The organism is Arthrobacter sp. ISL-28 (assembly GCF_018613875.1).
In the GTDB taxonomy this organism is placed as follows: Bacteria; Actinomycetota; Actinomycetes; order Actinomycetales; family Micrococcaceae; genus Arthrobacter.
In genome coordinates, this window is sequence record NZ_JAGGPJ010000015.1 from 228,296 (window position 1) to 281,202 (window position 52,907).

Consider the following 52,907-nt stretch of genomic DNA (forward strand, 5'->3'; position numbering starts at 1 on the left):
AGTTGGGACCCGCGGCTGTACTTGGATCTGCATGGCTTGTTGCGGCGGCGCTGGCGCGATTCTGGACTTTAGCCTATCTGCATGTAGAGTAATTCCGCGCACTGGAAGTGGCTGCGTTGCTCACAACACGTTGTGAGCCTACGATTGTTACTCCGTGTACTCCGCGCCCGAGTGGCGGAATTGGCAGACGCGCCGCACTCAAAATGCGGTATCGAGAGGTGTGTGGGTTCGAGTCCCACCTCGGGCACAGTGTTTCCGCAGGTCAGAGGCTTTTTGTCTTTTTGCTGTTGACAAAGCTTGACTTTTCGGAGGTCGTCATATTGTGGAAGGCGCCGCATCTCTGGCGGTGGGCACTGGATGGCGCAGCGACCCCTGGACAGAGCAACTGAGACGTTTCCTCAAGGACTCAACCCGGCTCCCTGCCGCGTGAGAGCTGGAAGTAGGCGGGTCGTGCAGGGTCCGATGGGCCCGTCCATGCTGCGGTCGGCGGCCAATTGCACGCACTCGGCGCACCGTGCAGTGCTGTTCCTTGACGAGGCGTGAAATCTAGTTCATACCACGCAATCTGGTCAAGGAAACGACGTCGTTAGCCCCTCTCGGAGCGCCGTTACAGGTAATGCTCTGATGCCCACGATCATTACAGAGTGGACTTTGTCGAAACCTTGAAGCTGATCGGTGCAATCCTGGCTGCGCTGATTGCCTCCCGAACCATCGGGGCCGGAGCTAGGAACTGGTATCTGAAGGGCTGGGGAAGCCGCAAGGTGTGGCGGAAGAAGCTGAACCTACTGGCTGTAGGGGCGACAGAGGAATACGTTGAGAATTTGCTCGGTACTCCCGTATTCAGAAATCTTGAAGGTCCCGAGATCTGGCAGGGCAACGAGGAGGATACGCCGAAGTGGGTGGATCATATCTTTTCGACGCCGCACGCTTGGGTCGTGACGCGGCGGGTAAACGATCAGCTTGAGAGCTGGTCAGTCACGGTTACTGATCCGAAGTTTTGGTGGGATTTAGAAGACGTCACGTTCGGCAAGGCGAAGGGAAGGCTTGGGCGATCAACCTTCAGCGAACTAGTCGACGCGCCATCAGGTAAGTATGAGTCCGCTGGCGCTCGGACAGCTGTTTATGCCGAGTCTGCGTACTACGGCAACCCTGGTGCGTATCAAACGTTTATTTTCATGCATAACCAGGAAGGCACTGGAACGTGTCGGACTAGTGGCAAAGGAGACGTGCGTACGGGCGAGTTTTCTCGCCCTGATGACAAGGGCGACTATTCAGCTCCAGAAGACGAGTCATATCGATCTGAAAGTGTCGTGAATACGATCATAGTCACGTGGTACAGCAGCAAGATGTTGCACCATGAATGGCAGTCGTGGCCCGTCGCCATTACAGACCAGATGCGGCTCCTCCATCGCTATCAGAAGAAGCATGGCTGGCGGGGGAAGCGGTCCCTGGGAGACGGCAATGGAAAGTGACGACCTCGATCCCTGTGATGGCGGAGCCACATCAATCGAACGGCGGGGGAGCGAACCGGTCTGTACCTTCGACCCCGAGACGGGCTTTGCCATTAGTCCGAGCACGGTTGATGAACTGCGTTGGTACACACACTTGAGTCGTTCCGATGGTGATGACGAAACCTTGCTACAGTCCAGAAATGACGACTGAGCAGACCCTGGATGCGACCAAACTAACTGAATCGTGCCGAGCCATCTTCGGTAATGAATCAACATGGATTACAGCCAACGGGTATCCGGGAAGTCTGGCTCTCTGCATCATCGACTCCATCTTCTCCACGGGCTCCCACTACCAGAGCGTGATCAATGTAATTGATGCCTACTGCGACATCCGAAAAGAGGGAGGCGGCGACCCTCATCGTGACGGTGTCGAAGAACTGTTGGCATCATTCAACAAGGTAGGTGGCAGCGCGGGATGGGCTAAGGCTGTAGACAACCACAAGCCCGCTCACACGAAGCCTGGTGCGCTCCTGAAGGCTGAAGTTATCCATCAGGCAGCACTGGCCTTGAAGGGGCTGGAAGGCGGAGGAATCTTCACGACAGCTGACATGCATGCGGAGTTCGCAAAAGACGCAGAACTTGAGCGGGTCAAGAGAGCGTGGCTTCATCTTCCGAGCCAACGTTCAGGGGTGACATACAACTACCTGCTCATTCTTGCCGGCTTCCAGTCAGTGAAGCCGGACCGTATGGTTATCCGCTTCGTCGCTGAGCATGTAGGGCTCGACGGGAAGAATCTGACGGCCATGGAGACTGCCAACTTGATCAAGCAGGTCGCGGAGCTGTACCCGACACAGCCGAGAAGGCTAGATCACGTGATTTGGCGTCACGTCTCCGGTCGAGAGGTTTTCCGTGAGGATGACCTCAACTAGCAACCCCCGTTGGTAGCCTTACTGGGAGTATCACAGCGAGCATGGGGTAGGTCTTGAAGGTCTTTATTAGCTGGTCAAAAAACAGCCGCGATGCAGGTAGAGCTGTATCCACCGCCGTAAGTGAAATATTTGCTCCCGTTGTGACGACGTTCATCAGCCAGGAAATACGTGCCGGATCACGAGCTTTGGAAGAAATCGACGACGCTCTTGATAATACCGATTTCGGAATCATATGCCTGACGCGTTCTAACCAAACCGAGCAGTGGATCAACTACGAGGCTGGTGCTCTCTCTCGGCAGGTGGAGAACAAGCGGCAACGTATGGGCGTTCTCCTTGTTGACTTCGAAAGCGTAGATGAAGTCAACAGTCCAATGAATATCTTTCAGTGCAAGATGGCTACGCTACAAGGTTTCTCCGAGTTGATGCTATCCCTGAATGAGCTCTCGCCCAATGTTAAAGAAGACACGCTGAGTAAGCGTATCAACCTAGTTTGGCCTGATGTCGAGAAAGAAATTCAAGCAGTAAAAGAGGCTAAACCGCAGGAAGACCTGCCTGACGTTCCAGTGAAGACTGCTGATGACAAGTTGGACGAACTACTTAGCCTCGTCAAGGTTATTGAGTCGTCTATTGGGGACGAGGTGTCTGCGAGGAAGGGCCGCGGGAATGCAATCACTTGGGGAGAGTATCTAAGCAAGGCCGATCCTCATGCGCGGAAAGCATTCCTGTCTCACGCTGCTGGAGATGAGCTTGGAGCTGAGTGGATCACGAACATGCTTGTCTCTAGCCGTGAACGTTCTGCGACTAGAGGAGTCGCCCTTGAGAAAGTCACCGACAACGTACTCAAGGAGCTTCGGAAGCACACCGAGCTCGGTCGTGTCAGTATCGGCATGGCTGAGGGTGAGTACAGGATCAGGACAGACGCTGAAGTTCCCATGAATCTTCAAAACCTTGTGATTGCACAGCTAGATCCATTCTACCCGGTTGAGAATATCGTATTTCTCCCCAATTCATTTGGAGATTAGGGCGGCGATTACCGCTAGGATCTCCTGATCTGCGGCCTCCAAAGAAACGCCACTATCCCCAGTCGACTTATTTAGATAAATTAGATTAATCTCTTTCATTCGTAACTATTACATCAATTTTCTCATTGACAATAAATGGCGTTCGCCCATAATCATCGGCAGGTGTGATCGCAATCAGTGATCGCAGTTGCACATGAGAGCAGGTGAATGTTTTGGCCTACGTCAGCAAAAGGAGGTCCGATCTAACGGGCACGAGTCGCCAGCCATCATGAGCCGATCCGTCCTTGCTTGCTGGCTACTGGTCTTCTCCCTGTTGGCTTATGCCGCTTATCTCGCAATCGCTGGCAGGGTAATCGATGCCATTCTGTACGGACTGTTCGCAGTAGTGTCTCTGCTACTAGCGAGCGAAAAGGAGGCGTCAGCCTAGAACGCAGCTAGTCCCTATCGGGCTGTTGCTGTCCTTCATCCGGGGGGATCTTCCCCAGGAGATACTTTGCTCCCTTGGCAGCCGCCCCACCAGCAGTCGGCCCACTGATACCAACGGCACCAATGACTGCTGCGAGTTCTGCATTGTCCATGCTGATGTTCAGAATGATGCAGGTGACATACAGTGTCACGGCTATACGAATGAACCAGATGACCAAGCTACGGTTCTCGGGCGAGAGGCTGACAAGCATAGGTAGCTGTTCGATTGAGTCCGCGAGTTCAGGGTGCGTATCGAAGAGCTCTGATGCACGATCATCAACATCGGAAGCATCTACTTCTGCCCTAAAGGCGTCGGCTTGTTCGACCAACTCCTGCGTGTCCATCACTCCAAAGGAAGATGAAACAGCCGACCCAATAGCCGCTAGTGAATCTCCAACCTGAGCGGAACTGTAGAAGTTGCTCATATCGGGAAGTGAGGCCAGGGCCAGGAGCGGCGCATCGAGGGATGTCTTTGTGTCGATGCCGAGGCGCTCTATGGAACTGATGTAGGCGTCACTGAAGGCACCGACACTAGCGAGCAGCGATCCGTCCTTGAAGTCCGCAACCTTCTTTGTGTGCTCACCCAGTTGCGCTAGCGCAAGACTAACGCCGTTGATGTCTGGACGAGGCGCCTGCGCTGACATGGCACCAAACGCCGTGAGAGCTGCGCTGATGTTAGCCAATCGGTCTTTAGGGGTCATGGATCAACTCTGCTGATATTGAAATATGCAGTTGCCCAGTCGACGGGTGAACAAGCGACTATAGCCATCGAGTAACGGGCAACGCTCCTGCAGCGACCGCTTCATGAGCCCGGTAGTTCACCGTTCGCACACCGCATAGCTCAATAAGCAGAGCAAGAACAAGTGACTTCTATTGTGGGTGAGCCTGCCAAGTGACAGAGGATGAATGGGCAGACCTTGCTCGGCATCTCGTTGAGGCAGTGAAGGACGACGCGCCTAGTGCCAATATTAGAACGTATAACACGCGCGCCCCGGTGCGCCTACGGCTAGAACATTCCGATGAACCAGGTGAGGATCAAACCAATAATGGACACGAAGCCTGAGATGAGGATGCCCATAGGGGATACATGCGCATCCTCGGTGAGGGTGACCTTTGACTTGACGACGTCCAGGCCGGTCCTGACGGCTGGTATCAGCCACACCAGGAAGGCGGTCACTGAGATTACGGCGACGAAGCTGAGCAGCGTCACGATGGCCGACTTTAGATCCACAAGACCAGTGAAGAACGCAGCAGCCACGACACCGAGAGTGATGATGCCCGTGGACAAAGTGCTGGCGGCGACGCTTTGCCAAAACGTTTCAGATTTGAACCAGCTGCCAATGATGGTTGCAGGCTTGGGCTTCACATTGCCGGGGTCTTTGGATTCACTTTGTACAGTCACGGGATAAACCGTACCCCATACGAGTCCAACGATAATTTCGGTCAAGAGGCCGCAGCCCAGGGAAATGTCACGTCCCGTCGTTAGAGTTGTTGAGCACGCTAATTCGCGTTCTTAGGGGGACCCATTGTCAAAAGTTGAATCGCTTGCTCAGTCAAAGACTGGACTCCGGCATCTTCAACTGATTACCGCTCTTCTCGACTCCGAACACCTCGACGGCAATCGCCAGGTGGGTACGAGTGCGGTCTATGAGGCTGCCAAGGAAAGAGGCGAGCCTCGGAGCAGCGTGACCGGCGACTTGGGAGCTCTGCAGGATCGCGGATGGCTGTGGTTTGAAGAAATGAACGCTGGCATCCTGACTGTCGTCCTAAACCAAGAAGGTGTCGACGCGGCGGAAGAGTTTAAAGAAGTGCGGTCCAATCGTAGGCGCCGTAACCAGGGAGCACGGAGAGCGATCCTGCTCTGGCTTGAAGGCGAGTATCACGAGGGCCGAAACTCACCGAATATCGTTGGTTTTACCATCAGCAAGTACGGCAACTTCATGGGCGATCCTTATGCCGAGTTCGAAGTAGACGCTGCTACTCGCTGGTGCCGCGAAGAGGGATACCTGGAAGGAACTGCAGCTTTCGGCGGACCAGTCGTACGTCCACAGATCACCAGTAAGGGACTCGCCTACATAGAAGGTGAAGATAGCACTTCATCCGCGACCGACTCTCGATCTGGCGATATCTATAACATCAACAATCACGGTGCCTTCAACTGGGCGATGAATAGCCCTAACGCGCAGCTCAACATCTCCATGACCCAGGAGGAGGTCAAGGGTGTGCGCGAAATGCTCGATTCCTACCGGGCAATGATTGTTTCAGCTGGTGTGTCTGATGAGGTTGCTGCCGACGCCGAAATCATCGCGGCGGAGATAGAAGACGAGATCAGTTCCGCAGCGCCGGAGGGTGGAAAGGTGAAAGCCCTGGGAGAGAAACTAGGTGAGCTTGCCGCGACCGGCACTGTGACGGCCATTGTCAATGCACTGAATGCAGTGATCCAGCAGGGCATCGCTGGCCTGTAGCTCCGAATCTTCTCGGCGTACTTGGCCTCTGTCTATGACTCGGGCGGGGTTTGGTCTAGTGCCTTCAGCTTTTCGTTGACTTGGCACTTTTCCGGCTCTTCACGGTTCATGGAGAAGCGAATCCCGGATGAGTGTCATGCCGCCGTCCGGACGGCACTTCTCATGAGAATAATCGATTTGTAATTGGCAGGGTTCCGGTAGCCGCGGGCAGTGCGTTTGATGTGTTTGATGCCGGTATTGTTTGCCTCGACCTTGCCGGTGGTGGCGCCGGTGACGATGAGGACCTCGATCTCGTTCCACCACCTGCAGACGGTGCGGTAGAGCTTGTTTGTTTCAGGCCGTCCGGACGCCTCCACCAGGGCTTTGAGTTCCTCTTTCGCCAACGCGGCGTCCGCAAGGGAGCTCGTGCGCAGGAGTATTCGCAGCTGTTCCTTGACCTTCCGGACGGCCTGCAGCTTGCCCGTCGCGTCGTCAGCTGTGAAGACCTCGGCCAGACGGCGGGCGGCGTTGTCTGTGAGGGTGTCGCCGGCGCGCAGGAGCAGCATCCGGTGCGCCCAGGCCTTGTCGATGGCCCGTCCCCGGCGGCACTTGACCTGCTGGCACAGGTTCTGCCGGGCCTCGGTCACTGCCTGGTTCGCCAACGAAACCAGGTGGAAGTAGTCCCGCGATCGTTCGTCATGAGCGAGGCAGCTGCGGCCGAAGAGGTACCCGAGATGGTCCCTAACCTGTCCGTGTCCCGGTTTTCCGACCCCGATGGTTCCGTCAGTGCCGACGATGAGGTAGCCGCGCTCGAAGAGCGCATCGCAACCGAACAGGCAAGCCAGCATGGACACATTGCGAGTGTCCATGCGCTCCCGCTCGGAGCACTGCGATCGGGGTTTGATGTGGGCGGCGACCAGGAACTCGTCCGGATAGGAGTGCCTGCAGAGGGAGCATGAGCTGCCGTGGAGCTGCAGCTGCTGGTTCCGCAGGTAGCGCTGCTCGGTCCGAACGGCGGCGAGGGTCAACGTGTCGCTGGGACCGCCTAGGTATTGCTCGGAAGGCCACGCCCCGTCCGGCTTCTTATCTCCGCCATTGCCGATTTCCAGCCCTGCGTGGTGCAGCAGTTTCAGGGCGGCGTCCCGGTCAACCGAATATTCGTAACCGTTGTTGGAGCTGCCTTTCGCCGTGACCGGGCCCCGGCCCGGCGGCAGGATCCGGTAGGCGTCCTCCCGTGGAATCCGGACTTCGCAGAGAGGATCGGTGAGCACCAGTATGCCGTTCGTGTCCGGTGGCTCCTTGTAGCCGCGCAACGGTGGATAAGAAGGCGTCGGCAGCGTAGCCACGAGGCTGATGCCCTGAACTGCTGGGCTCTTGAAGTTCAGTACGACGTCTCCCGGCCGGACATCATGCAATATCTCCCAAGAGGCGACGCGCTGCCCGCCGGCGCCTTTCAAAGGTGCCCACAAGGTGCCGTCGAAATAGACATGCCCGAAGTTCTGGGACTGGAATGCCCACCAGAAATTAGTGGCAGGACCGACAGGGACGGTGGGTCGCGTGTCCTTCGTTGAACTGGTCATGCCTTATTCATACCGGAAAACGAAAGGGCGCCTGAGGATCCTGCAAAGGGTCTGCGCCAACCGGGGTACCCTGCTCTGTCCGTAGCAGCGGGCTCGAATGGTCAACGGTTCTTGATGGCGCCGTCGGCGGACGGCAGGTAGATTGACCGCCAGGTGACAATGGGCGTGGTGGGGGGATCTTCGTTGCAGCTGGTGGCGTACATCAACGGTGAGCGAGTCGATGCGACCGAGATGGCTCAACGGCCGTGGCGTGATCTGGTGAAACATCCGCGCTATGCGGAGCTGGTGCTGATTGAATGCGGGCTGCGGGCCAAACGGGTGACCTCCCACATGGGCCGCCAGTACTTCGCCCATTACCCGAGCCTTGAGTGCCCCGTCGTGCACAAGTCGGAGTCGCCCCAGCACCTGGCCATGAAGCAGGCGCTGAAGGACAGGATCAACACGGCCCCGGGGTGGACCGCGGAGGTGGAGGCCGCTCATCCCGAGCGGGCCTGGACTGCCGACGTCTTGGCCACCAACACGGACGGCCGGCGGCTTGCGTTCGAAGTCCAGCTCTCGCAGCAGACCGAGGAAGAGTTCGTGCGCCGGTCCCAGCGTTACGTGGACGATCGCATCGGCCCGGTGTGGGTTGTCCCCAAAGACTTCGATTGGTTCCGGGTGCAGCTGCCGATGATCGTAACGGGCTTCGGCAAGACCAGCGACCTGCCCGGGGATCCTGCTGAATTGATGGAACTGCTCGACCACCAGCCGCTCCTCGGAAAGATGGCCCGGTCCGGGGCGATAGTGGACGCGGTCCTGCAACCAAGATTCAAGTGGCCTCACGGGACGCCACGACACCAGTGGTACACCATCCAGCGACTGGAGGCTGAGCGCGCCGAAGCCGCGGAGGCCGCCAGGGTGAAGGCTGCTCAGGAAGCCAAAGCGAGACAGCTCGTGGGCCAGGAGGAGGTGGAACGCAAGGCGGAAAGGGACTCGCTGTTCGCGGTTCAAGCTGTGGCACCGGACGTCGGGGCTGTACCCGCAGTTAAGGCGGGGATGAATGTGTGGGCGAGCATCGTCAGGTGTTCTGGCTCCGGCCACCCTTTCCTCATCTGGCGGCTGCTGGAGCCGCCGGCGAGGATTGATCTTCGCCCCTACCGGCCGGGCCCTGAAAGCCTGGACCGTGTCCTTGTCCCGGTCGAGGCCTGGCTTCAGGCCGCTGGCGGCTCGCTGGTCCGAGGCAAATTGGTCACCGTGAACCGACCCGGTAAGCCTCTGGGGTTCGCATGCCCTACATGCAACGACCTGGTCCAAGGGCGGTGGGTGTCTTCGATACCAAACTCGAAGTGGTCAGCAATTGCCGAACGTATCCAGGCGGAGGTCGACGTTTCCAGGCCGCCGGAACCGGGCGCGCGCCCTGGGCCGCCAAGGGAGCAAACCTTCAGGCCTCAGATGGTGCACCGGCCGACGCGCATTGAGGAAGGCCACCCGGAGTTCATCGGCCCGCGGCCCTGGGCCCTCTGGATGTCTGAGGCCAGGGACGCGACCGAGATCGCCGCACGCCAGACGGCCAAAGATGCCAGGGCGGTACGACTGCGGGAGATCAGCGAGAACCCACGCTACATCGGCAGCGCCAACGGATTCAGGTTCCAGTGCAGTGACTGCGGCGGAACTTTCGAAGACGACAACGAGGGCATCCACGCGAACGCCCAGTGTCTGGCGCGTGGCGGCAGGAACCCGGCTGGCAGTTGGCGATGACGGGCGGTCGTGAAAGGGTCGCACCCATGAAGCCGATCATCCTGCTCGACATCGACGGCGTTCTCAACCCGGCGCTCCGGTCGCTGCCGGGTGCTGTCCGGCCTGACCCGTTGCTCTCCTGTGAGAAGAAAGCACTGGTACGGCGCCTGGCCAGGTGCGGCCGGATCGCGTGGGTGTCGACCTGGCCGGCAGAGATGACAGCCGACTTGGAGGACCAGCTGCAACTGGACGTGGAGCCGCTGCGGGTGACGCTGTTGCTCCGCGCCGCGGACGGGGACGACCCGACGCCGAAGCTGCGTTTAATGCCTCTTCCTACCGCCACTCAAACAGGTCTGTCTTCCAAGAACTTCCGCTCCAAATGAGACGGCAGTTGTACAGCCGTGGCTCAGGGTTATAGTTCACCCACGTACTTAGTTTGTAGGCCTTGATTGAGGGCTCATATACATCACTGCGGTCTTGTCTCTCCCTGTCGCCGACGCTGTCCTGAATCATCCGCTCGCAGGTTTCCTTGGCATTGCTCCATGTGTTTGCAGGATTATTCCGTGGGTCTGATGCTGTGTGTATCCAGGAACTGATGCCAAAGTATCCACCGATGACAGCGGCGATGATGCCCCAGATGGCAAGTTTCTTGAGAGGACTCATCCTAGGAGGCTGATGGTGAGCCGGAGTGGCAAGCCGGCGTTGCTGGGGAGGGCTCACTGGGGGAGTGGGTGTTTGCCAGGACTCCAACTTCAAAGGCTGCTGTGGCTTAGGTTCCGGGCCGTGTTGATTTTCCAAAAGTTCCCCCAATATCTAGATGAACGACAGCACTCACCAATGAATACGGTCGTGCAGTGAATCATATGGTCAAGCACCCACAATTGATGGCTTCCTCGAGCTTCGGTATCAGGAGAGAGGTATTTCTCTTGATACCGGGGAGGTGCCGCCATCCTCACAGGGACTGCGAAAAGAGTTAGGAACCAAGAGCGGGCTGCTAAGACAAACAATTCACACACCTGTTATCGAGGCAAGATAACCGGGGTGTGTGGCGCATCGGGGCCAACGACATCGAGGACTTCGTCGCCGAGGCATACCGGCACACCGCCGAACGGATCGCTGCAATCAATTTCGTAAGGCCCCTGACCCCTAACACAAAGCGACTGCCGCGCCCCCTCGAAATGGGGAGCGGCAGTCGCTCTGTTTGTTCAGAATCTGTCAGGAATGGCGTGTTGACAATGTCAACAGAATCGGCGTCGGACTGGGCTGTACATCGGCCGGACTGGCTCGGATTCGGAATGTTTTCTTGAGTTCCCAGTGTTTGCAAGGGCTGGAATGCAGTTCGAGTCCCACCTCGGGCACAGTGTTTCCGCAGGTCAAAGGCTTTTTGGTTTTTTACTGTTGACAAAGGTTGACAAATCAAAAGACTTAGCCGGAGACCCCTTCCTTGAAAGGCTCGTCTACTGCGCGCCGCCAGCTTCACAAGTCCGGAAGCGTTTCTCCTGAGCGGCTGCAAAAGTGTTCCAAGACAGCTCTCAAGCAGGGCATTGCGACCATCACGAATACGGACGGTTCGCTGATCGACCTGGCCACCCGAGCAGCGGGCACGACGCCACGCCCGCGTCGAGGGTGGCAGGCGGCAGCAAAGCCGAGCAGGAAGCCAAGGAGATGGGGGAGTTGCGCGCATGCGCATTCAACTCGAAGGTCCTAAAGAAGCCGAGACTCCCGCATCGTTGATTGCCATCGACACTCACCGGCAGCAGCTGGGGGTCCAGAAGGCCTGACATATGCCCGGTTGAAAAGGTGGGCCTAGGTGCTCAACGCTTCAAACGACTCTTTGTCGGGGGTCGCGGCTAAGTTTCATTTGAACGAATAGGAGCTTGCCGAACTTGAACCGTCAGAAGAATATGCCGCAGTCCACTTTACGTCGTCCGACATTGGCCCGACATGGCAGAAGGACGAGCAGGGCAACTGGCTGCTTCCCGACAACACGCTGGGCTATGAGGTCCTGGGTTGGGTCGCCGAATGGTTAACCTTTTCCGATGGGCGTCCATTCATATCGCCAATGAGGCCCTGGCTGTGCACACGCCCATCCCCACGCCGGACGGCTGGACGACGATGGGCGAGCTGCAGGCGGGGGACATGATTTACGGCACCACCGGCAAGCCGGTGACGGTGGCCGAAGCTTTTTCTGTTCAAGCGGGCCGCGACTGCTTCCGCGTCACCTTCTTGGATGGAACCTCCGTCATCGCTTCCGACGGCCACTTGTGGAAGGCCAAGCCCTCCGGTTGGCCGAAGCAGTACAACCGGGTATGGACTACCCGCCAGATGTACGAGCACAAGGCAAAGCGCTGGGCCATCCCCATTCCAGGTCCGCAGGAGCGCCCCGAGCGCGATCTGCCCATGGATCCCTACCTGCTCGGCTACTGGTTGGGTGACGGGAGTACCGCTGGCTGCAACATCACCGTCGGGGATGAGGACCTGGAAGCGTTCACCGCCAACATGACTGAAATCGGCGTGACAGTCCGCCCGGTCGGTACGAAGAAGGGCGCCGCCAACCGCATGACCTTCTCGGACAAAACCGGCTTCGGCGCTAACATGGGCGGCGAACAGGCTAGGGCGCTCCGCCTACTGCCCTGCTACCGCGACAAGCACATACCCGAGGAATACTTCCTGGCCTCCATCGACCAACGCATCGCCCTCCTGCAAGGCCTGCTCGACTCGGACGGCTGCGCAGCCAAGCCCGGCATCATCTTTGTCGGTAGGGAGCGGCTGTCCCGCGATGTATTTCAGCTCCTGTCCTCACTGGGTGAGCGGCCGACCATCGCCTTCAGAGCTGACGCACGGTCCCGGGACGGCGGGACGTGGCGGGTATCGTTCAATCCGAGGTATGTCACCGAATGCTTCCGGCTGGCCCGGAAGCAGGCAAAGGTCGTCAGGGCCACACGTACTGAAACAAACGTTGCTTCCATTGAGCCGGTCGAGTCCGTGCCGGTGCGCTGCATCCGCGTCGATGCCGAAGACTCACTGTTCCAGGCCGGCGAATCCTGCCAGCTGACCCACAACACACCACTGGACTCGGGGCTAGCACGGGCCCGCGTTCCACGAGCTCACCAACAACCCGAGCAAGGTCCAGGCCCCGTTGTTGTGCATGAACGCGAGCACGGTCGACGAGCTGTGCGGGTGCGCTTACTTGGACAAACCCGAGCAGATTCTTTTGGACGATCCAGAGAGGCCGAGCATGACAGCTGAATTCTCAGGCGAAGGCTAACGGGCGGTCTGCTGCGTCATTTCTTCCTCGTAGCCTTTGACGCGTACGGCCGCTATGCCAGCCTGTTTCGCCCGGTAGACCATGCCGTAGTCGGTGGTAATCATCCGGATATCGCTGACGTAGGGTGCGACTGCTCCTGCTCGCTCGATGATCTCCAGATCTCCATCTGGGAGAGGCGATTGGTCAAGAGGCTGTTCTAGGACTGACAGGTAGACCGTATGAGTAGGGGACGCACTTGTCGCGCTCCCTTCCTGGAGCTTTACGCGCTCACCAGGCATGACTCCCTGGGCCTCGAGATACTTCAGGGCTAACCCTGCCCGAAAGCGGATCGACTTGCCTCCCTTTGGAGCATCGACGCGGTTCCGTTTGCTGCCGTCGAGCTCATCCACGACCTTCATTGGGATGGTGATGACCAAGGGGACATGAGGACGCTCGTCGAGCAGTTCAAGCCATTCGTCATGGTTCATCGGATCGTCGAAATACTTCAGCCACGCTCCGGTATCGAGGACGACTGCCACAGCCTTGCCGTTGTCCCACAGCTGCAGATCGGCTTCGATCCTTCGCTTAGCCTCCTCGAGGGCACAAACGCGCTGCTGCACTTCGCCATCAACCAGCTGCGCAAGGGCGCCGAATGGGATGGTCGAGATATCAAGGGCGAGCAGTGACCAGTAACGCCGTGAGGTGATGAGCGCGTCGACTTCGTCAGGGTGCAGATAATGGGCGAGCAGATTGCCATTCCGGGACGCCCACTCAACGTAGCTGTTGTACCGGTCGCTGGCGTAGCCGGCGCTCGACACGGTGCCAGCCTCGTTAACTGCGGTAACTAGCATCTTTAGCGTGGTGTTTGGGGAGGCACCCGGAAGCAATCTGATCATGGGATTCAGTGTATGTGTGCGGCTCGATGGGCCATGGGGCTGATTCATGCGCGGAGCTTGCTAGAGTCCGACCATGACGACTGAGTTCGCCGCGGAGGCGGAACGGCTGACCGAAGCGTGCCGGACGATTTTCGGCGACCCAGCTACCTGGATAACGGCCAACGGCTATCCGAATAGCCTGGGTCTGTGCATCATCGACTCGCTGTGGTCCACGGGGCCGACGTATGGGGCTGTAGAGAACGTCATAGCGCGCTATGCAGCTCATCGCCGACTCAATCGTGATGATGCTCGCCAGGACGGCGGCACGGAAGAACTCCTACGCGTTTTCAAGAATGAAGGCGGCAGCGAAGGATTTGCCGACTTGGTCAAGAACCATAATCGTGCTTACTCAGACAAGAGAGCCCCGCTGAAGGCCGAAGTGGTCTACCAGGCTGCTTTGGCACTTCACGGCGTAGGTGTCAGGACCATGAAGGACCTGCACGCACAGTACGCGGCCGACGAACATCTCACCGAGCTTGAAAGCGTTTGGCTGGATCTGCCCAGCCAGTCGTCGGGTGTCACATTCAACTACTTGCTGATCTTGGCCGGCTATCCGTCGGTGAAGCCCGACCGCATGATCACCCGATTCGTCAAAGAACACGGCGGCGTCACGAGGAAACTCACATCGAGGCAGACCGGCGATCTGATCAAGCAGGTGGCGAAGCTATACCCCGTCCCCGCTAATCGTTTGGATCACGTTATCTGGCGCTATACGTCGGGGCGAAAGGTCTTCAAGGACGAGGAATAGCAACGGCAGCCCATCTACTTACTTTTCGACTCGTTGCCTCTGTAAACAACGTCCTGGGGTTTCTGCCACTCGACTGGTCTTGGCAAAGGGACGTGCCGTGAGCCAGTCAGAAGAGGGCGCGTGGATACACAAGCGCCGGTTAATCGATGATACTCGGTCCATAGCGTTCAGCGCGGAGTATCATGCGGGCAGTCAATTTTCGAGTATGTATTCGAGTGCTACGTGTCTACGGCTATCTATAGGCCTTACGGCCTGATGTCAGGCCCTATGGCTAGAGTGGGGAAGCCAGATAGTTAGCAAGTCTTAGGGGATCACTTGTCCATAGTTGAATCGCTGATTCAGTCACAATCCGGACTGCGTCAGTTGCGCCTCGTTGAAGTCCTGTCAGGTCTTGCACCAGTGGACGACCATCACCAGGTCGACATTGAGGCGCTCGAGAATGACCCCGGTCAGTATGGATTTTCGACCGCCTCACTTGAGAGCGACCTAGAAGTTATGAAGGGTTGGGGTTGGGTGGACTTCTGGGCCTCCTTCGGTGGCATCGGCTCGGTCATCTTGAAGCAGGGTGGTCTGGATGTGGCCAAGGAATACCGGACCTTCATGAAGAACAAGGTTCGTCGGAACAAAGCCTGTCGCGACGCTTACCTCCGCTGGCTCTACGAGGTCGACGACGCTCCTGGTGATTTCCACAGCGAGTGCACGTTTTACGGCTCGCCGTACAGCGAGCAGGAACTCAAGGACGCCAAGAACTGGCTGGATGAAGAAGGCTTTATCGTCGGCAAGAAGACCGCCGATAACGACATCTTCTACGCAGAAATCACCTCAAAAGGTACTCGCGCCGTTGAAAGCGGTCGCTCCGTGAATGACTGGCACGTAGGAGGAATCTCAATGACAGACCGCAGCATCAACATTACCGGCTCCAACAATGTCAACGTAGCGCAGGACAGCTCGAACGTGACTCAGAGCAATACCCTGACTCAGGAGCAGCTGGGCAAGATCACTGATGTGATTGAGTCCTACAGGGCCTTGAGCGGCGCTCTCAATCTGCCGGAGGAGCAGTTGGAGGCGGCTGAAACCATCGTGGGCGAGATTGAGGAAGAGACTGCCGATGTCAACGCTGACCCCGGTAAGATTCGCAAGGCGTTGGAACGGTTGACGGGGATAGTGGCCGAATATGGCACGAAGGGTGTATCTACCGCTGTCATCAGTGTCATTGAACAGGCCGTGCAGTTCCTCGGGTAATGCCGTGAGGAAGTTGTCAGAGTGCGAGCAGCGGTTTCTTATCGCCGCCGCCAAGGATGGTTTGACTCTAGTGCCGGCTCCAAACTACGAGTGGATCGGTACTAAGGACCGTTTGGTTTGGCGACTCAATCCGGACCGCTCTTTGACAAGATCCTAGAGATGGCGATGGCTCTCGATGGCTACCTGGATGTCATGCGGTCCCCAAGACACGTTAAGCGCGCTGACGTCGATCGAATTCATGAACCTACTCCTACCCACATCGAGGTGGGACGAAGAGCAACACTTCAGTACCCACCGGCTGAAGATGTTGGACTTTTATGAGCAGGAAATCGACTACGGGTTTGATCCGGAGGAGTATCGGGATCTCTGCCGGTTGCACGGCCCTCGAATAGATCGAACGGGTTGGGCTACCAAAGCCACTGTGAACTTCCGTCCGAAGAGCCGGGCGAAGCAGCGGGCATTTTATGACGCTATGAAGGATCTGGTCATACCTGCCATGGGCAAACCGCCTGTCATCCGGGTGGGGGTTATTGACACGGAACCTGAACTTGCCTGGGCGTTGAATCGAGAACGAATATTCGCTGCAATCGCAATCTAGGCGAGACTCGGTGGCGGCATTTTGAAGTAACCACTCAAACAAAAAGGGGGAACTGTTGTCTAACGTTGAATCGCTGGCTCAGTCCAAGACGGGACTGCGGCATCTTCAACTAATCACAAAGCTCATGGACTTCGAGCACCTGGACAGCAATCGTCAGGTAGGGGTAGGCGCACTGTACGAGGATGCTAAGGAGCGTGGTCTGCCTCGCCAGAGTGTGACAGGTGATCTGGAAGCGCTTCAGGACCGCGGCTGGCTGTGGTTTGAGAAGTGCTTAAAGACGAAATAGAGTCACCTGCACCGCAGCCCTCTGTTGTGAAGGCCTTGGGGCAGGAGCTTTTGGAGCTAGCCGCCACGGGAACCGTGCAAGGGGTCGTTGATGCCCTGAACACGTCATTGCCCAGGGTATCAACGCCATAGGCTAACCGAGCCCGAGCCAATCAGCGGCTGGTCGGTGACGGCAATCCCCCGGGAACAACGTCGGGAGATCAACTTCGAATACCTGCGCAAAGGGCGTCCACTGCGGCAACGTCGAAACCGGAGTCGTGAGATCCCCGTCCCCGCCGGGCGCAGTGCGAGAGGAGGCTGCGAGGAGCTCTATAGTGGACCCCATGAGCGAACTCAGTGGACATCTTTCACGGGTGCAGGACATAATCGCCCGCACGCGGAACTTCCAGGTCAACGAAGCCTCGGATCCGAAAGAGTTCTCCAGGACTATAGTCGAAGACGTTGGTGCGCTCGCCGAGGCTGTTAGTGAGCTCATCAAGCGATCTGGGGTCTGAACGACGGCATGCCTCCCGAACGGCACCTATCTAGGGCGTCCATCCCAAGTCTCGCATCTGAACGAACCATCCGCCTCTGTAGTTGCTTCTAGAAATGAGATCTCTGCGTGCGTGGCCACAGGACCTATGGCCGAGCTCACGTAGGATGCTTGTCCACGCCGTGGGGGCCAGCGCTTGCGGCCGGCTTTTGGACGAGGCGAGGGCCGCCTTAGCCTCGATCCACCGATCCGCCTGGGCTGGTGATCTGATTCCGGCGTTTCGGTAGTGTTTCCACCACTTCCCAGCAATAACAAGGCCGGGATCGGGAAGCGGCCGTCCTGAACGCCATCTGACTCCGGCTCAGACGGTTTAGCTGAGTGAGCCGTGGTTGTCGTGGCGGCGCTCAGTCGGGCGAGCACAAGGCACAGCACAGCGGACGTCGGTGCCGTATAGAAATCTACGCCTCGGTTTGCTGCGGGTTGCAAGGTCCTTCGCCAGGATCGATGCGGGGTTGGCGGTGACGCATCGGCCAGGCGACTGTGACCACCCGGCGCAACCCCGGAGCAATGCGCAGCCAAATCGGCCGGCGACGGTCGGTCCTGCCACGATTGGCGATATCGTCACCCTGGGGGTGAGCCGACCCAAATTGTGGATCGTTTTCTGCAGCGGAGTACCCGAAAACTTGAGTGACCCACCGGCCTGGTCGTACGTTGGCCTCGTAATGAAGGTTGCGTTTCGGAGTGCTGAAGGTTGTGTCTTATATCCTAAGTTTGGATAATAGTCAAGATTGCCGCTTGGATGTTCTTCGGATCTGTGATTAGCTCTCTCCACTGACCCGCACCACGGAGAGGTGGTAGACCGATGGGCACCATGGAAGAAACCCCGCTGACGACACGGCCGGCGGCGGTTCGGCCAGACTTGCTGGCCGAGTGGGGTTACCAATCAAACATCCCGAGGCGACTAAACCGATACCAACCGACGGGGGACTTGCGGCGGGCGGCCAACGCCTTTGCTCGAACGCGCGCCAGAAAATGTCGGACCTCATTGGTACGGTGCACGCATGACCGGTGAATCAATAGACCCGCGACAGCGCCAGACACTGGGCGCATTGCGCTACGCCGTCAACGAGGACGCGACGACTTACCTGGCGATCATGCGCCTCTTCACGAGTGGAATGAGTGGCTTCTTGTCCGACCAGTCCGCGGACGACGTGACCGAGCGTCTGGCCGAACTGGGTCTCGTCATCGACCGGGATACGGTCGACCTGCGGCTCTCGTACTTGGTGGAACACGGCAACCTTGCTCGGAGCCCGCGCGAGACCGAGGCGCGCAGCGTTCGGGACTACCTCTCCAACCGCGCGCGCTATCAATTGACACCGCGTGGGGAGTTGGTTCATCGCCAAGTGGAGGAGCTCCTCGCCCACACCGATCGCGTTCGGGAGGTGTCCAGCGAGATGCTTCCCGGAATTCTTGCCGGCATCGAGGAGCTTGCACGGCTTGCGTCCCAGGGGCTCGAGGCCGCCGACTCCCGCGACGTGGCCGGGCGCATCACCACGCTGTTCGCCCAGTTCGAAGTGCTGGTCTCATCCACCCGCCAGTTTTACTCCTACCTGACCCAGGTGCTGACTCGCTTCGACCTCGGCCGCGATGAGTTCGTGATGTTCAAGGGCGCACTAATCGACTACCTCCAACGCTTCGTCGACGAGATTTCGCGACACATGCCCCAGGTCGGCGACCGGCTCGGCCACCTTGAGAAATTAGTCCCGGCTCTCTGTGCGCGAGCCAACGCGGATGAACGGCTGGTGGGACTCGATGGCGTGCAGGCCCGACGCGCCACCGGGCTCGAGGCAGGTGACTGGGAGAGCCTCCACGCCTGGTTCGTCGGATCCCACGACCGCCGATCCGATGCCGAGAATGTCAGACGGCTTGCCACCGACGCGATGCGATCGCTGCTTACCAACCTGCGTCGGATCGCGGCCGGGGCCGACCGTCAGCAGAGCCAGTACGCCGACCTCATTCGCCTTGCTCGATGGTTTGACTCTGCCGACGACGACCGGGCCCATGAAATCTGGGCAGCGGCCTTCGGTCTATATTCGGCCAGGCACCTCTCGTTCGCGGCAGACCCCGACGGAGACCCGGTGCCAGCGACGCAAAGTTGGTGGATAGCTCCGGTCGCCGAAGTTCCTATCGGGCTTCGGACCCACGGTGAACGCAAGACAGGCGGCAGGGCCGGCGCCCGAGTGGACTACTCCGCCGCCAAGCAGGCACGACTCGCCGAGCGTGAGCAGGAGCAGCGCCGACGTACCGACGCAGTGCGCGAGCTTGCATCCCATGCCGGGCCGCTGATAGAGGTCCGGCTGAGCGACGACGCACGTGCCGCCCTCCTGGATCTCTATGCCCAGGCGCTCAGTCGCCACAGCCGCCCGCTGTCGACCAAGACCCCGACCTGGTGCGAGGCACGCGTCGATGACGCCGTACTTCGCCTTGAGCTGCGCGCGGCGCCCGGGACTTCGGTAAGCATCAAGAGCCCATCGGGCATCCTAACCCTCCGCGACCTGGCTTTCGACCTCACCACAACCAGCGCAGACCAGCAGAGCGCCGTTATGGCCGAGCGGCGGGCCGAAGCATGAGCCAGACTTTCGAGCGCCCCGCTGCAGCACCGGACCTGTTAGCCGAGGCCGACCTCCGCAACGCTGCACGGTCGCTGCTGCGCACACCGTTGCTCCATGTCGACGCCCACCCCGACGAACTGGCTCTGGTTCGTCGTCACCAGGACGAGCTGATTCGGCTCTTCGCCGAAAGCCTGGGCTACCGGCTGGTCGTGGAGCCAGGACTTGCCCGGCTCTACAAGACCGGACTGGGACCTGACGCGAATCGTGGCCTGCGGCGCCGAAACGACGTACTATTCACGCCGCGCCGTTACGCAGTGCTTGCACTCACTCTTGCCGCGCTCACCCAGTCCCGCCGCCAGATAATGGTCGACGAGTTGGTGGCCGCAGTTCGTTCGGCGGCAATCGACGCCGGCATCGACGTCGATCTCGACATCATCCACGAGCGACGTGCGCTCCACTCGGCCCTGATCGCGCTCGTCGAACTCGGTGTGCTAAGTGAACGCGACGGCGACCTGGAGCACTGGGCCGAACGTCGAACCGAGTCACTCCTCGACGTCCACCGCGACCGGCTCGCCGTACTCGTTGCAGCTCCGCTGGGAGGATGCGAAAGCCCTGACGAATTGCTCACGGTGGCGGCGGTGCCCTCGGCAGCAGGTGGTGCCCGCGTCGCAATCCGGCGACGCCTGACCGAACAGCCGGTGCTCTCGACCGAAGACCTCACCGAGGAACATCTCGGCTGGTGGCAGCGAAACCGTGAGCGCGAGCGCGAGTGGTACCGCCGCCACCTCGGCCTCGACCTGGAGCTGCGAGCAGAGGGAGCAGTCGCGATCGACCCCGGCGGAGAACTGACCGATCTCGGCTTTCCAGGGTTGGGCTCGGCCAAGCACTTCGCTCTCCTTCTGCTCGACGAGCTAGTCGACGTGCTCCGCTGGGACAACGGTAAGGAACTGAACGGCACGGCGTGGGCGCGCGTGGCGGCCTCGACCGCAAGGCAAGCCGGCGAGCGGGTCTTCGCCGCCTGGCAGCGGGGACTGCGCAAGGCACACCAAGAGGACCCCGACTCGGTCTATGACGAGGCCCTTGCCGTGCTCACCGCAGCTGGCTTGGTCCGCCATGACGAGGGAGGACTGTTCGTGCACGCCGCCTCAGCCCGCTACGCACCACGACCGGAGCTACTCAGGGCGGAAGGGCCGTCCGGGGAACGCTCTCTCTTCGAGGAGGACAACTCATGACGATCGCTTTAGCCCAACCGACGCACACCGCGTCGTCGGGAGGCTCCCAGCGGTTCAGGCTTCACCGCGCCGGCATCCTCAACGTGTGGCAGTACGACGAGCAAGAGTTCACCTTCGCCGACGGCCGCCTCCTGCTGCGCGGCGCCAACGGCGCAGGCAAATCCAAGACCCTGGAAATGCTTCTGCCCTTCGCCCTCGATGGGGACAAGGCGCGGATTACCGCCTCGGCCAAGCATCACACAAGCCTGCTGTGGTTAATGACCGACGGCTATGAGGGCCAGACGCGGGTGGGCTACGTGTGGGTAGAGTTCCTGCGGAGCACTACCGATGGTACTGAGGAGGCGTTCACCTGCGGTATCGGCATACGCGCGTCAGCGACGGCGCGAACCGCGACCGCCTGGCATTTCGCCACCAGCCGCCGGATCGGTCACGACCTCGTCCTCGAGGACGACGCCGGTCCTCTCTCCCGGCCTCGGCTCGAGGAGATCCTCGGTGCCGACGGACAGGTCTTCGAGAAAGCGGCCGCCTACAAGGAGCATGTCGGACGCGCCCTGTTCGGACTCGACTCCACGCAGTACGACGAGGTCCTGAGGCTGCTCTACTGGCTGCGCCAGCCTCAGATCGGCGAAGACATCGAGCCGGCGAAGCTGGCCCAACAGCTTTCACAGGCCCTGCCGCAGCTCGACGAGCAGGCAGTCCGCTCGGCGGGTGACACGTTCGACGAACTCACAGCCTTCGGCGATCAAATCGAGCGACGGGCGGCCGCCGCGGAGGCGCTTGGTCAACTTGCCGGGGCCTACGCCAACTATGCCCGGGCCGTGGTAGCCGAGCGGGCCCTCGAGGTCGTGGAGGCTCTGCAGGTCGAGCGCCGGAGGCGCACCGAGGTCCAGCGTACCCAAAAAGGCATGGAAGCGGTCGGTGTCCAGCAGGCCGCTGCTGAAAGGGAGCGGGACGCGGCCCGCACTGGAATTCAGGACGATGACGCGCGGCTCCGGACGCTGGAGGCTGGCCCCGAGTTCCGCAACCAGGTCCGGCTGGGAGAACTGGCATCAGGTTCCGCCCGCGATGCGAAATTCTCCGAGCAGGCCCAGCACCGCCTCATCCGCCAGACCGAGGAGGCCAGGCGACGCTCCGACACGCTGCGGAGCCGCGCCCATGATGCCCAGACGGGCCTGAGGGATCTCGGTGCAAGGCTCCGGGAACTCGATCGGCGCCAATTCGAGACCGTCCCCGGTTCCGGCGTGCCAGTGCCCGCCGTACTCGACGGCGTGATCCTCGAACGGGTCGAGCAGTCCGATGTGCTCACAGCTGCCCTGGACCAGTGCCTCGAGTCGGTGCAGCTGGCACGCTCCGCCGTAAGCCGACGCACAGCAGGTATAGGAGTCGTCCGCGGTGCCCTCGCCGATGCGGACATCGCGCTGGCGGCGCAGCGCCAGGCTGAGTACGAGGCCGCGACCGTCGAAGCCCGCTGGGAAGACGCACGCGAGGCCCGGGTTAAAGCCGAGCTCAGTGCGGGAGTCGAAGCCGAGGCGCTGACCACCGCGCTGGCAGCTTGGATCATTGCGCCGCCCGCGCCTGAGATGGTCCAGCCCGACGAGCTGACCGAGGAGTCCGTGCTGGGCCTTGCCCTGTTGGCCAAAGCCAGCGCGGCATCACGACTGGCGACGTTGCATGAAGATCAGGGGAAGGCCGCTGCCCGCCGAGACAACGCCGAGGCCGAGATCAAGCGGCTGACCGAAGAACGGGCCAAGGTCAAGGCTGAACGAGACCCGGCTCCGCCCGCGCCCGTGCTGGCCCGCACCAAGCGGAACGACGGCCACGCGCTGTGGCAGGTCATCGACTTCGAATCAGGGCTCGACGCCGACGCCCGCGCAGGGCTGGAAGCCGCACTTCAGGCCTCCGGACTCCTCGACGCTTGGGTGCGTCCCGGCGGACTACTGCTCGATCCGGAGCATCTTGACGTGGTCCTCTCCGCGACAGCATCCAATAGCCCCGTCGGCGATATACTCGGGGGGATCTTGGTCCCGGACCTTCCGATCGTGTGTGACCTGACTGCGGACGACGTAGGACGGGTGCTGGCCGCAATCGGCACCGGAAGCGACCCTGATGCCCTTGTCTGGGTGAGGCCAGACGGTTCTTGGCGGCTTGGCCCGACACAGGGCCGCGCCGCCAAACAGCAGGCTCAGTTCATTGGAGCAACCGCTCGGGCTCAAGAGCGGACGCGGCGCCTTGCGGTCCTTGACGCTGGGCTCGCCGAACAGTTCGCGGCCCGAGATGCCGCAGAACGGGATTATTCAGGGCTCTCCACCGCCATCGCTGAGCTTGATCACTGGGTAGAGTCCGTGCCGTCCGGGCAAGCCCTACTGAGTGCGTGGACGCGATTGGGGGAACGCCGCGAGGCCGAGGAGCGTGAGGAACGTGAGAACCGCTCCGCCCAGGCTTTCGCACACGCGGCGCGCACGGCCGCCGCCAATGCCCGCGACGCGCTGGAGCGCTTGGCAGCCGAGCAGGCACTTCCCGCGGACCGAGGCGGCCTCGAAGCCGTCGAACAGGAGCTGCGCGGTCTTGATGAGCAGCTTCAAGGGTCGGTGCGCCAGAATAGGTCGATCCGCGGCGGCGTCGCGCTATGGATAGAGGCACTTGGCGAGGTGGACATCGCGACGGCCGCCCTGGCGGAGGAGCAGGCGGCAGAAACGGAGGCCAGGCGCAATGCAAGCGCTTCGCGGGCGGCGCTGGAGGCGTTGCGCGCCTCCGTCGGCGACTCAGTCCAGGAGTTGGAGCGGAAGATTCGCGAGGTGCGAAAGTCCCAGCAGGCTCATAAGGCGACTGAGGAGAATGCAACGAAGCAGGTGGAGGCGCTCATCAAGGCCTTCGGCGTAGCCGAAGCCGATTCACGCAACGCCAAGGCACGCTTGGCAGAGCACCTCGACGAGCGTACTGCCATCTTCGCAAACCTGGTCGCCATCGGGTCGGTTCCAGGGTTGTTCGAGGCCGCCGGGGCGACGCAGGAGGACGCGGCGGTGGTGTCCGGGCTCAAAGGTCACCCGCCGGGCGAACCCGTGGCTCGACAGGTCGCTGCAGCTGCCGAAGTGCTGGCCGGGTTGAGTCAGGAGGACGTCAGCACGGCGTTCACTCGCGTTTGGCGTAATTATAACGAGGCTGCCAGCGGCCCGGCCGCTGACCACCAGCCGGTCGTATCGGAGTACGGTCCCCTGCTTGCCGTGACCGGTCGTGACGAGGCAGGCGACGCTGCGGTAGTGGTTCTGGCTCAGCGCGTGGGCGCGTCGGTGGAACGCGACCGGGGCCTGCTCACCGATCGGGAGAAGCAACAGTTCGAACAGCACATCCTGGGCGAACTCGGTGACGCTATCCGAAAATGCCGTCGTGATGCCGACGAGCTAGTGGTAGCCATGAACGACCAGCTGGGTCACGTCGCGACGTCCCAAGGCATTCGGGTTAAGCTGGACTGGAAGCTGCGCGACGATGTTCCCGCGGAGGCGCGAGCCGCCGTCGAGTTGCTCGCCCAGCCCGTGGGCGCGCTGATCCCGGAGGAGCGGGCCAAGCTCCGTGACGTACTCCACCGCCTCATTGAGGCGTCACGGGCGGAGCGACCGGAGCTGTCGTACGGTGAGCACCTCGCCGCCGCATTGGATTACCGCACCTGGTCGGAGTTCACCATCCGCTACACCCGCCCAGAAAGGCCCGGCCACTGGGAACGACTGCACCGGCGGTCGGCACTGTCCCAAGGCGAGCAGAAGGTGCTCTGCTATCTACCGCTCTTCGCCGCCGCCGCTTCCCACTTCACCTCGCTCGCCGGTGCTGCTCCGCACGCACCGCGGCTAGTGCTGCTCGATGACGCTTTCCCCAAAATCGACGTGCGCACCCACCCGCTGCTTTTCGGGCTGCTGGTGCAGCTCGACCTAGACTTCGTGATCACTAGCGAGCGGTTATGGGGCGACCACCAGACCGTGCCGTCGCTGGCCATCTACGAAGCTCTGCGTGACCCGAGCCAGCGCGGGATCGCACAATATGAGTACCGCTGGGACGGCCGAGCCCTCCAAGCACTAGGATGACCGTCCTGCCAGAGTGGATCGCCGACCCCATACTGAGGCCAGCTTGGGACCTCGTCCGGACACGCTTCGAGAAGGCCGGACTCGACGCTTCCGGGAAAGTCCTCCTGCGGCCGGCGACCCGAGACGAGCGCCATGCTATCGGGGCACTGCTGGGTCGGACGATCACAAGGGAAACCGTTCGAGTCGATCTCGCAACGCTCGACGCGAGACTGAACGAGCGGTCCGGTGTGGGCGGTCTGGAGGCGGTGCTCGCGGCGCTGTACGGAACACGACCGGAGGACCGGCCCGCCGTCCGCGCGGCACGAGATGCATCACGGGAACGTCCGCTGCAACGTGCCGCCGAACTGGTGACGGCGACGTGGGCGTCGGAGTGGATTGCCGGTCTCCGGCGCACGGGACTGCTGACCAATCGAGTGGATTCCGAGCGCACCATTCGAGACGCGGCGGCAGTGCTCCGCGAGCTGACCGACACGGAAGGAGCCCCGATCGCGCAGTCGAGGGTGGAACTTGCCGCGAGGCTCCTGGGCGACGCGCACGCACTCGACCGCGACCGACGACTCCACCAAGTCGTCCTGCGCGGACTGGCAGCCGCCGCGAGCATCCCTGTCCCAGACGGAACGCGGGAACGAGAAGAGCTGTGGGCGAGCCGCGGCGTGGAGCCGGACCTGCTCTCACGGACCTGTCTAGTCTGGCGGCTTCGCGTAGGCACCGTGGAACCGCCTGGGCGACGACTGAGCGACGCTGCCGACGCGGGTGATCCCGTGCACGTGACGGAGTGGGAGCTCCGGAGGATCGGCTCGTTCGCGCCGGCCGCCGGAACGCGCGTGCTTGTCTGTGAGAACCCAAGGGTGATCGAGGGCATGGCTGAGCGCGGGGTGGACGGATGGGCAGCGGTCTGCACTGCAGGTGAGCCGAACCTGGTCGTGGACAAGGTGCTTGGGAACCTCACCAGGGCTGGCGCCGACCTTTATTACCACGGCGATTTCGACTGGCCAGGCATTGCCATAGCTAACCGCGTGATTACGAGGTTCGCCGCCCGCCCATGCCAGATGACAGCCGACGACTATCTGCATGCAGTGCGACCAGATGGGCCGGCACTTGTCGGCAAGCAGATCGAGCCCCTGTGGGATCCAGAGCTGGGGGCGGCCATGCGAAGCCACGGCCGGGCAGTACACGAGGAATCTGTGCTTCCGCTGATTCTTGATGCGTTAACTGCGAGTCAATAATTTTGCGTCGTCGGCGACTCTTCTCGCGGGCCGCTCGTGGTTTGAAGCCGCCGAACGTGTCCCGTAGCTGGACGAACGTGTGCTAACCTCGCGTCGCCGAGGATAATGATGACAGCGACGTCCGCGCCGCCCAGCTGACGCTTCTGTGACGTTTCTTTATGTTATCTGCTCTTTTCGAGTCGTTTTGCCAGGTGCGGGACGGCGCATGGTTGCAGGGTCGGCGGGATCGCAGACTTTGTCATTCTGGGCCAGTGGGGAAAGCCGATTCTGGAATGGCCCTTTCGATTAGCCCAGATGTTCTTGCCACCAACAATCCCGCAGTTGTAATCCAGTCTTGGGCGGCCGCCACGCAATAGCTCTGAGCAAAGTCGTCCATGCTACGCCAAATCTTCAGCAGGTCCGCGTTTGCGTGGAATAGATTGCCATTGATCACGAGCTCTGTTGCCTCTGAATTGGACTGCACGCTGAGCGAGCCGTCTGCGGCCTGCGTCAGGAACTGAGCCTTGCTGGATCCCCGCCACTCAGACACCTCATCCTGAATTGCCTTGACATCGGGTCGCAGCGACTCGTAGTTCTTGCCGATGATGATCAAAGCCTTCGTCAGATTGGTGGAATCGTCTTCTAAAATGGCTAGTTTTCGCACGTACGTTGCTAACTCCACCCAAGGTGCACTCTCGGGGTTATCCCAACCGAGCTCCGTGGCTCCGTGCTTGAACGTAACATTGAATGCCATGGGTTTGGGGCTAACGACCAAAGGGTGTGCGACAACGTCTCGCGCCAGGTAGCGGAACGCGTCGAGTACTTCGATGTCGGTGCTGAACTTTTTTCACCCTTTAGCCTTGCCATGGGCCTGATCCTACCTGCGGCAGGCCAATGGGTGGCGGCGCAGTACATCGATCCAATTACGATGGCAACTCCATGGCGGAGAGCCAATCCCGATGGAGTTCTGCGTCACCGCAGTGGCACCCTCTATCTGGCCCCTATGGGTTTACATAGAGCTCTGCTCGAAGAGTGGAATGGGCGTGTTGACAATGTCAACAGATTTGGACTTGGACTGGGTAGTACACCGGCAGGACTGGCTCGGATTCGGTATGTTTTCGCGTCTTCCCAGTGTTTGCAAGGGCTGGAATGCAGTTCGAGTCCCACCTCGGGCACGTGTTTTCCCTGTTCAGAGGCTTTTTAGCCTCTGAGTGTGGACAATTTGTTCACTTGTGGGCCCCTGCGGGGCCTTTTTCATTGGTGGCCGGTGCTGTGGCCGGGTGCCTCCTTTTGTGCTTGGAGCGACGGTTCGTCGCTCGTTACCTGTTCATGGACGCAACTGGTTGGGGCAACGTGACCTGAGAAGAATTCCGGTTGGGATTCTTTTCTCGGTCGTTGGCTGTCCACTGGATTCTCCTTCGCGGCTGGTTTTGGCTGAGCTGCTTCTTCATGGTGGGTCCGGGGGAGTGCGACATGACTTGTGCCGTGTTGTTTGGGGATCGGTTCTCCCGGACGGCCGCGGGCTGTCCGATACGACCCGACGGCCAGCGAATGTTGCCTTACGATGCAGCCCATGATGCTCAGCCCTCTTCTTCCCTGGATCCAAGGATTTTCCGTTCATAGCTGTTCATGATTGCCGTCGGCGCCGACTGCATGACGTAATGGTCTTTTCCCGATTCTCCTGAACTGGGGGGAGCCGCTGTTCGGCTGGTCTTTCATTCCTGTTCATGGCCAGCCTGCTGAATGGCTGCATGACCGAATGAGGCGACGCCGAACCCACCTGGCCATGAGCTATGACGGCAGTAGGCTCGAACGCATGAGGTCCGAACCTACGATCCTGCTCACCGTGGGGCACGGTGCCTCCAGCGAGGAGGACTTCCGGAACTTGCTGCAGGCAGCGGATGTTGCTTCCGTCGTCGATGTGCGGATCGGGCCGGGCAGTCGGAAGCATCCACACTTCGGCAAAGATCGGTTGGAAGAATGGCTGCCAGCTGCCGGGATCGCCTACCGCTGGGAGCAGCGGCTGGGCGGCTTCCGTAAGCTACCGCCGGATTCGCCCGACACTGCCCTGCGCAATGAGTCCTTCCGGGCCTACGCGGCCTACATGCGCACGCCCGGCTTTGCCGCGGCGCTGGCCGAGGTGCTGGCGGAAGCAGCCGAACGGCGGACGGCCATCATGTGCAGCGAATCGGTCTGGTGGCGCTGCCACCGGCGGCTAATCGCTGACCACGCGCTGCTGCTCGACGGAGCGAAACCCGTGCACTTGATGCCGGCCGGCCGAATGTCGACCCATCAGCCCACCGGCGGCGTGCGGACTGCGGGGGACCGGCTCATCTATGACGTTGTTACCTGCTGACCGCCGATCCCGTGGTGAGCACGCAGACAAGCGCCGGCAACAATGCCCTGTCATGTTGAGACCGAGGACGTTCTCCAGCCGCCGTCAGAATAGAGACGGATCGACCCAACTCTGACAGCCCTGCAGGTCCATGCCGACGTCAGGTTAACGTGTAGCCCAGTCTGACGCACGCGCCCTTTCATTGGGTCCCGCCGCTTCTTCAAGTGTCGCCGCGCGGTAGGGCCCGTCCCGTGCCTGTTCTTTGGACAGTATTCGTCAGAGCAGGCTCGGTTGGCTGGTGATGATGTAGTCAGTCGCGGCGGGTCCCGTCATTTGCAGGCCGGGGCGGACAACCCGATTCGCGATCCGGTGCCGGTCCCGGATTCCCAGTTTCCGCATTGCTGCCCAGAAAGCTTGAGGGGAGGCGGGCCGGCTTTGGCGAAGCAGGCACCAACTGGTGTACACCCCGAACATTTCATCGTCCGTCGGCCCTTGGCTAGGGTCCGCCGCCGCGAAGCAGTCTGCAAGGAATTGTGAATAGGCCGATGTGGTCATAGCAGACCTTTCCTTCTCCGCGATCGTCTCCGCGGGATAGGGAGTGACGGTCCCAGTGAGTAGGGGCCCGGCCTGGCGTTACTGCAGGCAGTGAGTGATTCGGGGCAGAACCTCAACCGGATGGCCGGGCGAGGCTACTAATTGCCGGCTGTATTATTTCCTCCCGAATGATGGGCCCAGGGAAGCTTCGGCCGTCTTCGCAGCTGAACGTAAGGTTCAGCGACACATGAAGTAGCGGAGCTTCGGGCAACCGCTATTTGTCCGGAGCTTCGCCAATTAAGAGACAGGACGCTGTGCCAGCGAACCTGGGGCACTGCCTGCCGCCACCGTTCCAGCCGGAATTACCCTTCACCCCCTTGTGGGCCCCCTGGAGCAGTTGGGGTTCGAAGGGAACGCAATCCGCCGACATCCCTGATATTCAGTCCTGAACGCTCGGCAGTAATGCGTGGGGTTTCTCCCGACCATTCAGGAGCGCCGGTAGAAATTCGATAGATTGTAAAGCCGACTTCATAGCAGATAGCGTAGATGGGCTTGCGGATGGGTTAGAGACATCGGCCACGTCGCCTTCAACGACTCAAACGTCCCGGCATTCGTGCTCTGGCAACGCACACCAAGGTTGAATGTCCAGCACCATGGCCTGAAAATACGTCGCGCAGGGCCTTGGCCGGCCAGCCCACCATGGCGGTGTCCTGGTCATGCTCGTTTCTATTTTTTCGGCCATGAGATGTCTGAAGGAGATGCAACGCCATGACGTTTGCTGCGGTCCGGCCTGCGACTTATCTGGTGCGGCGGCGGGTTGAGGCGGTTCGCCGGATGCGCGTTATCACGCCGGATCCGGTAACAACGGGCGGAATGTAGGGGCGCAGCAGACAGGATTCGCAGCGCCCGAAGGGCTGTGGCACATCTTTGGGTGCTGCATCCAAATGGTCAACTAGGAGGGTGTGGCCCGACCACACGCTTGGGCTTCGGATTCGGTTGTACCGGCGTCGGACTGGGCCGGATTGGGGAGGTCTTCGGGGGAGTGGCGGATTCTCAGGGGAGCGGCTGGTTCCAGTCCCACCTCGGGCACAGTGTTTTCCCCCCTCAGGCGCTCCTAGAGCCGCTCAGTGTGGACAAATTCTGTTGTGAAGGGCCCCGTCGGGGCCTTTTTTATTAGTGGCCGGTGGTGTGGCCGGTTGCCTCCTTGCTTGCTTCGCTGATCGACCGCTTGTCGTCCATTACTTGTTTAGGGACGCCCGCGGTTTGGGCAACTTGACCTGAGAAAACTCCGCCTCCGACTCCTTTTCCTCGTCGTTGGTCCTTCACTTTGTTCCTCCTATCCGGTTCGTGGTGTCTGCCTGGAGATTGCGAGTTGGACGACCCTTGGCAGTTGGCTTTCCGTTTGACGGGATGTTCTGCGAATACGATCGGATGGCGGGCCCGGCATTACGTTCTCCGCGCAGAACGGGATGACCGTTCCTGGCGACATCACCCTCGTCGGCTACGACGACGAGGAGGCGGCGAAGCTCACGGAGCCTCCACCCTATGAAGAACTTGCTGCTCTCGCGGTATCACTGGCGATCCAAGCGCGGACCCGCCCTCTGGTCGTCGAGCGGCAAACCATCGCCGCGACTCTTCGAAGGCGTCAGTCAGCGTTACTGTTCGATGCTTCTGCCATTCTGACCCGGCAACCTCAATGTGGATGCAACAAAATCCCCCAGATATGCTCAGTTCCGGCCAGATCCTGGCCAAAGTTCGCGCGTCAGTCATCCCTTGCTGAGAAAGATAGTGCAATCATCATTTTGATAGTCTCTTGCTCAGGGTTTGCTGGGGCAGCCCAAGGGGGAGACGTGCGATCTTGGGGATTCAAACGGTTGTTGTAACTGAGGACGAAGCGGACATTCGCGGTCTTATCCAGGCAATCCTGGGTGCTTCAGGTATCGATGTCCGGACCGCTCCCACCGGCACAACCGGTATCAACGCCGTCTTCGACCACGTCCCGGACTTCGTAATTCTCGACTTCGACCTTCCCGATATCTACGGTCTTGAAGTAATCGAGCTGATCAGAATCTTCACCAATGTGCACATCCTCATGTTTACCGGGCACGAAGACATTGCAGAGAAGCTCACGCTAGCGGGAGCTAACGCAGTTATGACCAAGCCATTTCGCCCGCGTGCATTGAAGGCTCGCTCCACGAAGCACTACAGCTTCCACTCCAAAAACCATAAAGCCGGTCTTCGTGCAGACGCCCTTCCCGCGACGTCCGCCATGAACTTGTCCGAGGCAAACGCTTCACCGCTGGACGGACGATGAAGAATAATCGTATGCAGTGGGCCGGCCAGCCTCCGGTGCGCCCATGCCACGACAGCCTAATATGTTCACCCGCTACGTCTTCGGGTGCAGTTTGGCCTGCTCCACGAGTTCTGTCATCCAAGGCCTGTGCCCGCGGTGAAACACCATTCCTTCGGGCAGTCCCTGGACAGACGGGAGGGAGTTGGAGATGTCGATGGTGATCCGGCCGCTGGCCATAGGCGCGTTGGTGATGTGCAGGTCACCGTAGGATTCCGGGAGTACGGGATCCATCCATAGCCCTCCGCGGGATACGTGCGTGTCGTACCCCATGAGGCTGGTCACCAACATGATCGGTGTGGTCGCTGCCCAGGCCTGTGGTGAGCAGGCCGTGGGATAGGGAACTGGTGTGGCGAGCTGGTCCCGGCTGAAGCCGCAGAACAGCTCTGGCAACCGGCCGTCGGAGTACTCGGCCGCCTCCAGCAGGGCGGTGGAGATCCGCTGCGCCTCGGCGACAAAGCCGTAGCGCAGCAGTCCCTTCGCGATGATCGCATTGTCATGTGGCCAGACGGAGCCGTTGTGGTAGCTGGCGGGGTTGTAGGCGCCCATGTCGCTTGCCAGGGTCCGAACGCCCCAGCCGCTGAACATCTCCGGCGACATCAGCCGCTCCACCACTAGCGGCGCCTTATGCTCATCGACAATGCCGTGCCACAGGCATTGCCCCATGTTGGACGCGCAGGCGTCGACCTGCCGCTTCTTGCCGTCCAGGGCGACAGCGTAGTACCCGCGGTCGGGCAGCCAGAACTCTTCGTTGAACCGTTTCTTGAGCTGGGCCGCTTGGTCAACGAGTTCAGCCGCTAAAGGCGCGTCACCCGCGTCGTATGCCATCCATGCCCGGGACATATAGGCCGTGTAGACCAATGCCTGGACCTCGCAGAGCGCGATCGGGGGCTCGGCCAGGGTACCGTCGGCAAAATTAATGCCATCCCAGGAGTCCTTCCAGCCCTGGTTGATCAGCCCCTGGTCGTTGAGACGCTCATATTCGACGAACCCGTCGCCGTCCTTGTCCCCGTAATCCCGGATCCAGTCCAGCGCACGATCGGCATGGGGCAGCAGTGCGGCGATCGTGTCCTTGGCAAAGCCCCAGCGGCTGACGGATCCGAGCACCAGCACGAACAGCGGGGTGGCGTCGACGCTGCCGTAGTAGACGGACTTGCCGCCGAGGGAAAGCCCGCTGGAGACGTCGAGCCGGACCTCGTGCAGGATCCTGCCCGGTTCCTCCTCGCTCACGGGATCCACCACGGTTCCCTGGCGGTCCGCCAGCGTCTGCAGCGTGCCCAAGGCCAGGGACGGGTCCACGGGCAACGCCATCTGAGACGCCCATAGCGAGTCACGGCCGAACAGGGTCATGAACCAGGGTGCCCCGGCAGCCACCACCACCCGTTCCGGGTGGTCCGGATCCTCGATGCGGAGCGCGCCCAGATCGTCGTAACTGCGACGCAGGGTCCGTTCGATGGAGCGGTTTCCCATCTGCAGCACAGGAATCTTGGCAACCCACTCCCGCCGGCGCCGGTCCCTGGGGGACAATCCGTTCCCATCTTGATGGACGAAAGCCGCCTCGGTGCTGGCTCCCTCGGTGCTGGGCACCACGGTCAGGACCGTGCTCCAGTGCCCGTGCGGCGGGACGGCCACCCGGTATGTGAGAGCCTTCGGCGTAATATCTGCGCCGGAGACCTGGACGGTGACGCCCTTGCGGACATCCTGCCAGACCCCCCGGATGGTGAGAGTATCCCCGTCGGTTTGCCGGGTTTCGTCCCAGGGCCGCTGGACCCGTGCTTCTTTCACCTCGAAAAGATCCGCGAAGTCCGCCTCGATATTCAAGGCCAGGACGCATTCGGCCGGCTCCAGGGAATAATTCCGGACAGTAATCTGCTCCTGGATGCCGGCGCCGACTTCGCGCAGGCGCTCCACGATCAGCGAGCTGTCCGCATATCCGTCCGAGCGGGAAACACGGCCGACGAACAGCGCCCGGTACGGCTCCTTCGTCTCCGCCGCCAGGGGCTCAAGAGGCTGGTCATCAATGGTGAGCCTCCAGCTGGACAGGATGCGGGTGTCGTGGACGAAAAGACCATGTGGATGTTCGGAATGGATGTCGCCGTTGGGTGAGGAGATACAGAACGATGATCCCTCTACCAAAGTGACAGCCCCAGCCCCTATGGGACCGGCCGCAGTATCAGCATTCCAACCAGCCATCGCCGGCTCCTCCAATGCATCGACCGGGGACGCCCTGACCGGATGTGTACCCGCGCACCCAGTACCGCCTTCCCTCCTTTCAAAGGACGCTACGCCCGTCTTCTGCTACGCACCAGAGGCTGCGTTGATTCTCAAAAGCATCCTCCGCCTGCACCAATGCTTTGTCTCTTGGACACGTCTTCCGGTTGCTTCAGCCGGAACGCGGCAGATCGATTCTCAATACTCTCCTGACTGGTCGATGGCAGGGCGTCCGCCGCGCGGTAGCGAGCTCTGGCAGGTCAGGGCAAGGCCCACACCCTTCATGGGCGAATCCACGAACTAGAGACCCGGCACTGACACCCCGCAGCCGCCGCGTTCTGCCGACGGGATAGTCAGCTGCTGACTGCGCTTGAGGCCTTTGTCGATCTCAAAGCCGAGAGGCAGTAGCGGCAAGGCGAAAGCAATCTTTTGCTGGTCGCCGACGCAAGCCGAACAGCGCGTGCCGGACGCCCCGCTGCGTGTCCGGCTCGGAGAGTCCATGCAGACCCGCGCCGGCCGCCACCGCGAGCGGTCCCTGAGCAGCACGCGCCGCCAGGACGCCGATCTCCAGCGGGTGGGAGAGATCTTTGCTGTCTTCCGGGATGACTCGGATGGTCGGTCGGGTGCGGGCGGTAAGGCCCGCACCCGTTTAGCGTGCTCAGATGGTGGCCTCCCAGGCCTCGGCCTGATGCTGCTTGAGCATGTCTTCGATGGCCTTCGGCTTGACGTTGCGGAATTTGCCCGTGTCGGCCGGAACGACTTCGATCATCGTGTCGATCATTTCCTGCGCGTCCATCCTGCCTTCCGGCGTTGCGAAGAAATCGTCGAATTCCTTGCGCAATGCTTCACGGTTGGTGAGATGCTTTTTCTCGTCCAGCCAGCGGAACGGGTTGTCCGCCATGGTCTCGTTGTAACCGGTGTAATAGGCGCCCGGATTGATCGTCTGGATCTTGATGCCGTAGGAGGCAAGCTCCTGCTGCAGCGCCTCCGCCACCGATTCCAGGGCATGTTTGGTCGAGACATAGGTACCCCAGTTCGCAGGCGTGAACAGGCCGCCCATCGAAGACGTGAAGACGACCTTCTTGCCCCGCGCACTGCCTTCGTCGATCCACTTGCGTACTGTTCGCTGGGTGAGCACCAGGGGCAGGAACACATTGACTTCGAAGTTCTCACGCACCAGATCGATAGGGATTTCCCACACCGGCCCAGCCTCACCCATGCCGGCGTTGTTCCACAGGATGTCATAGTCCCACGTCAGGGCCTGATCGATGTCGTAAGGATCCGTGAGATCAAGACGCTCAACCCTGATCCGGTCTTTCAGGCCGAGGCGCTCGACTTCTTCTCGTAGCGGGGTAACCTGCGATGACACTTGTACCGTTGCGATGATGTTGTGACCGTTGCGCGCCATGCCGATGGCCGCACCATGAGCGAAGCCGCCTGCTGCGCCAGTAATCAGAATAGTCTTACCCATTTCAGAACTCCTTTAGAAAATCGGTGTGTAGCTGTCGTTGTTGGATGTGTGGCTATCGTTGTCAGGAGATTTACAGAGCAGACGCGCCTGCCTGAGCAATCTCTTTGTCCTGGTAGACAGCCCCTCCTGATACGCCGACTGCGCCAATCAGGGATCCATCGGGGGCCTTCAGGGATATGCCGCCGGCAAAGGGCGTCAGTCCTCCATTGCTGTTCTCAAGCCCCGGAGCGGGCGCGCCGGGTTTGCAGAACTCCCAGACGTCCTCGCTATTGCATGAGAACAGTGCTGCTGTCCTGGCCTTGCCCATCGAGATATCGATGGAGCCCAGCGGGGCGCCATCCATGCGATGAAGGGCCTTGATATGACACCCTGAGTCGAGAACGGTGATGATGACCGGCACACCCAGTTCGCGTGCCTTTGCCTCTGCGGCCGAAATGACTTCCGATGCTTGTTGTATCGAAACCTGCATGTTTGCCTCCTTCAAGCGATCCGGTTTTACTTCCACTGGGCCCTTGTTGCCGTGGTGGACGATGATGACGCGCGCGCCCTGCCCGCAGCGAGCCGCGATTCTGCTGATTTCATGAACCTGTCCTCAGAAGCTTCAGATGACGGGTTTGGTTTCCGTGTAGACATTTAGTGCTCCATGACCTGACGCCAGTGGATGTTGGCGGTTTTCAAGGAAACTTCGTGAGCACGATGCTGAATTCGCAAACTCGAAGTTACGCTGATGGAATGGGATGTGTCAAGCAGTCAGCTTCACTGAGGGTCGGAAAGCCTCTTGTTCGCAATACCGAAACAGGCAACGGATGGGGAACGTGCCGGACTGGGAAGCAGAGCACTTGTTGACGATGGGAATGAGGGACCAACCAGGCAACATCGAGTACTGGCCAGCATGCGCCGTCAGCGCCAGCGCAGCGGAATCGTGTCTCTCGGCGAAGCGCGAGGCGGTCAAGACGAAGAGGACATGTTGCTCTGTAGCGGCGGCCCGACAAGCCCTGAAACAGTGGTCGGTGCCGGCGCTCCATTTCTATGGCCCTTTTGATATTTGGCCAACTAAATCCAATGGTTCAGATCCAGATAGGCAAGGTGAGAAGGTGCCGCCGGCCGAATTTACCGATTGTGGGCAACCATGAGCATCCTCATCTGCGGCAAGAAAGAACGCCCGGAGCTTCCGGTGCAGGCTCGGACGCTCCACCTCACCCACGGCCGTCGCCGCCTATATCTATGACAAACTTCGCCTGCCGGACAGCAGGCACTCCCCAACGAGGAACATATCGCTGCAGCGCTTGAATGGGCTGAACGCGCCGCGAATGCCGAAGCCGGTCCGGGGGATGCCTGAGGCGCGATCAGTGAAAGTTTGGTCGGCGTTTGGCCAGGAAGGCCTGCACGCCCTCCTTGTAATCACTTGTGTCGAAGGATGAGTTGCGAATGTCCAGGGTTTCGTTGTCATCCTGAACCTGGCCTAGAATGACGCGGCGTACCATCTCCTTGCCCATCCGAACGCTGAACTGAGCGCGGCTGCTGATGGTTTCGGCAAATTCGTAAGTGAACTCCTCCAGTTCCTCTGTGCGCTTCAGTTCATCGAATAATCCATAGGAGAGTGCGCGTTCTGCGGGGACCTGCAGACCCGACAGAAGAATCCATTTTGCGCGTGCGGGACCTACCAGATCGACGACCCGCTTGGTGGACTCGAGGCTGTAGACAAGGCCCAGCTTGGCCGGTGTGATTGCGAACTTACTTGTCGAGTCGGCGAACCGCAGGTCACAGGCCAGGGCGAGGCTTGCACCGCCACCAATGCAATACCCATGGATCATGGCAATGATCGGCTTTTCCAGTTCTTCCAAAGCACGCTCGGCCAAGGCGACATGGTCGTTGTATCTGCGTGCGCTTACCGCGTTTCCCCGCTCACGCTCGAATTCGCTTATGTCTGCACCGGAGGCGAATGCCCGCTGCCCAGCCCCACGCAGGACAATAACCTTCACTGAGCTGTCTGCGTCCAGCGCTGCAACTATTCCGGGCAGTCCTGTGTACATCCCCATAGTCAGGGCATTATGGCGCTCCGGTCGGTTCAGAACTATGGTTGCTATCGCTTGCTGCTGCTCGACGAGGATTTCGTCGGGCATGTCCTCTCCTTTCGCGTGTTCGCCGCGCATGGCCGGACCGCGAACGGTGTGTTCCATCCATGCGGTTGGGCGCTATGAGCTCGGCAGCAATTACTTTGCCGATCGCCGACCGGCTCGATGAGCCAGCGAACCCTCTAGGCGAGACGGTTTTCTTCCAGGGCGATGACCTCGGTTAGGGGTTGGGCGGGGATGGCATCTTCTGGTGCACCGAGCTGTCGCGATATCAGCGCCCCTGTCCGAGACATTGCAGTCAGGACCTGGGGGAGGCGGTCAGAACCCAGCCTTCCGCGGGGGGCCGAGACGTGAACGGCGGCACCCACGCTTCCGGCGGCATCGAAAATCGGTGTGGCCAGGCCGACAATGCCTTCAACGCTTTCGCCGTCGCTGACGCTGTACCCCCTGGTGCGAATGGCTGCCAACTCCTCCCGTAGGGCACCACGATTTGTGATAGTCAGGGGGGTGAACTGCTCCAAGGCGGGTGATTTAAGTACCCGGGCTTCGAGATCCGGAGTGTAGGCCGTGATGAGCTTGCCAACGCTGGAACCGTGCAACGGACGCGGCCCGCCAAGCTTCATGACCACCGACAGGGTTTGCCCGGCCTCGTATCGATCGGCATAGATCACGGAGGTACCGCTGCGCAGCGCAAGGTAAGTATTTTCGTTCAGCTCTTCGCACAAATCCATCAGGTACGGACGGCTGATTTGGCGGAGATCTACGGAGTCGACGATGGAGAGAGCGAGCACGAGAGAGCGCGGGCCCAGCAGGTAGGTGCGTTGATCTGCCAGGCGTACGGCATCTATTTCAACTAGGGCCTGAAGCATGTCATGGGCACTGCTCATCGGAAGGTCGAGATCCTGGCAGATGCGCTTCAGTGGCGACCCCTCCTGGTGATGTCCCAGATACTCAAGGATCTTCAGGGCTCGTTCCAGGCGTGCTGAATGCACGTTCTCACGTCCTCTCGTCTCGTCGTGCAAACTCTTTGGCTTCAAGTCTGCCACGCACCGTGTTTCAGGAACAGACTTCGCATACACGAATCATCTCTTGACAGCGGAGCTCGTCCGACGTAACTTCGTAATACCGAAGCTGATACCGCAAATGCGAATCTCTTTCGGAAGTCGCCACAGAGTAGTGGCCCCAAAGTCAAGGAGGACTTGATGTCCCTGCATCTGATTTCGATCGGCGTTCTCGCGGCGATCTTTCTCATAGGAACCCTGCGGAAGGTCAATCTGGGCGCCCTCGCCCTGGTGGCGACCTTCATTGTGGGGACCCTGGTATTTAGCCAGAGCACTTCGGATGTGCTCAAGGGCTTTCCTGCCAATCTGTTCGTGATCCTGGTCGGGGTCACCTACCTGTTCGCCATCGCAAAGAGCAACGGAACGGTCGACTGGCTGGTCCAATGGTCCGTTCGAGGGGTCGGCGGACACATCGCCGCCATCCCGTGGGTCATGTTCGTCCTGAGCGCTGTACTTGTGGGGCTCGGTGCGCTGAGTCCTGCAGCTGTTGCGATCATCGCCCCGATCGGAATGGCATTTGCTGCCCGCTACCGGATCAACCCCCTGATGATGGGCCTGATGGTGGTGCACGGCTCTGCTGCCGGAAACTTCTCACCGCTGGGCGTTTTGGGCATAATAACCAACAAGATCGTTGAGCGCAGCGGTATTCCGGCCAGCCCGACCCTGCTGTTTCTCAGTAACGCGGTCTTTAACCTGGTCCTTGCTGTCGGCGTTTACCTTGTGCTCGGCGGATTGACCCTGATCAGGGAAAAAAGGCGGGCGGGCGACGACGATGAAAGCGCGAACGCGGGTGGTTCACCAGGTACTGGCGGATCGGCTGTAGGCGTTGCCACCCGGGCCCTGCCTGGAACGGAGATCCTGACACTTACCCGCGACCGCACCATTACGGTTCTGGGAATGGTGGGCCTGGTCGTGGGCGCGCTGATGTTCAACCTTGATATCGGCCTGATGGCAATGTCACTCGCGGTCCTGCTGTCAGTTCTGTCTCCGGGGAGCGCCAAGAATGTTCTGGGCCAGGTCAGCTGGGGCGTTGTGCTGCTGATATGCGGCATCGTCACCTACGTCGGGTTGCTCGAGTCTGTTGGCACTGTTGATTTCATCAGCGACTCCATCGCCGGCATCTCTTCCCCCCTTCTTGCCGCCCTCGTGATCTGCTTCGTCGGGGCAATTGTTTCCGCCTTCGCCTCCACGACCGGGATCCTGGGTGCCTTGATCCCGCTCGCTATTCCCGTGCTCCTATCAGGAAATGTCGGTGCCATTGGAGTCATCGCGGCACTGGCCATTTCCGCCTCGGTCGTTGATTCCAGCCCCTTCTCAACCAATGGCGCCCTGGTGGTCGCCAACGCACCCGCCGAAAAACAGGACACCATTTACCGTCAGCTCATGATCTGGGGATTCGGCCTGGTCATCGTAGCCCCGTTCCTGAGCTGGGCAGTTCTGGTGTGGACGGGATGGTGGTAACGATGACTCTCACGCCCACCACGGATGGACCCCTTGAAGGCGTACGCGTGGTCGACCTGACCACAGGGCTTGGCGCCTACACCGGCCGGCTGCTCAGTGACCTCGGGGCAGAGGTGATCCGTGTCGAACCATGCGGCGGCGCGCCGGAGCGGAACCACGCACCCCGGACGGACGACGGAATCAGCTTCAGCTTCGCTTTCACCGAAGCCGGCAAACAAAGCCTGATTGCCGACTCATCCGACGGTGGTAACGCGGCGCAGCTCGAGCATCTGCTCGATACCGCCCAGATGCTGCTGACCAGTGAAGGTCCTGGCCTCCTTCGCGCCAAAGATCTGCACCCGGAAGATGTGACCAACAGGCACGCCGGGCTCGTTCATGTGTCGATCAGCCCATTCGGTCTCACCGGGCCTTACGCTGACCGGCCGGCCAGCGACCTGACGCTGCTCGCCGCTGGTGGCCTGCTCGGACTGGCCGGAGACCCGGACCGCGAACCCCTGCGGGCCTGGGGCAACCAGACCTCCGTAATCGCTGGAGTCCACGCCGCCACGGCAGCCCTCATCGCACTCCTGTCCCTCGAGTCGACCGGCCGCGGGCAAGTTGTGGATCTTTCGGTCCAGGAATCTGTAGCCCATTCACTGGAAAACGCCGCTCAATATTTGGACCTGGAGGGAGTGGTACGCAAACGGGTCGGAGCTGGCCCGGCAGAAGCGGGCACCGGACTCTTTCAATGCGCTGACGGCTGGGTGTATTTGGTCGGGGGTCTGGGCGGCCGACCGCTGGCCTGGCAGTCCATCATCGACTGGCTCACCGGCCAAGGAATTGACGAAGCAGAAACCCTTGGTGCCGATAAGTGGCAGGAACGGACTTGGCGCCGGAGCCGTGAAGGAAGCTCGACGTTCCGGGTAATCTTCGAAAAATTCGCACGCACACGGACCAAGCAGGAGCTGTATGAATCAGGTCAGGGCCGGGGTATCAGCGTTGCCCCGGTGGCGACACCTGAAGATCTGATCAACGACCCACAGCTCGTTGCCCGGGACTTCTTCCGCAATATCGACGTCGGCGGGAATCAGTTGCGCTTCCCCGGCCCTCCATACCGGTTCGCCAACAGCCACGTTGGACCGAGGTCGGGGCCACCCTCACTGGGCAGCATCGGCGCGCCGGAGGCTGGTGCCGCAGCCGGGCCAGGGTACGAAAGGACACCAGCATGAGCACCGAACTCCCCCTCGAAGGCATCAGGGTCGCCGACTTTACGTGGGTCGGCGCGGGCCCGTTCCTTACCAAACCTTTGGCTGACCACGGAGCTGACGTGATCAAAATTGAATCCAGGACACGAACAGACCCGATCCGCTCCATGGCTCCTTTCCGCGACGGACAGGCTGGTATCAACCGCAGCGGGTACTTCGCCAACCGGAACTCGAGCAAACGGTCCATCTGTTTGGATCTCAAGCATCCAGAAGGGAACCGGCTAGCGCTCGAGCTGATCGCACAGTGCGATGTGGTTGCCAATAATTACACGCCCGGAACCATGGAACGGCTCGGCCTCGGTTACGACACGGTCCGCCGCGTCCGTCCGGACATCATCTACCTCGATATGCCAATGCAGGGCAACAGCGGCCCGCACCGTGACTACAGGGGCTACGGTCTGACCATCGCGGCCGCCGGCGGACTGTTCGGACTTTCCGGATACCCTGACCGGCTCCCCGTGGGTACCGGAACCAACTATCCCGATCACGTTCCCAACCCCCTGCACGGTGCCATCGCGGTGCTCGCCGCGCTGCGGAACCGGCGCCGGACCGGACGGGGGGAACACATCGAACTCGCCCAGCTGGAGTCCACCGTCAACGCCATCGGACCCGCCCTGCTGGCAGCCTCGGCGGGACAGCAGACCGAGCGTGCTGCCAACGACGATCCCGTTGCGGCCCCGCACGGTGTATACCGGTGCGCAGGCGATGACAAATGGTGCGCCGTCGCAGTTTTCACCGACGCGCAGTGGCGCTCTTTGGGCTCCGTCCTGGGCGCACCGGAATGGACGAGCCGGGCAGACCTGGCCAGCGCCAAGGACCGCCGAAACGCCAGGCGGGCGCTGGACGTTCTGATCAACTCTGCGACACAGACCTGGGATGCTGACCGGCTGGCTGCCGCCCTGACCAAAGAAGGAGTGCCGGCCTCCGCCGTATTGGACGCTGACGCATTGCTGAACCAGGACCCGCAACTGCGCGCACGCAATCACTGGGTCCGGCTCGATCATCCGGTGATGGGACCAAGCATCTATGACGGCATTCCCTACGGGCATTCCAGGACCCCCGGCCGGCTCCGCGGACCGGCTCCTCTCCTTGGCGCTGACACGCGGGACGTGTGCCTGGAGCTGCTCGGAATGGACCCGGAAACCTTTGATTCACTAAACCAGCAAGGAGTCGTTGGCTAATATGACGATCGAGACAGAACGCCAGGGAAAGACCCTTATTATCCGGCTCAACCGGCCGGAAGCGCTTAACGCACTGGATGTGGACTCCATGCGTGCTTTCAACCAGGAACTGCGCCGGTTCCGCGACGACCCGTACCTGATGGTGGCGGTGGTCACCGGAACAGGGGAGCGGGCATTCTGCACAGGAGCCGACCTCAAGCGCACATTGCCCCCGGAAACCTCTTTCGCCGAGGCGTACTTCCACTCCTATGAACGCAGTGTCGATGAGGGCCTCTACGTCCGGGCGATAACGATCAGCGAACTGGAGATCAATAAACCCCTGATCGCGGCGGTCAACGGGCACGCCCTGGGCGGCGGTGCAGAAATCGCGCTGGACTGTGACCTGCGAATCGCCAGCGACAACGCGACCTTCGGACTACCCGAACCGCGCTGGGCCAGCGTGCCGGCCGTCGGAGGCGTATCGAAATTACTGCGGGCAGTACCCAGGGCCGTCGCCATGAAAATGATCCTCACGGGTGACCGCATAGACGCCGCTGAAGCACACCGCATCGGGCTGGTCAGCGATGTTATCCCGGCCGGGAAGCTGCTGGCTCATGCACTGGAGATCGCAGACCGTATCGCCGCCAACGGCCCCTTGGCCATCAAGAGCCTCAAAACCCTCGCGATGCGAACCGAAGATCTTTCACTGAGCAAGTCAGTGGAACTCGAACAGCTGCTGTGGGGCCTGCTGAGGGACACCAAAGACCGGGTGGAAGGCCGAACGGCCTTCGCCGAACGGCGCACACCTCAATATCAGGGCCGCTAGAGACTACGAAACCAGGAAGAAGGACGACATTGTGAACACGCAAACATCGCACGCCACGACCTTGGTCGGAGGCGAATGGATCCATCAGGACGGCGATCACACAGCCCTGATGATCACTAAATGCCACAACTGCGGCAGCACCTGGTTCCCGCCGAGGGAAATCTGCTCAAAGTGCGCATCCGGAAACGTCGAACAAACACGCACCGGCAACTACGGCATCGCCTACGCCTCGACCGTCGTACGCATCGGCCCTGCTGCATTCCAGCCGCCATACGTTCTGGCGTACGTGGACCTCGACGGAGCCCGCTTCCTGGCCCACGTCGATGCCGACGAAGCACTCGCTCCAAATACCCCGGTGGAGTTGAGGGTGGGAGCCATAGGTGAGGATGATACCGGCGCCCTGTCCTCGTATATTGTCGCCGAGGTCACTGAACTGCCCGCGTCCGGAGTTGCACGATGAGGCCGGTGTACGTGGCAGGCGCCGCGGTTCACCCCTTCGGCAAGCACCTGGGCGTCAACGCCGCAGAACTGGGCTTCCGCGCCGTTCAGGAGCTCCTCGCAAGCACCGGAATCAGCCCCGAACAGGTCGATGCCGGCTACGGCGGGTCGACGTACGGCGGTTCGCTTCTCGCCCAGCGTGTCCTCCAGCGGGTAGGCGTCTCCGGCCCTCCTGTCTACACCGTGGAGAACGCCTGCGCCAGCGGGGCCTCCGCGGTCCACCTCGGTTGGCAGGCCATCGCCGGCGGATTCGCCGACTGCGTGATCGCCTTCGGAACCGAGAACCTCTCCGGGTTTGGAGGTGGAACTCTTCCGCTCACGACCAACGACATCGAAATCTCACAAGGCATGGTGATGACAGCGGCTTACGCCATGCGCGCCCAGCGCTACCTCCATGACTTCGGGGCGACAGCCGATGACCTGACCCGGGTATCGGTAAAAAACCGCGGCAACGGAGCACGAAACCCACGCGCCCACTTCCAGCAGGCAATCAGCCCCGAGGACGTAAAACAGTCACGCCCCGTAGCCGATCCCTTGCGGCTCCTGCACTGCTGCCCCAACAGCGACGGTGCCGCGGGAGTGCTTTTGTGCTCGGAGGAATTCGCCAAAGAGCTCACCACACCGAGCATCCGCATGCGGGCCAGCGTCGTGCGCTCAGGGGACTTCCACACCTCCTACAGGGACATGACCTGGCCCGACATCACCGCCCGGGCAGCCAAAGCCGCCTACGAGATGGCCGGCCTCAAACCGAACGACCTGGACCTCGTGGAGCTCCATGACGCGTTCAGCGTGGCCGAGTTCCTGCACACCGAGGCGCTCGGAATCACCGAGCGCGGCCAAGCATACAAAGCCACGGCACGAGGAGAGTTCGACCGGGACGGGCGCGTAGCCATCAGCCCCAGCGGCGGCCTGCTCTCCCGTGGGCACCCGGTAGGAGCCACCGGCGTGACCCAGATCTGCGAATCCTACTGGCAGCTGACCGGTGAGGCCGCAGACCTGCAGGTACCGGGAGCCGAGGTCGCCCTCACGCATGTGACCGGCGGCGGGATCTTCGGGGTCGACAACGGCGCCTGCTCAATACACATCCTGACCACCAACTGAACAAGGACTAGGTACCAATGACTGACTCACAACAGCGGCACCCCAGGCTGGCAGTCCTCGCCTCCCCGGGAACCGCAACCGCAACCGCAGTGGCCGACAAACTGCGCTCGGGTGGGTGGGCGGTGAAGACTATCGGCCAAGATCCTGATCCCGGGGAAATCAACGCTCTCCTGGAAGGCCAAGAAGCCATCGACGCGCTGATCTATGAACCGGGACTGCTGGACGCCAGCGACGGCATTAATGCCGGAGGAGTGGTGGGCAGCCTGCTCAAAGTGGTCGAGCAGCTGCGCCCTCATTTCCGTGCCCGCGGGGATGGCGGGGCAAGGATCGTGGCCATCAGCAGCCGCGACGGGCTCGGTTGGCCAGACCGTCCACACATTGCCGCCGCCGCAGGGGCACTAACCGCCGTCTGCCGCAGTCTCGCCCTGCAGCTGGGTCAGGACGGCGCCACCGTGAACGTGGTGGCTGCCCTGCCTCCTCATGGCAGCATCCTTCGGGACGCCGGCCGGCCCGCCGGAACACACCTGCGCGAACCGGAGCCCCTCACCCCGACCCCAGTCACAGCAGAGGACATCGCAAGCACCAGCGAATTCTTCCTCGATGCCCGGAGCGGCTACATCACGGGCCAAGTGCTGTACTGCTGCGGCGGCGCGAGCCTGCTCTCCAGCCTCTCGGTCTGACCAGCGTGGCGAAAAGAAAGAACCCCACCCTCAACAAAGGACAATTCTCATGAGACTCAACGGAAAGGTCGCCGTGATCACCGGGGCCGCCAGCGGCATCGGTCTCGCAGTCGCCGAAGACTTCGCGGCCAACGGAGCCAAAGTTGTCATCGCCGACATCGCCGGCGACCGCGCGGCAGAGACAGCCAAGCGCATTACGAACAACGGTGGTACAGCGGTCGGTCTGGCGGTGGACGTCACCGACAGGGAAGCGGTCGAGGCGCTTTTCAAGCAAACAGAAGTGGAACTGGGCCCCGTGGACATTCTGGTAAACAATGCCGGGATCAGCATCGACCGCGGTGTACGCCGAATCACCGACGAAGAATGGCAGCGCACCATTGCCATCAATCAAACGGGTGTCTTTCTCTGCTCCCAGGCAGCCGCCACGAGCATGATCAGCCGCAGGACGGGGCGAATCATCAACGTGTCATCCCGCGCCTGGCTCGGATGGTTCGGCCAGCTCGCCTACTCATCGTCCAAAGGGGGAGTCGTGTCAGCCACCAGGTCTTTGGCGATCGAACTCGCCAAGTACGGGATCACGGTGAACTGCCTGGCCCCTGGCCTGATCGACACACCACTGCTTCGCCGAGAGCCACAGGAAGTCATGGACCGGCTCCTCCGGGCCCAACCCATGGGATCCCTCGGCGCGGCAAACGATGTAGCATGGGCGGCACGGTTTTTCGCAGACCCGGCGAATAATTCCGTGACCGGACAAGTCCTGTACGTATGCGGCGGAAAGAGCCTCTACGCACAGCCGTCCATTAATTAACAGGCGAGCTGACGCCGCACGCCGCGGGATGCGCGTATTTAAGGATGGGAGACCGAAATGTCCCAGATAGGTTTGGGATTCGGCTTGACGAGCATGAGCGGCCGCGACCCGAACGAGGCTGATCGTTCCGCCACACCTCTGGAGCTGCTTTACGACCTGACCTTCGTGGTTGCCTTCGGGCTGGCAGCGGATCAGCTCGCCCACATGCTTGCAGAGGCACACGTACGGGAGGGAATCGGCGGCTTCTGTTTCGCAATGTTTGCCATTTGCTGGGCTTGGACGAACTTTTCCTGGTTTGCTTCTGCATTCGACACCAATGACTGGCTCTACCGCATCATGACCATGGTCCAGATGATAGGCGTTGTCATCCTGGCCTTGGGTTTGCCACCCATGTTCCACTCGCTGTTATCCCTGGAAGCGGGCGGCAGTTTGGACAACCGGATAATGGTGGCGGGCTACGTCATCATGCGCGTGGCAATGGTTGCGCAATGGCTTCGAGCGATTTCTCAGGCTCCTAAGCACCGCAGGGCTGCACTGGCGCACGCGTCTTTTATCTTTGTCGCGCAGCTGGGGTGGGTAGCCTTGGCACTAACCGACGCACCGCCGGCGATGGTACTTGCAATGTTTCCAGTCCTTATCCTGCTCGAACTCGCCGGCCCGGTTTTGGTCGAAAAGAGGCACGGCGGTACGCCTTGGCACCCTCACCATCTCGCGGAGCGCTATGGCTTGCTCACCATCATCGCGCTGGGGGAGGGAGTATTCGGCACGGTTGCTTCCGTTTCAGCTCTGGTGGAGACGGAAGGATGGAGTACGGAAGCAGTGGTCACCATCCTGGCGGGGGTGGGACTAACCTTTGGCCTCTGGTGGAATTACTTCATCACTCCCTCGGCCCAAGTCCTCGCCCGTCACCGCAGGAGGGCGGTGATCTGGGCATACAGCCACATTGCTACTTATGCCGCGATTGCCGCAACGGGCGCCGGCTTGCACATCGTTGCCTACACGATTCAGGGCACCTCGCGCATAGGCACTCTAGGTGCCGTCACCGCGGTCGCTGTTCCAGTCCTGATTTTCGAGATAATCCTCTTTGCCCTCTATACGTTCATGATGCAGGAATTCGACATATTTCATATTGCACTCATCGTGGCAACGATTCTGCTGATTGCAACAGCCGTAATCCTGGCAGCATCCGGATCTTCAATTGGTTTATGTCTCATTATCGTTACCTTTTCTCCCGCGATCGTTGTTGTTGGTTATGAAACAATCGGACGCAAACATGCCGCCGAAGCGCTGGCCAGGACGTTGGCGCGAGGGCAAGCCCTTCAATAACGTACATCCGATGCAACAGTCACTCTCTCCTGGCACCTCTATCGAGGCGACGCAGTATCCAACACTTATCGACTGCTCCTGCCCTGTCCGAAGACCCCGCAAGGCGTTCGCAGGCAGTTCGGCCTGGCTCGACGACCGTGGTTTGGATACCGGTGTGGGCGAGGTCGCCGGCGGCGACCGTGAGCAGCCGGAGTATCGCCGGTCCCTAAATAAGGTCCATGACGGTTCCGGGGTCGATACCGGCACGGATTTCTCCTCGTACGACCGACGGTCGCTCGGCCAGGAACTGGGCACGAAAGGCGTCCCAGGGCGTCCGGACTGATCTGGCTGTGGGCCAGAAGCGTGGCGAAGGTCATGCCTTCGGGGCTCTGGCAGGGCCGCTGGCGCCCCTATCCGGGATGGTGACAAATTGGCCGTCCGGGCACGGAAGGCCTCCAGCGTGACCGCAAGCTTGGTGGGCCATCTTTTATAGATGGTCGCTTTGCTCACCCCTGCCCTGGCGGCGATCGACTCCATCGTCATGTCGTCAAGCCCGACGGCCACGAGGCGGCATGCCCACCGCGCGCCACGTCTCCAACTCCTCGGACACACAACGCAGCTTTGTCTCCACACGTTCGAGGGCGTCGTGTCCAAGGGGGAGGCGGCAGGGCGGGGCCTCGGCCATGACGGCGTCGATGATGGCGGCTCCCGCCTTCGCCGGGTCGCCCGGTTGCTGGCCGTTCATACGGCTCATGTCACGGTTGACAATCACTCAGCGATGCGACAACACCCGGCAGCATCTCGTGCTGCAACCGTGCGGGAATGTAGATGCTGCACTCGGTGCCAGCTTCGTTCCATACGACGTGCCCGATCTTGGCAACGGTCTTACGCAACTTTCCCTGCTCCGCTACCCAACGGGCATGAACCACCGTGAAGACTCTGCATGCACTAGTAAACGAATCATCCATGCACCCAACTCTGCCCAGAGCTGCTGTCGCCTGTCCCGGAGCGACACGGTATCCGGATCAGGGTGTGGGACCGGGGGCGGGCTGCCCTCGTGCACATCAGGGACCACGGTTACTCGGACACCCCACTCTCCATGGGCGGGGATCATCACCGGGAAGTGAAGGCCTTCGGATTTGGCGTCGCTGCCGGGTGCGTTCACGAAAACGCCCTTCCGCACATCCTCCCAGACGGCCACCACGTGCACCGCGCAGTCCTTTAGATGCCGTTCCTGTTTCCAATGCCGCCGGAATCGCCCGTCTTTGACTTCAAATAGATCCGCGAAGTCTGCATCCACGGACAGCAGAACGTCGCATGCGGCTGGCTCCGGCGCATAATTACGGATCGTGATGGTCTCCAGTATGCCTGCCCCCACCTCACGCGTTCGTTCAACGGTCAGCGGGCTGTCTGCTCGGCCATCGGCTCGAACGGCACGTCCAATATAGATTCCTTGATAGGGCGAAGGGGTCCAAGCGCTTAGCGGTTCCAGCGGCTGGCCGTTGATGGTCAGCCGCCAGAGAGACAGAATCCGCGTGTCTTGATGGAAAACACCGTGGGGGTACTCTGGAGAAATATCGCCGTTTTGCATGGAAATGCAAAACGACGACCCGTCCACGAGGGTTACAGCGCCCTGCCCAGTGGGGCCCGCTGCATTGTCTGCATTCCATCCAGCGACCTTTGGCTCCTTTGCAACCGCCCGCCATTCCCGGTGGAATTGAATCTACGCCCGTAGCTTAGTGCCCGCTACCGTGCGAGTGGGCAAGGGGCACGGATTGCAGCGGAAAAGGCTGCCCCTTACAAGGGCCATGTTCCCTCTGGATCTTTTTAGGGGAATTCTTCCCACGTCCTGTACGTTGCAGGACCGGTAATCCCCCATCCAACAGAGAAGAGATGCACCTTCGTGGCAACCGATTACGATGAACTGCGCACCGACGTCAAGGAATCCCAGGAGAACTCCCTGGAAGCCCTGAAGACTGCCAAAGCCCCGGACGCGAAGTCGGTGGTCCAGGAGCTCGACGAGGCTGACGCTCTTGATGGCCTGACCCCGGGCGGCGAATTCATTGCCGAAGAGCTTGTCGTCCAGGTCATTCCCCAGGCCGATGACGAGTTCACCTGTTACTCCTGCTTCCTGGTACGCCACCGTTCGCAGAAGGCGCGCGAGAAGGACGGCCATGCCTACTGCGTCGAATGTGAGGGCTGAGCGGTTCTGGCCGGCTGTCCCGGAGCGCATCTGGGACAGCATCCGTGAGGAATTCACGCTGCCCACGACCGCGGACCTGGAGGCCTATTTTCAGGCACTGGGTGATCCCGAAGCCATGCGCCGGGCAGTGCGGGTCTTCATCGGCGAGGGAACTTTCTGCCCGGGCTTCCAGCTCAGGGACGGGCATTTCAACGCACCGGTGCTGCGCCTGTGCGGACCTGACCAGGCTGGGCCGCAGCACAGCAGACCTGGCGGACATCGTCACGGTGTTGGATCAGCGGGGGAGAGGGTTTCGGTCCCTGACTGAATCATTGCTAGATACGACCAGCGCTCACGGCAAGCTCATCTTTGACATGTTCGCCTCCCTTGCGGAGTACGAACGGTCACGGCTCTCCGAGCGGACCAAAGCTGGCCTGGCCGCAGCCAAGGCCAGCGGACGGCTTGGCAACCTCCCCCGCTCCATGACGCCAGGAAAACTGGAAACTGCCCGGCAGTTACGCAGCGAGGGAAATACTCTTAAGAAGACTGCTGAGCGGCTCAGCGTCAGCGTCTCATCGTTGACGCGGGCATTGCGCCCTGACGGCTAGGAGGGATTGCGTTTTCAGCGGCCACCTTGCTTGGCTTCCGGACATAGGGAGGGGGAATTTCTCGTTTTAAACCGCACGGGCCGCGTTGGCGCATTCCTGTCTGGAACTGCGTTCTGGGCCGGACCGACTGCCGGGAACGGGTAGTTAAAGTACCCAAGCGGCGCAGGGAGTGGTTTGCAGCAATTGCCAACACTCCTGGTTCCCGACGAGCCAACAGATCAAGTCCCGACTGTTTGGTTCGGCCGCATGAGTGACATCGTTCCTCATAACCCCTCAATGATGCAGAATGGCACCTTCCATTGCTTGGAGAAGCTTCCAGATGACGTGGATCGTTGACATCCCTCACGAAACTCCGGATCCTCGTTCCTAGATCTATCCCAGATCTCTAAAGCCACTGGATTTGGGGGTGCCATGGGCAACGGTGACCGTGGTGGTTTTCAGTTAAGCCTGTTTCAGTCATGGCAACTTCTTTGGGGCGCCAATATCGTGCATGTCGCAGCGCGCCAACAACGGCTGATGACGGCGCTGGCCATAAATGGTCCGCGCCCCCGGAGCTATCTGGTCGGGCTACTTTGGCCGAATCATTCCGAGCCGCGGGCCATGGAAAGCCTGCGAGTGAGCGTGCATCTCATTACAAGGCAGGTGCCGGGCTTGTTGGTCAACGGCGGGCCGGTGCTTTCACTCAGCGAGCTCGTGGACGTCGACCTGCACCGCGTCCGGTCGCAAATTCGACAACTGAGCCAAATCGGGCTCAACGGCAATGCTGCTTCATGCCTTCAGGAGCTGCGTCATGCAGACCTGCTACCGGGCTGGTACGAAGACTGGATTATTTTTGAGCAGACCCGGCTTAGGCAGGACCGTCTGCACGCCCTTCTCGTCATAGCCCGCGAGTCGCTGGCGCGCTGCGACTACGAGGTTGCATTGGAAGCCTCCGAGGCAGCACTGGAACTGGAACCGCTCTACGAACGAGCGGTAGGACTCCTAATTCAGGCTGAGAGGCAGCAGGGTAACAACGCCTCAGCACTTCGGGCCTTCGAGAAGTATCAAGGGCAGCTGAAGGCAGATATGGGAATTGCTCCGTCGGATGCAATTCGAAGGCTTGTCGCAGACGTTCGGTGACAGTGCAGCTGAAACGGAATGAAAGATACGTTTCCAGAGCAGCCATAAGCGAATCCCTGCGGTCGACGACGGTAACGCTTGGGGAGTTGCGGGAGGCACGATTCCGGGCAATCTTGCTTCCAAGCTTCGGTTGCCGCATGCCTATACTTCGTCTGGAGAGCCTGGCTGTGCAAGGAGCCATTGACGAACGATACTCAAGGCCTCGACCGGATCAGCAGCGGCGACCGATTTGGGCTCGCCGTCCGGACCCGTGCTATAAGTTAGCCTGGCGCGAAATCCGGGCACCTGATCCGGCTCGAACCAGGTACGGATGACTAGCGTGCCCATGGGCGGCATCGCCGAGTCCGTCCCGGCTGGACCTGAACCGGAGATTTCTGACGGACCATCATCGCGTCTCATAACATTTCCCCCCACTCTCAGTCTGCGACAACCCACAGGCTGGACGATCGCGACGCCGATGCCCGGGCCCGCCTCGGCTGTCCGCAGACAGCGTCTTGGGCATTTCCGCCAAGGAAGGCCCGAGAACCGGCAGTCGCCGGATACCTTTGATCCTGCTGCACGGGAATCAGGAATCCGCCAACGTTCGCGAAAGGTTTGCTCAAGATTGCCTGCTGGGAAAATGAGTTGCCGGGAATACGTACCCCCTGTCTTGTAGAATGCTTCGTCGCGGTTTGGGAAGTGCTCCGAAAGACAGCCTTCCGGTGGGTGCCTGAAACCCACGGGGGATATGTAGTCTGAAGGGAGTCGCTTCGAATATCACCGTTATCCCCTAGGTTCGACTAATATGACAAAACTAGTCATATAAGCACCGAATATGCAAATAATTTGACGTTCTCACGAGTTCCGTGAGTACTGCCGTGGTTTTGTGTTGACTCCTTGACCTAGCCCGGGGTTTTCATGAGGGTGCCGTCCCTTGGGTGTGGTTAAGCGACGAAAGGTGCTTCTGAGCTGGGAAAATAGTGTTGTTGACGCACTTTTCTACCGGCTAAAGAAGCACCTTTCTGATGTCCAAGATTACCGGAGTTTTTCCGTCCCTTCCTGTCGGCACGACGGGGCAGGCGCTGATCTCTCATGCCGGGCTGAATGTCGTGACGTCCTTTGTTGACGCGCTGGGGTTCCGAGACTTGTGCGAGGACCGTTTGGGCCAGTTTGTCCCGTCGCGTGGCATCGGCCCGGCACGATCCTGGGCTCGTTGGCGATCATGCTGGCCGGCGGCGGGGAACACGTCCACTTATCTTTTCGTGATCCGTTCGCGTTTCTCCTCCACTCCAACGTGGATCGCCTGTTCGCCCGGTGGCAGACGGAGCCAGGGAAGGGGTGGCGGCTCGACCCCGCTCAGGTCTACGGCAGTGAAACAAATTCAACAGCGATCAATGCCAACCTGCAGCCATGGGCCGGCACACCACCACCCATAACCCGGCCTTGGGCTCATCCTGAGAATGAGCAACGGGCGAAGAACTCCCGGGACGCAACCGTGGTGACACCGCACTTGTATGAAGGCAATCGTTGTGGTGTTCCCCCGGGATTTTCCCGTGTCGGATGATTCATGGCATCGGGCAAGGACGAACTGCTCGTCTGGGACCCGAAGAATTATTGGCTCGGCCAGTTCAACGGCACCCAGA

The 52,907-nt window shown here is 60.6% G+C and carries 44 protein-coding genes, 1 tRNA gene and 1 pseudogene; 34 read left to right on the forward strand and 12 right to left on the reverse strand.

All coding sequences use genetic code 11. The features are described from left to right. Positions 1-165 precede the first annotated feature (165 nt). The 4 genes from J7E80_RS12640 to J7E80_RS12655 all read left to right on the forward strand — a co-directional run bounded on the left by J7E80_RS12640 (position 166) and on the right by J7E80_RS12655 (position 3,402). A tRNA-Leu gene (locus tag J7E80_RS12640) sits at positions 166-247 on the forward strand. Between the two features lie 397 nt (positions 248-644). Beyond that, the gene (locus tag J7E80_RS12645) at positions 645-1,472 is read left to right on the forward strand and encodes an ETEC_3214 domain-containing protein (RefSeq protein WP_215052014.1); all 828 of its coding nucleotides are present in this window, start codon (positions 645-647) and stop codon (positions 1,470-1,472) included. Between the two features lie 179 nt (positions 1,473-1,651). Beyond that, positions 1,652-2,380: a hypothetical protein gene (locus tag J7E80_RS12650; protein WP_215052016.1), complete on the forward strand. Its 729-nt coding sequence runs from the start codon at positions 1,652-1,654 to the stop codon at positions 2,378-2,380. Positions 2,381-2,433: 53 nt separating this feature from the next. Next, on the forward strand, positions 2,434-3,402 hold the full coding sequence (locus J7E80_RS12655) for a TIR domain-containing protein (RefSeq protein ID WP_215052018.1): 969 nt from the start codon (positions 2,434-2,436) through the stop codon (positions 3,400-3,402). A 434-nt stretch (positions 3,403-3,836) separates the two neighbouring features. Here the strand turns inward: J7E80_RS12655 and J7E80_RS12660 are convergent, their stop codons facing one another. Both J7E80_RS12660 and J7E80_RS12665 read right to left on the reverse strand, forming a co-directional pair. Continuing rightward, positions 3,837-4,568 (reverse strand): hypothetical protein, encoded by a 732-nt coding sequence (locus J7E80_RS12660; protein ID WP_215052020.1) that lies wholly within the window; start codon positions 4,566-4,568, stop codon positions 3,837-3,839. A 305-nt stretch (positions 4,569-4,873) separates the two neighbouring features. After that, positions 4,874-5,269, reverse strand: coding sequence for a hypothetical protein (locus J7E80_RS12665; protein ID WP_215052022.1), 396 nt, complete (start codon positions 5,267-5,269; stop codon positions 4,874-4,876). 124 nt (positions 5,270-5,393) lie between these two features. Here J7E80_RS12665 and J7E80_RS12670 point away from each other — a divergent pair, with 124 nt between their 5' ends. Then, positions 5,394-6,332, forward strand: a complete 939-nt coding sequence (locus tag J7E80_RS12670; RefSeq protein ID WP_215052024.1) for a hypothetical protein — start codon at positions 5,394-5,396, stop codon at positions 6,330-6,332. A gap of 134 nt (positions 6,333-6,466) precedes the next feature. On the opposite strand, the gene J7E80_RS12675 is transcribed toward J7E80_RS12670, so the two are convergent. Next, positions 6,467-7,891: a transposase gene (locus tag J7E80_RS12675; protein WP_215052026.1), complete on the reverse strand. Its 1,425-nt coding sequence runs from the start codon at positions 7,889-7,891 to the stop codon at positions 6,467-6,469. Between the two features lie 168 nt (positions 7,892-8,059). On the opposite strand from J7E80_RS12675, the gene J7E80_RS12680 reads away from it, so the two are divergent. From J7E80_RS12680 to J7E80_RS12690, 3 genes are all read left to right on the forward strand, one after another. Then, on the forward strand, positions 8,060-9,628 hold the full coding sequence (locus tag J7E80_RS12680) for a competence protein CoiA (protein WP_215052028.1): 1,569 nt from the start codon (positions 8,060-8,062) through the stop codon (positions 9,626-9,628). Between the two features lie 26 nt (positions 9,629-9,654). After that, on the forward strand, positions 9,655-9,990 hold the full coding sequence (locus tag J7E80_RS12685) for a hypothetical protein (protein ID WP_215052030.1): 336 nt from the start codon (positions 9,655-9,657) through the stop codon (positions 9,988-9,990). A gap of 1,639 nt (positions 9,991-11,629) precedes the next feature. After that, positions 11,630-12,856 (forward strand): hypothetical protein, encoded by a 1,227-nt coding sequence (locus J7E80_RS12690; protein WP_215052032.1) that lies wholly within the window; start codon positions 11,630-11,632, stop codon positions 12,854-12,856. Positions 12,857-12,871: 15 nt separating this feature from the next. Here the strand turns inward: J7E80_RS12690 and J7E80_RS12695 are convergent, their stop codons facing one another. After that, positions 12,872-13,750 (reverse strand): PIN domain-containing protein, encoded by an 879-nt coding sequence (locus J7E80_RS12695; RefSeq protein ID WP_215052034.1) that lies wholly within the window; start codon positions 13,748-13,750, stop codon positions 12,872-12,874. 73 nt (positions 13,751-13,823) lie between these two features. On the opposite strand from J7E80_RS12695, the gene J7E80_RS12700 reads away from it, so the two are divergent. From J7E80_RS12700 to J7E80_RS12730, 7 genes are all read left to right on the forward strand, one after another. Beyond that, on the forward strand, positions 13,824-14,537 hold the full coding sequence (locus J7E80_RS12700; protein ID WP_215052036.1) for a hypothetical protein: 714 nt from the start codon (positions 13,824-13,826) through the stop codon (positions 14,535-14,537). A gap of 315 nt (positions 14,538-14,852) precedes the next feature. Then, positions 14,853-15,779, forward strand: coding sequence for a hypothetical protein (locus J7E80_RS12705; protein WP_215052038.1), 927 nt, complete (start codon positions 14,853-14,855; stop codon positions 15,777-15,779). A gap of 1,206 nt (positions 15,780-16,985) precedes the next feature. Further along, positions 16,986-17,156, forward strand: coding sequence for a hypothetical protein (locus tag J7E80_RS12710; RefSeq protein WP_215052040.1), 171 nt, complete (start codon positions 16,986-16,988; stop codon positions 17,154-17,156). Positions 17,157-18,195: 1,039 nt separating this feature from the next. Further along, the gene (locus tag J7E80_RS12715; RefSeq protein WP_215052041.1) at positions 18,196-19,764 is read left to right on the forward strand and encodes a TIGR02677 family protein; all 1,569 of its coding nucleotides are present in this window, start codon (positions 18,196-18,198) and stop codon (positions 19,762-19,764) included. Next, on the forward strand, positions 19,761-20,978 hold the full coding sequence (locus J7E80_RS12720; RefSeq protein ID WP_215052043.1) for a TIGR02678 family protein: 1,218 nt from the start codon (positions 19,761-19,763) through the stop codon (positions 20,976-20,978). Before J7E80_RS12715 ends, J7E80_RS12720 begins: the two co-directional genes overlap by 4 nt. Next, positions 20,975-25,051 (forward strand): TIGR02680 family protein, encoded by a 4,077-nt coding sequence (locus J7E80_RS12725; RefSeq protein WP_215052044.1) that lies wholly within the window; start codon positions 20,975-20,977, stop codon positions 25,049-25,051. The genes J7E80_RS12720 and J7E80_RS12725 overlap by 4 nt, the downstream gene beginning before the upstream one ends. After that, positions 25,048-26,277, forward strand: coding sequence for a TIGR02679 family protein (locus tag J7E80_RS12730; protein ID WP_215052047.1), 1,230 nt, complete (start codon positions 25,048-25,050; stop codon positions 26,275-26,277). Before J7E80_RS12725 ends, J7E80_RS12730 begins: the two co-directional genes overlap by 4 nt. Before the next feature lie 238 nt (positions 26,278-26,515). Here the strand turns inward: J7E80_RS12730 and J7E80_RS12735 are convergent, their stop codons facing one another. After that, positions 26,516-27,010 (reverse strand): hypothetical protein, encoded by a 495-nt coding sequence (locus J7E80_RS12735; RefSeq protein WP_215052050.1) that lies wholly within the window; start codon positions 27,008-27,010, stop codon positions 26,516-26,518. A 1,062-nt stretch (positions 27,011-28,072) separates the two neighbouring features. On the opposite strand from J7E80_RS12735, the gene J7E80_RS12740 reads away from it, so the two are divergent. The 3 genes from J7E80_RS12740 to J7E80_RS12745 all read left to right on the forward strand — a co-directional run bounded on the left by J7E80_RS12740 (position 28,073) and on the right by J7E80_RS12745 (position 31,439). Next, a complete protein-coding gene (locus J7E80_RS12740; RefSeq protein ID WP_215052051.1) occupies positions 28,073-28,612 on the forward strand; it encodes a DUF488 family protein in 540 nt (179 codons plus the stop codon). 1,982 nt (positions 28,613-30,594) lie between these two features. Continuing rightward, positions 30,595-31,008, forward strand: coding sequence for a hypothetical protein (locus J7E80_RS24630; RefSeq protein ID WP_396020767.1), 414 nt, complete (start codon positions 30,595-30,597; stop codon positions 31,006-31,008). Further along, complete coding sequence (locus J7E80_RS12745) at positions 30,984-31,439, forward strand: response regulator transcription factor (protein WP_215052053.1); 456 nt, start codon at positions 30,984-30,986, stop codon at positions 31,437-31,439. Before J7E80_RS24630 ends, J7E80_RS12745 begins: the two co-directional genes overlap by 25 nt. Before the next feature lie 72 nt (positions 31,440-31,511). Here the strand turns inward: J7E80_RS12745 and J7E80_RS12750 are convergent, their stop codons facing one another. The 5 genes from J7E80_RS12750 to J7E80_RS12770 form a co-directional block, all read right to left on the reverse strand. Continuing rightward, positions 31,512-33,668 carry a glycogen debranching N-terminal domain-containing protein gene (locus J7E80_RS12750; RefSeq protein ID WP_215052055.1) on the reverse strand — a complete coding sequence of 719 codons (2,157 nt, stop codon included), beginning with the start codon at positions 33,666-33,668 and terminating at the stop codon, positions 31,512-31,514. Positions 33,669-34,344: 676 nt separating this feature from the next. Further along, the gene (locus tag J7E80_RS12755; protein WP_215052057.1) at positions 34,345-35,157 is read right to left on the reverse strand and encodes an SDR family oxidoreductase; all 813 of its coding nucleotides are present in this window, start codon (positions 35,155-35,157) and stop codon (positions 34,345-34,347) included. A 70-nt stretch (positions 35,158-35,227) separates the two neighbouring features. Further along, positions 35,228-35,626 carry a heme-binding protein gene (locus J7E80_RS12760; protein ID WP_215052059.1) on the reverse strand — a complete coding sequence of 133 codons (399 nt, stop codon included), beginning with the start codon at positions 35,624-35,626 and terminating at the stop codon, positions 35,228-35,230. Positions 35,627-36,503: 877 nt separating this feature from the next. Then, the gene (locus J7E80_RS12765; protein WP_215052061.1) at positions 36,504-37,280 is read right to left on the reverse strand and encodes an enoyl-CoA hydratase-related protein; all 777 of its coding nucleotides are present in this window, start codon (positions 37,278-37,280) and stop codon (positions 36,504-36,506) included. Between the two features lie 134 nt (positions 37,281-37,414). After that, positions 37,415-38,224: an IclR family transcriptional regulator gene (locus J7E80_RS12770; RefSeq protein ID WP_215052062.1), complete on the reverse strand. Its 810-nt coding sequence runs from the start codon at positions 38,222-38,224 to the stop codon at positions 37,415-37,417. Positions 38,225-38,434: 210 nt separating this feature from the next. On the opposite strand from J7E80_RS12770, the gene J7E80_RS12775 reads away from it, so the two are divergent. Genes J7E80_RS12775 through J7E80_RS12820 form a run of 10 tightly spaced genes read left to right on the forward strand, consistent with a single transcriptional unit; the run spans position 38,435 to position 47,719 of the window. After that, a complete protein-coding gene (locus tag J7E80_RS12775) occupies positions 38,435-39,754 on the forward strand; it encodes an SLC13 family permease (protein WP_215052064.1) in 1,320 nt (439 codons plus the stop codon). Positions 39,755-39,756: 2 nt separating this feature from the next. Further along, the gene (locus J7E80_RS12780) at positions 39,757-40,962 is read left to right on the forward strand and encodes a CoA transferase (RefSeq protein ID WP_215052066.1); all 1,206 of its coding nucleotides are present in this window, start codon (positions 39,757-39,759) and stop codon (positions 40,960-40,962) included. Then, positions 40,959-42,179 carry a CaiB/BaiF CoA-transferase family protein gene (locus J7E80_RS12785; RefSeq protein ID WP_215052068.1) on the forward strand — a complete coding sequence of 407 codons (1,221 nt, stop codon included), beginning with the start codon at positions 40,959-40,961 and terminating at the stop codon, positions 42,177-42,179. The genes J7E80_RS12780 and J7E80_RS12785 overlap by 4 nt, the downstream gene beginning before the upstream one ends. A gap of 1 nt (position 42,180) precedes the next feature. Next, on the forward strand, positions 42,181-42,984 hold the full coding sequence (locus J7E80_RS12790; RefSeq protein WP_215052069.1) for an enoyl-CoA hydratase/isomerase family protein: 804 nt from the start codon (positions 42,181-42,183) through the stop codon (positions 42,982-42,984). 31 nt (positions 42,985-43,015) lie between these two features. Further along, complete coding sequence (locus J7E80_RS12795; protein WP_311380819.1) at positions 43,016-43,444, forward strand: zinc ribbon domain-containing protein; 429 nt, start codon at positions 43,016-43,018, stop codon at positions 43,442-43,444. Then, positions 43,441-44,583: a thiolase family protein gene (locus J7E80_RS12800; RefSeq protein ID WP_215052071.1), complete on the forward strand. Its 1,143-nt coding sequence runs from the start codon at positions 43,441-43,443 to the stop codon at positions 44,581-44,583. The genes J7E80_RS12795 and J7E80_RS12800 overlap by 4 nt, the downstream gene beginning before the upstream one ends. A 17-nt stretch (positions 44,584-44,600) precedes the next feature. Further along, positions 44,601-45,263, forward strand: a complete 663-nt coding sequence (locus J7E80_RS12805) for an SDR family oxidoreductase (protein WP_215052073.1) — start codon at positions 44,601-44,603, stop codon at positions 45,261-45,263. Between the two features lie 49 nt (positions 45,264-45,312). Next, complete coding sequence (locus J7E80_RS12810) at positions 45,313-46,071, forward strand: SDR family NAD(P)-dependent oxidoreductase (RefSeq protein ID WP_215052075.1); 759 nt, start codon at positions 45,313-45,315, stop codon at positions 46,069-46,071. Positions 46,072-46,128: 57 nt separating this feature from the next. Beyond that, complete coding sequence (locus J7E80_RS12815; RefSeq protein ID WP_215052077.1) at positions 46,129-47,397, forward strand: low temperature requirement protein A; 1,269 nt, start codon at positions 46,129-46,131, stop codon at positions 47,395-47,397. Between the two features lie 10 nt (positions 47,398-47,407). Beyond that, positions 47,408-47,719: a hypothetical protein gene (locus J7E80_RS12820; protein WP_215052183.1), complete on the forward strand. Its 312-nt coding sequence runs from the start codon at positions 47,408-47,410 to the stop codon at positions 47,717-47,719. A 204-nt stretch (positions 47,720-47,923) separates the two neighbouring features. Here J7E80_RS12820 and J7E80_RS12825 read toward each other — a convergent pair whose 3' ends face one another. Next, positions 47,924-48,130 (reverse strand): hypothetical protein, encoded by a 207-nt coding sequence (locus J7E80_RS12825; RefSeq protein WP_215052079.1) that lies wholly within the window; start codon positions 48,128-48,130, stop codon positions 47,924-47,926. Positions 48,131-48,283: 153 nt separating this feature from the next. Further along, entirely contained in the window at positions 48,284-48,994 is a 711-nt protein-coding gene (locus tag J7E80_RS12830; RefSeq protein WP_311380820.1) for a glycogen debranching N-terminal domain-containing protein, read from the reverse strand. A 285-nt stretch (positions 48,995-49,279) separates the two neighbouring features. Here J7E80_RS12830 and J7E80_RS12835 point away from each other — a divergent pair, with 285 nt between their 5' ends. From J7E80_RS12835 to J7E80_RS24635, 6 genes and pseudogenes are all read left to right on the forward strand, one after another. Further along, entirely contained in the window at positions 49,280-49,579 is a 300-nt protein-coding gene (locus J7E80_RS12835) for a DUF4193 domain-containing protein (protein ID WP_215052082.1), read from the forward strand. After that, the gene (locus tag J7E80_RS23815; RefSeq protein WP_251036781.1) at positions 49,551-49,886 is read left to right on the forward strand and encodes a hypothetical protein; all 336 of its coding nucleotides are present in this window, start codon (positions 49,551-49,553) and stop codon (positions 49,884-49,886) included. Before J7E80_RS12835 ends, J7E80_RS23815 begins: the two co-directional genes overlap by 29 nt. After that, positions 49,846-50,166: a recombinase family protein gene (locus J7E80_RS23820; RefSeq protein ID WP_311380821.1), complete on the forward strand. Its 321-nt coding sequence runs from the start codon at positions 49,846-49,848 to the stop codon at positions 50,164-50,166. Before J7E80_RS23815 ends, J7E80_RS23820 begins: the two co-directional genes overlap by 41 nt. Positions 50,167-50,577: 411 nt before the next feature. Further along, entirely contained in the window at positions 50,578-51,285 is a 708-nt protein-coding gene (locus J7E80_RS12845) for a bacterial transcriptional activator domain-containing protein (protein WP_215052084.1), read from the forward strand. Between the two features lie 1,004 nt (positions 51,286-52,289). Next, positions 52,290-52,507: pseudogene (locus J7E80_RS23825) on the forward strand (IS1380 family transposase); the annotation flags it as partial. Beyond that, positions 52,487-52,828 carry a tyrosinase family protein gene (locus tag J7E80_RS24635; RefSeq protein ID WP_396020772.1) on the forward strand — a complete coding sequence of 114 codons (342 nt, stop codon included), beginning with the start codon at positions 52,487-52,489 and terminating at the stop codon, positions 52,826-52,828. The pseudogene J7E80_RS23825 and the gene J7E80_RS24635, both read left to right, overlap by 21 nt. Positions 52,829-52,907: the final 79 nt, after the last annotated feature.

Coding starts and splice junctions, on each gene's coding strand:
- J7E80_RS12650 (WP_215052016.1), top strand. CDS start 1,652: ATGACGACTGAGCAGACCCTGGATGCGACCAAACTAACTGAATCGTGC.
- J7E80_RS12660 (WP_215052020.1), bottom strand. CDS start 4,568: ATGACCCCTAAAGACCGATTGGCTAACATCAGCGCAGCTCTCACGGCG.
- J7E80_RS12675 (WP_215052026.1), bottom strand. CDS start 7,891: ATGACCAGTTCAACGAAGGACACGCGACCCACCGTCCCTGTCGGTCCT.
- J7E80_RS12685 (WP_215052030.1), top strand. CDS start 9,655: ATGAAGCCGATCATCCTGCTCGACATCGACGGCGTTCTCAACCCGGCG.
- J7E80_RS12690 (WP_215052032.1), top strand. CDS start 11,630: ATGGTTAACCTTTTCCGATGGGCGTCCATTCATATCGCCAATGAGGCC.
- J7E80_RS12695 (WP_215052034.1), bottom strand. CDS start 13,750: ATGATCAGATTGCTTCCGGGTGCCTCCCCAAACACCACGCTAAAGATG.
- J7E80_RS12700 (WP_215052036.1), top strand. CDS start 13,824: ATGACGACTGAGTTCGCCGCGGAGGCGGAACGGCTGACCGAAGCGTGC.
- J7E80_RS12710 (WP_215052040.1), top strand. CDS start 16,986: ATGAGCGAACTCAGTGGACATCTTTCACGGGTGCAGGACATAATCGCC.
- J7E80_RS12715 (WP_215052041.1), top strand. CDS start 18,196: ATGACCGGTGAATCAATAGACCCGCGACAGCGCCAGACACTGGGCGCA.
- J7E80_RS12720 (WP_215052043.1), top strand. CDS start 19,761: ATGAGCCAGACTTTCGAGCGCCCCGCTGCAGCACCGGACCTGTTAGCC.
- J7E80_RS12725 (WP_215052044.1), top strand. CDS start 20,975: ATGACGATCGCTTTAGCCCAACCGACGCACACCGCGTCGTCGGGAGGC.
- J7E80_RS12730 (WP_215052047.1), top strand. CDS start 25,048: ATGACCGTCCTGCCAGAGTGGATCGCCGACCCCATACTGAGGCCAGCT.
- J7E80_RS12735 (WP_215052050.1), bottom strand. CDS start 27,010: ATGGCATTCAATGTTACGTTCAAGCACGGAGCCACGGAGCTCGGTTGG.
- J7E80_RS12740 (WP_215052051.1), top strand. CDS start 28,073: ATGAGGTCCGAACCTACGATCCTGCTCACCGTGGGGCACGGTGCCTCC.
- J7E80_RS24630 (WP_396020767.1), top strand. CDS start 30,595: ATGACCGTTCCTGGCGACATCACCCTCGTCGGCTACGACGACGAGGAG.
- J7E80_RS12750 (WP_215052055.1), bottom strand. CDS start 33,668: ATGGCTGGTTGGAATGCTGATACTGCGGCCGGTCCCATAGGGGCTGGG.
- J7E80_RS12755 (WP_215052057.1), bottom strand. CDS start 35,157: ATGGGTAAGACTATTCTGATTACTGGCGCAGCAGGCGGCTTCGCTCAT.
- J7E80_RS12760 (WP_215052059.1), bottom strand. CDS start 35,626: ATGCAGGTTTCGATACAACAAGCATCGGAAGTCATTTCGGCCGCAGAG.
- J7E80_RS12765 (WP_215052061.1), bottom strand. CDS start 37,280: ATGCCCGACGAAATCCTCGTCGAGCAGCAGCAAGCGATAGCAACCATA.
- J7E80_RS12775 (WP_215052064.1), top strand. CDS start 38,435: ATGTCCCTGCATCTGATTTCGATCGGCGTTCTCGCGGCGATCTTTCTC.
- J7E80_RS12780 (WP_215052066.1), top strand. CDS start 39,757: ATGACTCTCACGCCCACCACGGATGGACCCCTTGAAGGCGTACGCGTG.
- J7E80_RS12785 (WP_215052068.1), top strand. CDS start 40,959: ATGAGCACCGAACTCCCCCTCGAAGGCATCAGGGTCGCCGACTTTACG.
- J7E80_RS12790 (WP_215052069.1), top strand. CDS start 42,181: ATGACGATCGAGACAGAACGCCAGGGAAAGACCCTTATTATCCGGCTC.
- J7E80_RS12800 (WP_215052071.1), top strand. CDS start 43,441: ATGAGGCCGGTGTACGTGGCAGGCGCCGCGGTTCACCCCTTCGGCAAG.
- J7E80_RS12805 (WP_215052073.1), top strand. CDS start 44,601: ATGACTGACTCACAACAGCGGCACCCCAGGCTGGCAGTCCTCGCCTCC.
- J7E80_RS12810 (WP_215052075.1), top strand. CDS start 45,313: ATGAGACTCAACGGAAAGGTCGCCGTGATCACCGGGGCCGCCAGCGGC.
- J7E80_RS12815 (WP_215052077.1), top strand. CDS start 46,129: ATGTCCCAGATAGGTTTGGGATTCGGCTTGACGAGCATGAGCGGCCGC.
- J7E80_RS12820 (WP_215052183.1), top strand. CDS start 47,408: ATGCAACAGTCACTCTCTCCTGGCACCTCTATCGAGGCGACGCAGTAT.
- J7E80_RS12825 (WP_215052079.1), bottom strand. CDS start 48,130: ATGAGCCGTATGAACGGCCAGCAACCGGGCGACCCGGCGAAGGCGGGA.
- J7E80_RS23815 (WP_251036781.1), top strand. CDS start 49,551: ATGCCTACTGCGTCGAATGTGAGGGCTGAGCGGTTCTGGCCGGCTGTC.
- J7E80_RS12845 (WP_215052084.1), top strand. CDS start 50,578: ATGGGCAACGGTGACCGTGGTGGTTTTCAGTTAAGCCTGTTTCAGTCA.
- J7E80_RS24635 (WP_396020772.1), top strand. CDS start 52,487: ATGCTGGCCGGCGGCGGGGAACACGTCCACTTATCTTTTCGTGATCCG.